The sequence below is a fragment of the Pseudomonas sp. GW821-FHT03A09 genome (genome assembly GCF_059421065.1).
In genome coordinates, this window is record NZ_JBWKUX010000003.1 from 285,908 (window position 1) to 343,578 (window position 57,671).

Below are 57,671 nucleotides of genomic sequence, written 5' to 3' on the forward strand. Positions count from 1 at the left end.
AATCCAGCGCCAGTACCCGGTCTTGTGCGGACGGGCCTTTGAACAGGCGTACCAACGTCAGCACCATGGCCAGGGAGAACAGGAACAGGCTGAACTGGGTCGCATTGGAGAGCAGGGTGCTCATTCGAAGATCTCCATCAGGGGCCGTTCGTAGGTGGTCTTGAAGTGCTCGATGAAGGGCGCTTCATCCTCAAGATCAAACACGTGCAAGAGCAGGATGCTGCGGTCCAGCGCCAATTCCGACCAGATGGTGCCGGGCACCACGGTGGTGATCATCGACAGCGCGGCAAGACCGTTAGGGTCGCGCAGGTCCAGGGGAATCTTGATGAAGCGCGAACGCGGTGGGCGTGAACCGCAGATCAACACGCCCCATGCCACTTGCAGGTTGGAGATGATCACATCGCGGCCTACCAGGAAGAACAGTCGAATGATCACCCCAGGGCGGCGAATACGGATCGGCAGCGGCCGCAGCGGTGCCATCATCAGCGGCGCAAGAAAGCCCAGCAGCGCGCCCAGCAGCAGGTTGCCGGGACTGATGGACAGGTTCAGCACCAGCCACAACAGCCACAACGCCAACGATAACCACGGGGCAGGGAACAGGCGCTTCATGGTTGCACCTCCAGCGCAGCAGCCTTGGCTTCGGGGCTTGGCACGGGGCGTGTCGCCATCACCGCCATCACGTAGTGTTCTGGGTTGTTCAGGCTGACAGCGGTGTCTTGCGTGTAGCGCATCAGCGGTTCGGCCTTGAAGGTCAGCAGGATGCTCAAGCCCAGCAGGAAGAAGATCGGCACGCATTCGTAGCGACGCAGCAGCGGCGAGGGGCGCTCTTCCGGGGTCCAGAAGCGCTGGATGCCCAGGCGAGCGAAGGCGATCAGCGAGGCCAGGCCGGAGAGGATCAGCAGCGCCACAAGGCCCCAGGCGGCAGGACGGATCGGCTCGTCGACGCTGACGCCCAAGCCCAGCGGGTTGACCAGCGCACTCAGCAAACTGAGCTTGCCGATAAACCCGGACAACGGCGGCATGCCGATGATCAACAGGGCGCAGGCGATAAAGCTCAAGCCCAGGAACGCCATGGTCCACGGAATCACCTGGCCCACCACAGCCTGTTGCTCATCATCGAGGTTTACGCCAGGGCGCGGATGCAGGGACTCCATGGCTTTAGGCAGCGCATCGATTTCTTCATCCAGAGGCAAGTCGTTGGCCGAGCGTGAACGCTCGATCAACTCGGCCAGCAGGAACAGCGCACTCAATGCCAGCGTCGAGCTGACCAGGTAGAACAGCGCGCCTGCGGTCAGGCTCGGCTGGGCGAAGCCGACGGACGAGAGCAAAATCCCCGCCGACACCAGAATGCTCAGGCTGGCCATACGCTCCAAGCGCTGCGCTGCCACCATCGCCAGTCCGGCGCAGATGATGGTCGCCATGCCGCCATACACCAGCCAATCCCCACCAAATAGCGCAGACGCACCGGCCTGGCCGGAGAACAGTAAGGTCCACAGACGCAGCACGGTGTACACACCGACCTTGGTCATGATCGCGAACATCGCCGCCACCGGTGCACTCGCCGAAGAATAAGCGGGGGCCAGCCAGAAGTTCAGCGGCCACATGCCGGCCTTGGCCAGGAATGCAGTGGCCAGAATCGCCGCGCCAGCGTGCAACCAACCGCGATCCGCTTCCGGCACCAGCGGGATCTTCAAGGCCAGGTCGGCAAAGTTCAGGGTGCCGGTGACGCCGTAGATCATCGCTGCGCCAATCAGGAACAGCGACGAGGCCAGCAGGTTGATCGCAATGTAATGCAGCCCTGCCGACACCCGCGCCCGGCCCGAGCCGTGCAGCATCAAGCCGTAGGACGCCGCCAGCAGCACCTCGAAAAACACGAATAGGTTGAACAGGTCAGCGGTGAGGAACGCACCGTACAAACCCATCAACTGCACCTGGAACAGGGCATGGAAACTGGTGCCCGCACGGTCCCAGCGGGCCATGGCGAACAGCAGTGCACAGACGCCGATGATTCCGGTGAGCACCATCATCAGTGCCGACAGTTGATCCACCACCAGCACGATACCGAACGGCACTTCCCAGTTGCCCGACAGGTACACGCCAATCGAGCCGGGGCCGCCTTTTTGTGTCCAGTACAACAGCAGGATCGCGATACCCAGGCCGATCATGCTGGAGACCAGGTTGATCTTGGCTTTCAGGGGGCGGCGTTTTTCGCCGAGCATCAGCATCAGCGCGGCGGTCAGCAACGGCAGCAGGATCGGCGCGATGATCAGTTGGTTCATCCACGTCATTCCTTGGGCTCCCGGCCGTCCACATGGTCGGTGCCGGTCAGGCCCCGGGACGCCAGCAACACCACCAGGAACAACGCGGTCATGGCGAAGCTGATCACGATGGCCGTGAGTACCAGCGCCTGGGGCAGGGGGTCGGTGTAGTTGAGCAGGTCTTGCGGCACGCCGTCCTTGATGATCGGTTCCTTGCCGATGAACAGGCTGCCCATGCTGAAAATGAACAGGTTGACGCCATACGACAACAGGCACAGGCCCATCACCACCTGGAATGTCCGTGGCCGCAGGATCAGCCAGACGCCGGAGGCCGCGAGGACCCCAATGGCAATTGCGATGACTTCTTCCATCAGGCGGCTCCTTCCGTTGCGGCAACCACTTTGGGTTGGTTGCTCGGTTTATGGGCCCGCACGGATTGGTGACCGAGGGCGGTGAGCATCAGCAGCGTGGAACCGACGACCATGGCGTAGACGCCAACGTCGAAGAACAAGGCGCTGGCCACGTGAATGTCGCCCAGCACCGGCAGGCTGATATGCCAGGTATGGGTGGTGAGGAACGGGTAACCGGCAAACAGCGCGCCGAGCCCGGTCAGGGTTGCCGCGAGCAGGCCGAAGCCCATCCAGCGCATCGGCCGCAGACTCATCTGCGCCTCGACCCACTGCGTGCCGGCGACCATGTATTGCAGGATAAACGCCACCGACATCACCAAGCCGGCGACAAAACCACCGCCTGGTTGGTTGTGGCCGCGCATGAACAGGTAGAACGACACCACCAGCGCAATCGGCAGCAGCAGTCGCACCAACACCGCCGGCACCATCATGAAGCCCAGGGCGGTGTCGCTGGCCTGGCGCGGGTTGACCAGGTCGGTGGCCACGTCCGGCGCCAACTGGCGCTGTTGAGGCGGTAATTCCATGCTCTCTTTTGACGGGCGGAAGCGGCGCAGCAGGGCATACACCGTCAACGCCACGGCGCCGAGCACGGTGATTTCACCCAGGGTGTCGAAGCCCCGGAAGTCCACCAGCATCACATTCACCACATTGCTGCCGCCGCCTTCGGGCAGGGCGCGACTGAGGTAGAACGAGGAAATATGGTTGGGCGTCTGGCGCGTCAACATCGCGTAGGACAGCAGCGCCATGCCACCACCCACCACGGTGGACAGCAGGAAGTCCCGCAGGCGACGGATACGTGCCTTGGGCAGCGAACTGGGGAGTGGCGACACTTCTTCGATCCGCCGTGGCAGCCAGCGCAGGCCGAGCAGGATCAGCACCGTCGTGACGACCTCGACAACCAGTTGTGTCAGCGCCAGGTCCGGGGCCGAGAACCACACGAAAGTGATGCAGGTCACCATGCCGCACACGCTGACCATGGTCAGTGCCGCCAACCGGTGGTACTTGGCTTGCCAGGCGGCGCCCAGGGCACAGGCGATTGCCAGCAGCCACAGGGTGACGAACACGATGGAACCCGGGATCTTCGGCCGGTCGCCCCAACTGATGCCACTGTTGAGCATCGGGATCATGCCGCCGATGACCGCCACCAGCACCAGCAGGAACAACTGGGTCTGCAGGCGCTTGGTGCTGATGTATTTTTCGAGCTTGCGTACGCCGCGCATCATCACCACCAGGCAGCGTTCGAAGCCACGCTTGCCGTTGAAGTAACTGATGATGGGCGGGTACTTGAAGCGGCCACGCTTGAGTTGCTTGCGCAACAGCAGGTAGAGCACCACGCCAGCGGACATGGCCACCAGGCTCATGATCATCGGCGCATTCCAGCCGTGCCAGATCGCCAGGCTGTATTGCGGCAGCACGCCGCCCACGACAGGCAGGGCGGCAGCGGCGAGGATCGAACCGACCACCTGGGCCGGGAAAATCCCCACCAGCAGGCACGTGAACACCAGCAGCTCAACCGGTGCACGCATCCAGCGTGGCGGCTCGTGGGGCGTGTGCGGCAGGTTGGTCGCGGTAGGCCCGAAGAACACATCAATGGTGAAGCGCAACGCATAGACCACGCTGAACGTACCCGCGATGGTCGCAATCACCGGCAGGGCGAACTCCACCCAGGCGGTCGAGGAGATAAACACGGTTTCGGCGAAGAACATCTCTTTGGACAGGAATCCGTTGAGTAGCGGCACGCCGGCCATGGCAGCACTGGCAACCATGGCCAGGGTCGCGGTGAAGGGAATCAATCGGACCAGGCCACTGAGCTTGCGAATGTCACGGGTGCCACTTTCGTGGTCAATGATGCCCGCCGCCATGAACAGCGAGGCCTTGAATGTGGCGTGGTTGAGGATGTGGAACACTGCGGCGACGGCGGCCAACGGGCTGTTGAGGCCCAGCAGCAAGGTGATCAGGCCGAGGTGGCTGATCGTGGAGTAGGCCAGCAGACCCTTGAGATCGTTCTGAAAGATGGCGCAGTAAGCGCCGAGGAGGAGGGTGAGGGCGCCGGCACCGCCGACGATATAGAACCATTCTTCGCTGCCGGACAGCGACGGCCACAGGCGGGCCAGCAGGAACACGCCGGCCTTCACCATCGTCGCCGAATGCAGATAGGCCGAAACCGGCGTTGGTGCCGCCATCGCGTGGGGCAGCCAGAAGTGGAACGGGAACTGCGCACTTTTGCTCAAGGCGCCGACCAGCACCAAGGCCAGCATGACCGGGTACAGCGAATGCGCGCGAATCTGATCGCCCGCCGCCAACACCTGGTCCAGGTCATAGCTGCCGACGATGTGCCCCAGCAGCATCACGCCCGCCAGCAGGCACAGGCCGCCCGCACCGGTGACCATCAGGGCCATGTACGCGCCGCGTCGCGCATCGGCACGGTGGTGCCAGTAGCCGATCAACAGGAACGAGAACAGGCTGGTCAGTTCCCAGAAGAACACGATCTGGATCAGGTTGCCGGAGATCACCAGGCCGAGCATGGCCCCCATGAACGCCAGGAAAAACGCAAAGAAACGCGGCACCGGGTCATCCGGCGACATGTAGTAGCGCGCATACAACGACACCAGCGTGCCGATGCCCAGCACTAGCAACGAGAACAACCAGGCAAACCCGTCCATGCGCAACACGAAGTTCAGGCCCAGGCTGGGCAACCACATGAATTCTTCGCGGATCACGCCACCGTGGGCGATCTGGGGGTAGAGCAGGGCGACTTGAATGGTGCCAACCAGGGCCACAAGGCCGGCCAACAGGGATTCGGTGTTACGTGCATTGTGCGGCAGCAAGGCCGCCAGACAGCTGCCAAGAAACGGCAGAAGCAGTAGAACTATCAGGGACATAGGCTTCTAATCTGCGGGAGTTTGGGATGCATCATACGTGCCGCTTTCACGATCACCAAACGGCAAGATGTGGCAGGATCCTACAAGGTAAGTCGAAAATGCCCATTTAGCATTGTTTTCAGGCGTCACCTTCACGTGTGGGAGCGGGCTTGCTCGCGAATACAGACTGACATCCAACATAGGTGTTGGCTGATCCACTGCTTTCGCGGGCAAGCCCGCTCCCACACTTGACCGAGTTGGGTCTTACCCCTGTCGCTCTTGCTCCAGCTCTTCTTCCTGCGCCAACGCCTTCTGCCCCTTGGTCTTCAACTCACTCACAATCACCGCCACCACGATCAACGCCGCCCCCAGCATCGCAATCGGCGGAAAACGTTCACCCGCTATCCGCCCGATCACCCCGGCCCACACCGGCTCACCGGCATAAATCAACGTGGCGCGGGTAGGCGAAACACTCTGCTGCGCCCAGTTCATCGCCACCTGGATCACCGCACTGGTCAAGCCCAGGCCCACCGCGCTAAAAAGAAGCAACCAAGAGAAGCCCGGCAGCGGCTCGCCCATCGGCACGACCATCAGGAACGACAACAGCGACGCCGTGGCCAGTTGCACGACGGTGACCCGACGCACATCCACCTGTCCGGCATAGGCGCCGATGAGGATGATCTCTGCGGCCACTGCGATTGCGCAGATCAATGTGGCGATCTCGCCGGGGCTGAAGTTGAGCGAAGCACCGGCCGGGCCTGTCAGCAACATCAACCCGGTAAACGCGAGCATGATGCCAATGCTCGGCATCAGCCCGGGGCGGCGTCCCAGCACCAGCCACTGCAACAGCGGCACACATGGCACATACAGCGCCGTGATGAACGCTGATTGACTGCTTGGGATCGTCTGCAGGCCGATGGTTTGCATGCCGTAGCCGAACATGATCGACGTGCCGATGAAGGCGCCGGCCTTCAATTCGAACAGGGTCAGGCCGCGCAGCGTGCGCAGAGAGAAGAACCCGACCACGATGGCCGCCGCCGCAAACCGCAGGCCCACGAAAAACATCGGCCCGCTGACGGTCATGGCGTGCTGCACCAGCAAGAAGGTGCCGCCCCAGATCATGGTGATCACCACCAGGATGCATTCGGCTTTGCTAAAACGGTTGAAACGTGGGGTAGCGTTCGGGGTGGTCATGGCAGCTCGGTCTTGCAAGGGAAAGGTACGGACCGCACAATGCGCCGCACGCTGGGCAGTATACTGCGCACACCCACTCCATGAGCAATATAGTGCACAAAGAAAATCCACAACGGGCCTCGGTCCTGCAACACGTCAGCCAGAACGTTCGTCGCCTGCGCCATGCCGCCGACATGAGCCAGACCGCGCTCTCGGAAAAGTCCGGAGTCAGTCGGCGCATGCTGGTGGCGATCGAGGCAGGGGAGAAGAACGTCAGCCTGTCCACGCTGGACCGAGTCGCTGAAGCGTTGGATGTGGCGTTCAGCGACCTGATCCAGGCGCCGGATGCGGGTGACCACAGCCGTATCAACGAGCTGGCCTGGGCCGGTGATATTCCCGGTAGTAAGGCGGTGTTGCTGGCCAAGGCCAACGCCCGGCGCGAAGTGGAGTTGTGGGAAATGCGCCTGGAGCCCGGTGATCGCTACAGCCCTGAACCCGATCCGGAAGGCTGGAGCGTGCAATTGTTCGTGTATGAAGGTGCACTGACCCTGATCCTCGACGACGAAGAAAAGCACGTCGCTGCGGGTGAGTTCTACATGTTCGCCAGCCGCCAATCCCACGGTTATCGCAATGATGGCGACGTGGCGGTGTGCTTCGTGCGTACCGTGGTGATCTAACTGTTCGCCAGGCAACAGTGTCTGGACACTTTGCTGGTTTGAACCACGCTCTACAGCGCTGATTCATCAGCAATTCGCTGATTTTATTGACGATTAAATTCAGGCACGACTCCTGCAATCACTCCAGTATCCCCTCGGAGCCTGGAGTCGGCCCATGTCAGCCCACCCTCAACACCCTGCCCATATCATCCGTTCGGACGCGGAAGCCATCGAAGTTGCCACGGGCCTCGCCGCGCGCTTCGCCGTCGACGCCAGCGCGCGTGACCGTGAGCGGCGCCTGCCGGTGGCAGAACTTGACGAGTTCTCCGCCAGCGGTTTGTGGGGCATCACCATTCCTAAAGCCTATGGCGGCGCTGAGGTGTCCTATGTGACGGTGGCCGAGGTCATCAAGTTGATCTCCGCCGCCGATCCTTCCCTGGGGCAGATTCCGCAGAACCATCTGGGCGTGGTGGACATCCTGCTGCAAACCGCCACGGAACAACAAAAACAGTACTACTTCGGCAAAGTTCTCCAAGGCTATCGCTTCGGCAATGCCTTCTCCGAAGCAAAGAGCAAAAACGCCGGCACCTTTGACACCCAGATCCGCTTTCACGGCGACACCGCGCGCATCAACGGTGAAAAGTTCTACTGCACCGGTGCGCTATTTGCCCATTTGGTACCCACCGTCGGCAACAACGAAAACGGCCAGGCGTTTATTGCCTTCGTCGAACGCGATGCGCCGGGCCTGAGCGTGGTCGACAGTTGGGACGGTTTCGGCCAGCGCACCACCGCCAGCGGCGGCGTGATCCTCGACGGTGTGACCGTGCCTTTGAGTGCGGTGATTCCCGCCCACCAGGCCTTCGATCAACCCACCGCCAACGGCCCGATTTCGCAGATCATCCAGGCTGCCGTCGATACCGGTATTGCCCTCGGTGCCCTTGAGCAGGCCAAGATCTACGCACGCCAGGCGCGCCCCTGGATCGACAGCCAGCAGGATCACGGCTGGCAAGACCCGTTCACCATTGCCGCCATCGGCGACCTGCAATGGCGTGTGCACGGCACCGAAGCCATCCTCGCCAAAGCCGGTAAAGCGGTTGACCTGGCATTGGCTGAACCGAATGAAGACACCGTGGCCAATGCCTCATTAATAGTCGCCCAAGCCAAGGTCCTGTCCGCCGAAACCGCCTTGCTCGCCAGCAGCAAACTCTTCGAACTGGCCGGCACTCGCTCGGTCACCGGCAAGCACAACCTTGACCGCTTCTGGCGTAACGCCCGCACCCACACCCTGCACGACCCGGCCCGCTGGAAATATCACTTGATCGGCAACTTCGTGCTCAACGGCGTGAAACCTGCGCGCCACGCCTGGAACTGAGGAGCTTAACCATGACCGCATTGAGCCTTGCGCGACAACTGTTGGATGGCACCCGTCGCCATGTCGAGAAAAGTGATGACCCTTACGTGATCAGCCGCTTCGGCGATTTGCAGATCCGCGTCGACGTGGCCGCCGCTTTGCTGGAACGTGCCGAAACCCACCCGAGCCCGGTGGCCGCCACTGAAGCGCAGATCGCCGCCGCCGAAGCCCTCATCGCCGCGAGCAACGCCGAATTCGAACTGACCGGCCAACGCACCGCCTTGCCGTCGACACTCGATGATCCCCTGCGCTGGAAGTACCAGATTGTCGGCAACTACCACCTTAACGGAGTGCTTTGATGTCCCGTGAAATCCGCCTGAATGCCTTCGACATGAACTGCGTGGGCCACCAATCTCCCGGCCTGTGGGCGCACCCGCGGGACCGCTCGTGGCAGTACAAGGACCTGGAGTATTGGACTGACCTCGCCAAGATCCTTGAGCGTGGCAAGTTCGACGGCTTGTTCATCGCCGACGTGCTGGGTATCTATGACGTGTACAACGGCAACGGCGACGCGGCCATTCGCCAGGCGGCCCAGGTGCCGGTCAACGACCCACTGTCACTGATCGCGCCGATGGCGCTGGTCACCGAACACCTGGGTTTCGGCCTGACCGCCTCGCTGTCCTTTGAACACCCGTATCCCTTCGCCCGACGCCTTTCAACCCTCGATCATCTGACCAAGGGCCGCATCGGCTGGAACATCGTCACCTCCTACCTGGAAAGCGGCGCGAAGAACCTCGGCCAGAAAGCCCAGACCGAACACGATGCGCGTTACGACTATGCCGAGGAATACCTGGAGGTCTGCTACAAACTCTGGGAGGGCAGTTGGGAGGAGGGGGCGGTGTTGCGTGATCGCGAACGCCGGATCTTCAGCGACCCGAGCAAAATTCACGAGATCCGCCACGTCGGCAAACACTTCCAGGTGCCCGGTATTCACTTGTGCGAACCATCGCCGCAGCGTACGCCAGTGCTGTATCAGGCTGGCGCATCCAGTCGTGGTAAACAGTTCGCCGCCGAACAGGCCGAGTGCGTGTTCGTCGCTGCGCCGTCCAAGGTGCTGCTGAAAAAGACCGTCGCCGACATCCGCCGCCGCGCTGCCGAGGCCGGGCGTGATCCGAGGAAAATCCTGATTTTCAATTTGCAGACGGTGATCGTCGGCGAGACCGATGCGAAGGCCAAAGCCAAGTTCGACGAGTACAAATCCTACGTCAGCTATGAAGGCGCGATGGCGCTGATCTCCGGCTGGACTGGCATCGACTTCAGTCAGTTCAAGCCCGATGAGCCGCTCAAGCATGTGCACACCAACGCCATCCAGTCGGCGGTGGAAGCCTTCTCCACGGCCGATCCGAACAAAGTCTGGACGCCCAACGAATTGGCCGACTGGGTCGGCATCGGTGGCTTTGGCCCATTGTTCGTCGGCGGCCCGGAAACCGTGGCAGACCTGTTGCAGGAGTGGGTGGAAGAGACCGATGTGGACGGCTTCAACCTGGCCTATGCACTGACCCACGAGACTTTCATCGACGCGGTGGACCTGCTGGTGCCGGAGTTGCAGAAGCGGGGCGTGTACAAGACCGAATACGCCCAGGGTACGTTGCGCGAGAAGTTGTTTGGTGATGGGGCGCGGCTGGGTGCGGACCACCCCGGCGCGAGCTACCGCGACCTGAAGGCTACCACCCTGTAACTGAAACACCTCGGTCAATGTGGGAGCTGGCTTGCCTGCGATAGCGGTGTATCAGCCACTTATAAGCCAGCTGACCTACCGCTATCGCAGGCAAGCCAGCTCCCACATCTTGATTTTCATTGTTTGATCCATATCGGCCAGCGGACCACCGCACGCATATAACCTGAATAGGAGAACCTCCCTATGAGCGTGCATGAACTCAAACGCCCGCTGGCTGTGGAATGGCCCGCCGAGTTGCTCGGCGACCTGCCCAAGGCCCTGGAACAACTGCACCACTGGGCGCAGATCACGCCGTTGCACACCGCCTTACGCCACAAGCGCCAGGGCCAGTGGTACGCCTGGCGCTGGATCGACGCCTTGCGCGATGTCGAGCGCCTGGCCGGCGGCTTGCGCCAGCAGGGGTTTGATGAGCAGTCGCGGTTGGCCCTCAGCGGTGCTTTCGAACCGAACCTGTTGCTGTTGGCCCTGGCTGCCCAGTCGGTCGGCGGTCAGGTGCTGACCCTGGCCGATGACGTGGACTCCGAGGTGTTGCATCAACAGTTATGGCGTATTCGTCCTACCCACGCTTATGTGCAGGATCGTCGACAGGTAAGGCATTGGCAGTCGGCGAATCTGTTGGACTTCACCCAACTGCTCGGCCCGACTGAGCCCGCGCAGCACCTGCAGCGCTGGTGGCAGCCGGCCGGCGAGACCGCGTTGTGGAGTGAGGAAGGCACTCACTGGCAAGGCGGCTTGGCGGTGTTGCTGGAGCAGTGGTTAAACAGTGGGCACGGCCTGGCCTTCCCGGAAAGCCAAGCGTCGGCCCGCCGTGACCGCAGCGAAGTGGCGCCCACCGGCTTGCTGCTGTCGCCCGCGCGCTTGCAGCACCTGGCAGATGAGATCGAAAGCCGCCTCGCGCGCCCTGGCACCTGGCGCCGTCGCCTGTGTGACTGGGCCATCGCCCACCCGCAGAGCGGCTTGCGGCGTTTGCTGAAAAATCGTGTGCGCAAGTTGCTGGGTTTCCAGCGCCTGGCCTATATCTGGCAACCCCTCAAAACCAACGCCGAGACGACTTGGCTGGCTGAATTCAAACGGGACATCGCATGAGCCAGGCCATTCTCCAGGTACGGGATATCTCGCTGTCGTTCAAGGGGGTCAAGGCGATCAATGCCTTGTCCTTTGAGGTGGCGCGTGGGGAGATCTGCGCGCTGATCGGGCCTAACGGCGCGGGTAAGAGTTCGTTGCTTAATGTACTCAACGGCGTGTATCGCTTCGATGCCGGTGAGATCGTGTTTGAGCAACAACACTTCCATCGCATCGATCCCTTGGGCGCGGCCCGTCGTGGTATTGGCCGTACCTTCCAGAACAATGCGCTGTTCAAGAAGATGAGCGTGCAGGACAACATTCTCACCGGCTTGTCGCGGCATATGCGCAGCCACTTTATCGAGCAGGCCCTGGGCTTGCCCCGCGCCCGTAGGGAGGCCGAAACGTTCCGCCAGCGCGCCCAGGGCATTCTCGAATTTCTTGAGTTGCAAGCTCACCGTGATGTGCTGGTGGGCAACTTGTCCTACGGCCTGCAAAAGCGCGTGGAGCTGGGCCGGGCATTGATCGCCGGGCCCAGCCTGTTGCTGCTGGATGAGCCCATGGCTGGCATGAACGCTGAAGAGAAGCAGGAAATGGCGCGCTTCGTCGCCGACGTGAATCGCGACCTTGGCACCACCGTGGTGTTGATCGAACACGACATGGGCGTGGTCATGGGACTGTCCGACCATGTGGTGGTGCTCGACTACGGGCGTAAGGTCGGCGACGGCACACCCGTGCAAGTGCAGGCCAATCCCGAGGTGATTGCCGCCTACCTGGGAGCCGTGCACGAATGACTTTCTTCTTCGAAACCCTACTCGGTGGCTTGCTCGCCGGCACTATGTACTCCCTCGTCGCTATCGGCTTCGTGCTGATCTACAAGGCCAGCGGTGTGTTCAATTTTGCCCAGGGCTCGATGCTGCTCTTTGCAGCGCTGACCTTCGTCAGCCTGCATGACCAGGGCGTGCCGTTTGCCCTGGCGTTATTGCTCACGGTGATCGTGATGATCGTCGGCGCGTTACTGATCGAGCGGCTGGTGTTGCGTCCGTTGGTAAACCGTTCGCAGATCACGCTGTTCATGGCGACCCTGGGCCTGTCGTTCATCATTGAAGGGCTGGCTCAGGGCCTGATGGGGTCGCAAGTGCGCGCACTGGACCTGGGTATCGACGACGTACCGCTGTTCGTCGGCCCACTGATGCTCAGCCAATTCGATTTGATCGCCGCCGTCGCTGCGGTGGTGCTGGTGACGGTACTGGCGCTGCTGTTCAACAAGACCCGCATTGGCGTATCGCTACGGGCGGTGGCGGATGACACCACGGCGGCGCTGTCCATCGGCATCAACCTCAACCGTATCTGGCAGATCGTCTGGGCGGTGGCGGGTATTGTCGGCCTGGTGGCCGGGTTGCTGTGGGGCGCGCGCCAGGGGGTGCAGTTTTCCTTGTCGCTGGTGGTGCTCAAGGCGCTGCCGGTGCTGATCATCGGCGGCTTTACCTCGATTGGCGGGGCGATTGTCGGTGGGCTGATTGTCGGCGCAGCGGAGAACCTGGCCGAGGTGTATATCGGGCCGTTGATCGGTGGTGGCATCACGCCATGGTTTGCCTACGTACTGGCCTTGGCCTTCCTGTATATCCGTCCCGCCGGCCTGTTCGGCGAGCGTGCCATCGAGCGAGTCTGAACCCATGTCGATACCCGTTGCGCAAGAAACCGCGCCGCTGTTGCTGATTCAGCGACGCCTCCCCTGGGGCTTGATCGGCCTGCTGGTGCTGGCCTTTATCGTGGTGCCGTGGTGGGGCAATGATTATTGGCTTAATGCGATCCTGATTCCCTTTTTAGTACTGTCGCTGGCCGGGCTGGGCCTGAATCTGCTCACCGGCTACACCGGGCAAACCTCGGTGGGGGCTGCCGGTTTCATGGCGGTCGGCGCGTTTGCGACCTATGGTTTTTTGCTGCGTTTGCCGGAACTGGGCTTGCCGGTCGCGCTATTGGGGGGTGGGATTATCAGCGCCTTGGTCGGCCTGCTGTTTGGCTTGCCCAGCTCACGGATCAAGGGCTTCTACCTGATGGTCACCACCCTGGCTGCACAGTTTTTCCTGGAGTGGCTGTTCGTCAAATTCCCGTGGTTCTACAACTACGGCTCATCCGGGACCATCTCCGCGCCGAAGCTGGCGCTGTTCGGCCACGATCTCAACACACCGCTGGGCCGCTACCTGCTGACATTGGTGACGGTGCTGCTGTTGACCTGGACCGCCATCAATCTGGTGCGCAGCCAGATTGGCCGCAATTGGATGGCGATCCGCGACATGGACACCGCTGCCGCCGTGGTCGGTATCCCGGTGGTGCGCTACAAGCGGCTGGCGTTTGCGGTCAGCTCGTTCTACCTAGGCATTGCCGGCGCGCTGTGGGCCTTTGCGTACCTAGGCACGGCCAGTGCGAGCAGCTTCGATATCAACCGCTCCTTCCAGATCCTGTTCATCATCATTATCGGTGGCATGGGCAGCATTGCCGGCAACTTCGTCGGTGCTGCGTTTATCAGTCTGCTGCCGATCTTTCTCAGTCATGCCGGGCAGGCGTTGTTCGGTGGTGCGGTGGATGCGGGGCAGTTGCAGAACCTGCAGAAAATCATCTTCGGTGTGTTGATCATCGTGTTCCTGATCAAGGAGCCCGAGGGCCTGATTCGCCTGTTGCACAACCTTCGCGATCGGCTGCGTCAGTGGCCTCTACGTTTCTGAACCCATAAGAGAATCCCAATGCGTGCATCCTTGAAACGTTCCTTGGCCGGCGCTGCCTTCGCGCTGGCGGCATTGTCTGGCGCGGTGCCTTCGGTCATGGCTTCGCCTGATCAGCAGTTCATTCCTCTGGCCACATACCGCGTCGGCGCCTATGCCTCCAGCGGCGTGCAGGTGTGGGCCGGGATGATCGACTACCTGCGTTATATCAACGAAGTCGAAGGCGGCATCAACGGGGTAAAACTGGTATGGCAGGAATGCGAGACCGAGTGGACGGCGGAGAAGGGCATCGAGTGCTACGAGCGCTTCAAGAATGGCCTGGACGGCGCGCCGGTCGCGGTGTATCAGCCCAACGGCGCACCCGCGGCGTATGCCTTGAGCGAGCGCGCCGAGGTGGACAAGATCCCACTGATCACCCTCGGTTACGGTCGCACCGAAGCCACCGATGGCACGGTGTTCCCGTACAATTTCCCGGTGATGCTGACCTTCTACAGTGAGGCGTCGACCCTGGTGAACTACATCGCCCAGCGTGAAGGCGGTTTCGACAAACTCAAGGGCAAGAAGATCGCCACGGTCTATCACGACTCGGCCTACGGTCGCGAAACCCTCGGCCCGTTGAAATTGCTGGCCGAGAAGTACGGATTTGAAAATATCCAGATCCCGGTGGCCGATCCGGGCAACGAACAATCGGCGCAATGGCGCCAGGTGCGCCAGGCCAACCCGGACTGGGTGTTCCTGCGCACCTGGGGCGTGTCCACGCCAGTGGCGGTGAAGACCGCCGCACGTTTTGGCTTTCCGGTGGACCACATCATCGGTGATATCTGGGCCAGCTCCAGTGAAGATGTATTGCCCGCAGGCGCCGCGGCCAAGGGCTACCTGGCACTGACGCCATACCCGGCCGGAACGGATTTCGAGATCCACAAACGCCTCAAGCAATTCGTCCTCGACAAAGGCCACAGCGACCTCAAGGACCTGAGCAACTTCGGCAGCGTCTACTACAACTCCGGCCTGGTGAACGCCGCCGTGGCGGTGGAGGCGATCCGCACCGGCCAAGCCAAGTTCGGCAAGCGCCCGCTCAATGGCGAAGAGGGCCGCTGGGGTCTGGAACATCTGAATATCGACGATGCCCGGTTGAAAGACATGGGCTACCTGGGCCTGATGCAGAATCTCAAGCTGTCGTGCCGCGATCACGAAGGCGGCGGCTCGGCACGGGTGCAGCAATGGGACGGCGCCCATTGGACCCTGATCAGCGATTGGATCGCCGCTGACCGTGCGCTGCTGCGCCCGCTGATCGATGAAAAGTCCGCCGCGTTCGCCAAGGAAAAAGGTCTGACGCCACGCACTTGCACTGGGGATGAATGAACCATGAGCCAGCCCGCCGCTGAACCCGCGAGCCCCGCACTGTTGGGTGTCCATGACATCGAAGTGATCTATGACGGTGCGATCCTGGCGGTGGCTGGGGTCTCGCTCCAGGTGCCCAAAGGCGCGATCGTCGCTTTGCTCGGTGCCAATGGCGCGGGCAAGAGCACCACGCTCAAGGCGATCTCGGGGCTGGTGCGTGCCGAGCGCGCCGAGGTCAGCCGGGGCGTGATCGAATACGCCGGACTTGACCTGGCCGGTGTCGACCCCAGCCAGCGGGTGCGCCGGGGCATGGTTCATGTGCTGGAGGGCCGCCATGTCTTCGGCCAACTGAGTGTGGAAGACAACCTGCGCAGCGGTGGCTTCGTACGGCGTCTGAGCCGCAAGGAGATGGAGCAGGACCTGGAGCGTGTCTATGCATGGTTCCCGCGGCTCAAGACCAAGCGCCACACCCGGGCTGGGCTGACGTCCGGTGGCGAGCAACAGATGGTCGCCATCGGCCGTGCGTTGATGACCCGTCCTGCTTTGGTGCTGCTCGACGAGCCCTCCATGGGGTTGGCACCTATGATCGTGCAGGAAATTTTCGAGATCATCGCGCAGCTCAATCGTGACCAGCAGGTGAGCTTTCTGATCGCCGAACAAAACATCAACGTCGCGCTCAACTATGCGTCCCACGGCTATGTGCTGGATACTGGGCGGGTGGCCTTGAGTGGCAGCGCTGCCGAACTGTTGGCGCGGGGCGATTTGCACGACATTTATCTGGGTAAACAGTAAAGGCGAATTTGCATGACTGAATCCATCCGCAACGCTGATGTCCTGATCATCGGCGGCGGGCTGAGCGGCACGATGCTGGCGGTGCAGTTGCTGCGCCTACCTGGGCAGCGGCAGATCCTGGTTATCGAACCACGTGCCGAACTTGGCCGTGGCGAGGCCTACAGTGCCGTAGAGCTGGGCCACACCCTGAACGGTAACGCCGCGCGCATGAGCGTAGACCCGGACAATGCCGACGACCTGACCCAATGGCTCACCGACTACATCGGCACCGGTGGCTGGCCGGAGTCGAGCCAGCAGCACGTGCCGATCAGTGAGTTGTTTCCGCCACGGGGGATTTTCGGCTTGTACGCGCAGCAGCGACTGGCTGAGGCCAAGGCACTGTCAACGTCCGCCGTCGAGCATGTGCGTGGCGAAGTGGTCGATCTGCACGTGGATGAGACCTCCACACTGCTGACCCTCGATAATGGCCAACAACTGCGTGGCAACTACGCGGTATTGGCCACCGGCATGTTTCCGGCGGCGCGCACGCCACAGACCGAATCCAGCGGCTTGAACGCAGCGGCGGTGGATCCCTGGGACGTCCAGGCCATGACGCACATCGACCCACAAGCGACGGTGCTGATCATCGGTTCCGGCTTGACCATGGTGGATGCGGTGGTGTCTTTGGAGCAGGCTGGTCATCGCGGGCCCATCGAGATTTTTTCGCGCCACGGACTGTTGCCCCACGTGCGGCGCCAGCCACCGAGCTGGGTAGATTTTCTGGCTGAAGACCCTAGCCTGCGCAGCCCTCGGCAACTGCTGCGTGAGGTGCGTCGCCAATGCCGGATCGCGCTGCATGAGGGCATCGATTGGCAAGCGCCGCTGGACACCGTGCGTGCGCATATTGGTCGGTTGTGGAGCCAGGCCAGTGAGCGTGAGAAACGCCAGTTTGTGCGCCATGTACGGCCTTGGTGGGAGAGCCATCACCACCGTTCACCGCCATTGAGTGCGCAGTTGGTGGAGCGTCTGTTGGGGGAAGGGCGGTTGCGCATTCAGGCTGCGTCCTTCAAGGGGTTGGTGGATTCGGAGCAGGGCGTGACCATCAGTGTGCGCCATCGAGGTGAGCGGGCGGTGACCCAAGTGTCGGGCGCTGCGCTGATCAACTCCAGCGGCATTGAATATGACTGGCGCCGTGTGGCTCGACCGTTGCCTCAACAGTTGCTCAAGCGTGGGTTGATCCAGCCCGGGCCGTTGGCGCTGGGGATTGCGGCGGATGCTTCGGGCGCGGTGCTGGATACCCAGGGCCGTGTCAGTCAGCGACTGTTTGCCATGGGGCCGCCGTTGCGGGGGATGTGGTGGGAGAGCACGGCGGTGACGGATGTGGCGATCCAGGCTAAAGCGCTGGCCGCCAAGCTGGTGCAGCTCTAAATGTGTGTGGGCTTGTGTGGGAGCCGGGCTTGCCCGCGATGCAGGCACCTCGGTGTGCCAGCCACACCACGGTGATGCTATCGCAGGCAAGCCAGCTCCCACACAAACCCATACACACATTTGGATCTCCATTTATTTTGAGATTTTTACGAATCCTGGCTTGAGCCCGAACACTTCGACGCCCTGCACCGTCGACTGTCCCGTCTTCACCTTCACCCGCTCCACCGGCGTATCCATAGCCGCCCGATACTCCACCGTCATGTCCGGCTGGATCGCCTGGCTCGGGATGACAATCGCCTGGTCATTGTTGTAAGTCACGATGGTCAACCGTGCGCTCATCCCCAGGCGCACGCGTTGCAATTGCTGCGGTGTCAGCTTGGGGATCGACAAGGTCACCGGAAACTGCGCGCTGCCCTGGCTGTCACTGGCAATCGCCAAGCCGCTGACCACGCTGACGGAACCGGTCAAGCGCTCGCCATCGAAGCCGTCCCCCATCACTTCCACCGTCTGGCCCTGATGCAGTTGGTTGATGTCCAGCTCAGACACTTTGGCGACGATTTTCAGCCGTTCGATGTTAGCCAGGCCGAACAGTACCTGGCCCTGGCTGACCTTGCTGCCCGCCTGTACGGGCGTGGAGCTGGTGCTGCCGCCCTGGGGTGAGTTGTTGTTGCCGGGTGCCGGCACCACGATGCCTGAGAACGGCGCCTTGACTTCCTTGCCGTCGAGCAGCGTGTGCAGGGCGTCGTATTTCACCGTGGCGTTGGTCAACTCCATGTCCGCGATCTGGCGGTAGGCGCCTTTGCCCTGATCCAACGCTTGCTGCAGTTCGCTGCGGGCGGCGACGAGGTCCAACTGTTGTTGTTGAGTCTGTTGCTTGAGGTCATCGAGTTCATTGCGCGGGATGATGCCGCGCTTGAACAGGTTCTCGCTTTCGGTGAGCTTGCGTTGGGTGTTACCGGCGGTCATTTCGGCGGTGCGCAGGCTGCGGCGAGCGCGGCTGACGGCGGGGCTGCTGTCCCAGTCCTGCATTTCCTGTACGGTGCGCCTGGCCTTGAGCTGGGCGGAGAGGGCGTCGCGCAACTGAACTTCGAGGGTGGCCGGGTCCATGCGCAGCAACACTTGCCCGGCCTCGACGCGCTGGCCTTGCTCGACCAGGTTGGCCAGGACATTGCCGTCGAACGGTGCCGTGAGGGTCACCGTGGTGTCGGGCTCGATCTTGCCCACCAGGCCGATCTGGTGCACCAGCGGGTCCGGCTTCACCGCCAACCACTGCTCGGTCGGCGCGGGCGAGTCGGCGCCCGGGCTGCGCAGTGCCACCCCGGTCCCGGCCAGGAGCAGCACCAGAACAGCGCCGATCAAGTATTTTTTATTAGTAGTCATTGAGGGCGATTTCCCAACTTTCCAGCGTCATGCCCAGGGTCAAGTCAAGCTGGGTCTGGGCGTTCAAATAAGCGATCAGCGCGTTGAGCTGTGCGTTTTCGGCGTTGCGCAGGTCTGTTTCGAAACTCAGTACCTGGAAGTTGGTGGAGCGTCCGGCGCTGAGTTTTTCCCGCTCGATCTCGATCTTGCGCCGCGACAGTTCCACGGCGCGCTGGGAGATCTCATATTGGCGCCAGCGGGTGCCCAGGTCGCGCACCACGTCGTTGACGCTGCGCTCCAGGGCCTGGCGGGCGTCAGCGATGCGGATTTCCTGGTCTTCCACGTTGACCCGCGCACGCACCTCGGCCTGGCGCGTGCTGATGTCACCGATGGGGATCTGCACCTGCACACCGGCGTAGCTGTCCCACGTACGGTTGTTGGTGTTGCCGTTGTCGTTATTGTAGGCATCACGTATCTGGTTGGCCCCGGCCACCAGGTCGACTTGCCAGCGGCCGGAGTCCTTGGCGATGACCAGGTTCAGGTCCGCCTGCTGGCTGCCCAGCAGGGCGGCGAGGTATTCCGGTTGCTGGGCCTGGGCCAGGTTGAACGCCTGGCGCTTGTCGATGCTCATCGGCTTGGCTTCCAGGGCTTCACTGGCGCGGATTGGCGTGGACAAGTCCAGGGCCAGCAGCCGCAGCAGCGCGAGGCGGCTGGTATCCAATTGGTTCTGGGCTTCTTCCACGCCCAATTGTTGGGTGGCGATGTCGGCTTCGGTCTGCACGATCTCGAACTCGGCCATGCGCCCGGCGCTGATCAGCGCCTTGTTCACTTCCAGCAGTGTGCCGGAACGCTTGAGAGCGTCCTGCACGATGCTCAATTGTTCCTGGGCACGCAGCAGTTCGCGGTACGTGGCGATGATCTGGCTGATGGTCTGCGCGACGGTAGCCTTGAGGTTCAGGCGGTTGGCCTGTTCCGACAGGCGCGACAGGCGCAATGGCGCGGTGGTGGCGTCCCAGCCGGCGCCGCGCATCAGTGGCTGGATGATCGACAGGTCGAGACCATCACGGCGGTAGCGGCCGGCACGGTTGGCGTCGTTGAGTTGCTGGGTCCAGTTCATGCTCAGTCGGGTGCCGTACTCGCCCAGCAAGGTCGCGTTGGGTGCCAGGTTGGCGTTACGGGTGTTATCGGCCGAACCACGGGTGGCGCGGTAATAGCTGTTGAGGGTGAGCTTGGGATTGAAGGTGTCTTCGGCCACGCGCAAGTCGAACTTCTGTGCCACCCGTTGCAGGTAAGCACTGCGGATCGCCGGGTTATTGCGCAGGCCCAGGTACACCGCATCACCCAGGGTGATCGCGGTGACCTGGGCATTGAGCGACACGCCTCGGTCGTAACCACTGCGAGTAGTACTGGGGGCCGAAGGGTTGATCACCACGTCGGCTGCCATGCCGGGCAGGCTTACCAGTGCCAGTAACCATAACCACTTACTCATCGCGCAGGGCCTCCACTGGCTGCAACCGTGAAGCCGAGACTGCGGGGTAGATGCCAAAGAACAACCCCACCAGCAAGGTGCTGCCGACCCCCAGCGGCAGGGCGGCGACCGCCAGGGAAAACGCCCAGCCCGACAGCCAGGCGTAGAGCCAGGCTGCCGTCATGCCCAGCACCGCGCCGCACAGCGCACCGACAGCGGTCAGGGTCACGGCTTCCAGGAGAAACAGGTTGCGAATATCCCGCTGGCGCGCGCCCAGGGCCATGCGGATACCGATCTCGCGGCGACGCTCCGAGACATTCATCAGCATCACGTTCATCACGCCGACACCGCCGCCTACCAGGGAAATTGCCCCCAAGGCCAGCAACAGATAAGCAAAGGTGCGGCTTTGGCGGGTCATGCCATCGATCATTTGTTGGGGCACCTGGATGTCGACGTCATGGTCGGTGAGCTGGGTTTTCAGCGCGACGCGGGCATCCTGAGCGATACGCTCCATGTCCTGGCCCGGCGCGGCGCGGATAATCACGTTGCTGATCTGCGGGTTGGCGTAGATGCGGCGCATGCCTTCGGCGGGGATGAACAGCGACTCGTTGATCTGCACCGGAATCAGCAGGGAACGGGGTTGGCTGTTCAGGATGCCTACGATCAGGAACAGGTAGTCGTTGATGCGCACTCGATCGCCCAGGTTCAATGGGTCGCCGGGTTTGCCCAGGGCCTGGGCAAGTGGGGCGCCGATCACCGCGTAGGTTTCATTGGCGTCGAAACTCGACAGGAAACGGCCTTCTCGCAGGGTCAGGCGCATGGCGTCTTTGATATCCGGCGTGGTGCCAACGAAGTTGGCATTGACGGTGCGCCCGTGAAACACCATCGGGCCGCTGAACAGTGTGATCGCACCAATATGGGCAATGCCTGGCACCGTTTGACGCACGGCCTCAAGGTCTAGGCTGGCCCGCATGGTTGCACGGCTGTTGCCCTTGGGCGGGAATTGGGTGACCAGAGTGTCGGTGCCCATGTCCTTGAAAATCATTGCGGCGTCGGTGGCGGCGTTGTGGCCGATATTGATCAGCGCCACCACCGATGAACTGCCGATGACGATGCCCAGCAAGGCCAGGATCGAGCGTTTGCCCAGGGTACGCAGGCTGACGAATGCTTCATGCAGCAGTTGGCTCAGGTTCTGTTCGACCCGCAGGCTCATAGGCAACCAGCCTCATGCACCGCGCCATTGCGCACCAGGATCTTGCGCTCCAGGCGCTCGGCGATGTGGGCGTCGTGGGTCACGATGATCAACGTCACCTGTTGTTCGCGGTTGAGCGCCAGGAGCAGGTCCATGATTTCTTGGGCGGTGGTGCTGTCGAGGTTGCCGGTGGGCTCATCGGCCAGGATCACTGAGGGTTTGCCGACCAGGGCCCGTGCAATTGCCACCCGTTGGCGCTGGCCGCCGGAAAGGTCGGCCGGACGATGGTGGGCACGTTCGGCCAGGCCGACTTGTTCCAGCATGCGCAGGGCTTGTTCCACCGAGTCATGCCGCGATACGCCACGGTAGCTCAGGGGCAGGGCGACGTTGTCGAGGGCGCTGAGGCGCGGCAGCAGGTTGAAGCTCTGGAACACAAAACCGATTTGCTGGTTGCGGATCGCGGCCAGCTCATCGGGGGTGGCACTGAAAATATCGTGGCCGGCAAAGTGATATTGGCCGCAGTTGGGCAAATCGAGCAGGCCGAGGATATTGAGCAGGGTGCTTTTGCCGGAGCCGGAGGCACCGAGGATGCCGCAGCTGTCACCGCTGGCGATGGACAGGCACACATCATTGAGAATGGACAGTTCCTGCCCGGCGAGCTGATAGCGTTTGCCGATGCCTTGCAGGGAGATCAAGCCTGGGTGCGTGGGGGTATCTATCATCGTGACTACGCCTGCAGTCTCGACGGTGCCACTATGCCCCCGTAAATCTTTGTAACAAGTTCGGGAGCTGCCTGGTACGCGTCACGGACTGGTTTTATTTCTTGTTTTTAAAATATTGTTTGAATAGTAACCGTGTTCCACCGGCTCCGCCAGCCATCGAACTAGAGCTGTTTTACCCTTCAAAGCGAATGTGCGGAGGTTGGGTCCGGGTGGGTGAAAAAGCCCTTTGACTCGCCTCCATCGCCTGCTTATACAGGCTTTCCGTAGAATGTCGCCGTCTCAGGGACTTGCTTTCAATGGCATGCCCCGGTATAAAAAATCAAAATATTTTTTAAAACATTATTTCCCCAGTGGAACTTCTACCCCTATGGTCGCGAAGAAACTCAGCGCTCCAAACGTTACCAAGACTCGACTGCTGGATGCGACAGAGGCTCTCTTCATCAAATATGGTTATGACGCCGTCTTGTTACGGCAGATTACCGAGCGTGCCCAGGTGAACCTGGCTGCCGTGAATTATCACTTCGGGGACAAGGATTCCCTGATGAAAACCTTGTTGATGCAGCGCCTGGAGCCGCTCAACGAGCAGCGCTTGGAACTGCTCGCGCGTTGCGAGGCCGAATCCGACGGTCCGCTGGACTGCGACACGTTGCTCGGCGTGCTATTTGCACCGGCCATGGGCCTGGAACGCAGCGATCCGGCCATCGGGGAAGGGCGCTCCTTCATTCGTTTCCTGGGCCGTGTCTACAGCGACACATCGCCGTTTATCCAGGAATACCTCAAGGTGCATTACCAGCCGGTGTTCCAGCGTTTCTTCGAAGCCTTCGCCCTGGCCTTGCCGGACCTGCCGCGCAATGAACTGGGGGTGCGCCTGCAATTTGCGCTCAAGGCGATTTCCGGGGTGATGGCCGGTACTGAACTGCGCCTGTTGATGAACTCAATGAGCCTCGGTCGCCCGGCTACGGATGCCGAGGTGATGGCCAAGTTGATCACGTTGGTGTCGGCGGCGATTCGTGTGCCGCAGCAGAGCCCAGAGGCGGAAACCGCGCTGGCGCGGGTGCTGGATACCCAGCGCGCGATTCGTGAACAAGCGGCGGCGCCGGTCGCCAAGGCTTCGCGTTAAAGCAAATCCAAGGCAAAAAAAGCCCGCTGGGGCGGCGGGCTTGATATGCAACATTTGTAACGGATGAGGCTTCACACTACGGTTCGGAATGTGAATAAAGCGTGAAAAATATGTAAGAGAAAGTCCAATTTTTTATGCACTCGCAATCATTTGGGTAAACGGGCTTTCTACCACTTGTCGGGACTGTCATTTCTCACAGGTTACTGGGGCCCTTCCCGAGGTGTTTGATTTCTCCTGACGAGTCCTCGTTCAGGAGAGAGATGATGGCGACCAAGTCCCCCCGCGCTAAAAAAACCGTTGCAGCACAATCAGCGGAAGAAAACTCCAGCACAAACAATATCAAGGCAGCGGCAAAGAAAAAGTCTTCTTCGGCTCTCTCTACTGCATCCACGGGAAAAAAACGTCGCCCGTCTACCCCGCCCAAACCCCCCAGCGTTGTTGAAGACCTTGACTCTCCCTACCCGGCCCCCATGCGTGTCATACCGGTTCTTGGCGCAGCCTATGGCATTGGCCGTCGTCACATCAAAGATGGGTTGACCTACATTTTCGAGCGATGGACCAATTGTCTGGCCGGGGACGAATTTTTCATCTGGATGAACGGCATATTGATGGCCCAAGGCAAAGTGACGTCGGCGACTGAAGACGACTCGCAGTTCTATCTGGTTATACCGAGATCAAGCCTGCTTTTGTATTTTGTCGATAATGTCTACGGCGAGGTCCGACGTGTCGGTCCTGGTACGCCGAGTACTTCAGAGCCCCAGCGAATCCTGATTCTGGACAGTTTGCCAGGTGGGGAGGGTAACTGTGACGGTACGTATCACCGCGGCCTGACTTTTACGCTTTCCGACACAATCATTGACAGCGTGGTCGCCTCTCGGGGTGTTCAGGTGACGATCCGTGCATGGGTCAATATGCGCGTCAATGATTTGCCGATGTTCTATTGGGGACACTATCGTTATTTGCTCCCACAGATCCAGCCAGACGAAGTGGGGCGTGATCTGACATTTACTATAGAGCCTGCGTTTCTGCACGCCGCAGGGGATGGTCATTTTGTCGTGCAATTCTATTTGTATGACGAAGTGCTTGATGAGTCCGGCCCTTGCCATCGGTGGAGCAAGCCTATCCCAGTCAATGTGAGCCTTACTGATACGCTGCTGGATGAGCCGGAGATCGTCGAGGCCGACCCCGACTCATTGATATTGGAAGCCGATTCTCTGCACGGATTGCCAGCCACAGGGTCTGTATTTATACGTAGGAACCATCCGCAGTTCGTTGCAGGGGACCACCTCATCTGGACGGTAGAGGGCACTACGCCGGATGGTGAGGAGGTGGTATACAGTTTTCGCCTGCCCGTTGTGCTGGCCAGCTACAACGACCTATCAATCCCCAACGCCATTGTCCGGTCATTGATCCAGAGTACGCTGAGGATCTCTTACGTCAGGGAAAGAGACATGTTGGCTTCACGGTCAACGGTCTATGCGGTTGCAGGCATACGGTACACGCTGGGCGAGCCAGAGGTGCTTCAACGCCACGGACCATTTGTCGAACCGGATTTGCCCTTTATCACAGCGGCGATGCCCGACTATGCCCCACCCGGTAATGCGGGCGATGATTTGCAAGTGAATATTCTGGGCGAGCGCCTGGATGGCAGTGTAGAGCGGGTGTTCAGTCACCGGGCAGCGGGAACCCATCCGCGCTTTCGTGATTTTCCAAATTCCGACTACTCACCCTTTGAAGGGCTGCTTCGTACTCGGGTCTATTACGTAGTGACAGGCCCGGTCACCGTACGTGAATCCGAACGTCGATATATCCAGATCGGACGTACCGCGCGCACGCTGGTTGCACCGAACATCCGTGAGGCGGATGCCACCAAGAATATTGATCCCGCCGCAGTGGGCAGTGTGGCGACCTTTGAGGCTCGCGCGGAATTCAGGGCGGGTGACGAAGTCACTATCAAGTTTGTGGGCTCGGTGACAGGAAGTGCCACGATTGAGTACGTGCTAGCGGTTAACTCCAACCCTTTCCTGGCAGATGTCGCCAGGCAACTGATTCTCGACAACCTTGATGGCACACTCCGGGTCAGCTATGTGCGGCGGCGGTTTGGGGTGGATGAACTGTCTGAAGAGGTGACTTACACCATAGGCAGGGCATTGGGCGAGTTGTTCCTACCTGAAGTGGTAGAGGCTACAACAGAACCGGATGAGCTTGACCCCCGTCTGGTTGCGATTTCGGGTGCTACGGTGCGGTGCCGGTACGACTCACCCAAGGACGGCGATCAGGTCGAGGTGTGCTGGCGTGGCCTGGCGGGAGCCGGCACATACTTTGAAGCCAAGGATGCCCATAAAGGGGATACTTATGTTGATGTAATCGTTCCGCCCCCTGCCATTGGTTTCAATATCCATCCCTTGGGGCGGGATATCGACGTGTCGTTCAAGGTGATTCGCAATGGAGTCCCTACCGATTCGCCCGTACTGACGTTGAACCTGCTTACGCTGAGTCATCTGCCCGGAGCGAAAATCGACAGCATTGGTGATAGTGCCATTCTCGAGATACCGAAGTTGGATGACCTTGACCAGACCCGCGTTGCTCCGTGGGTGTATGCAGAAATCGGTCAGCGTATGTGGAAGCGTTATGAAGGTACGTTGGACACCGATGCGGTCTACCTTGAGGAGATCTATGTAGGTCGCGAGGTGCAGGCAGGGGATGTCAGCACCGGACCTGCCTCTTTTACGCCGGTCGGCAGGTTACGCCGTTTGAAAGAGTGGACGCCTCTAAGCATTTACTTCGGGGTAACGTTCAACCACAGCAACAATGTTGCCGACATCGTGTGGTTCGACACGCGTCACCATATGGTCCAGAAAGAGGACAATGTATTCCCCCATCCAGAAATCAAGTATGCGAACCCGGCCTCTGGTCCTGTCGTAAACATCAACCCGCTGACGGTTGAAAACAAATGCCAAGTGCTCGTGACCTACCCGAATATGAACGTGGGAGGCACCGACAAGATTACTTTGTACTGGATTCTTGAAGATGGCACACCCATTGAGGTGGGCACGTTGGACGGCCTGGACGGCGGTACGGTAACCTTCAATATCAACAATGATCTGGTTGGTTTGTCCATCCTCAGCACGATCCAACTGCAATATGAGGTGATTTTGGGTCGAGGCGGCGATGGGTCGTCGGAAGTGCAAAAGGTCAACGTTCAGGCAATTGCGCAAGCCAGCTTGCCCCGGGCGTTGATCAACCGAGTCGCAAATGGGGGAACGATAAACCCGGGCAGCTTGACCGGAAATGCGACGCTGACAATGGCCAAGTGGTCCTTCAGCCAGAAAGATCAAGTCGCCTGGCTGGCGCTGTCCGCTCCAGGTGCGGTGACGCAGAATTTGATGGTGGCGCGCCCAGTCACGCAAAACGAAGCCACCAACGGTTTTGCGAACATCACCGTACTGCGTAGCTGGCTACTGTCTATTCCGAACAATGGCACGGTAACAGTGACGCCCCATATCAATTTCCAGAAAAAAGCTGATAAGACGCGCGCTGTGGCATTTCCGACGACTCAGTATCGGATCACCCAGACCGCGCCGCTTGTTTTCAACCAGGCAAAGGTTTATCTGAACAAACAGACCTATTTACTTGCCGGCTACAATGTGTTTCCGACATTTGGTCCGGGCAATCAGGTACAACATGTAACAACTGGAGGGACCAAACCTTACGTTTACTCGACGTCGAATGATGGGGTCCTGGATGTGAACAGTGCTTCAGGGTTGGCAACCGTTCGAGGAAATGGCACTGCAGTTGTTACCGTTCGCGACTCGTCCGTACCGGTTCAGACACGCAGTTATACCGTTGTGGTGAGTGGGGTGATTTGGGCCTATGGGTTGGGCCGGGAACGTTTTGCCAACATTCGTGCCGCAGCCAGCAATACGGGAGGTCGTTTGCCCAGCCTTGATGAAGCACGCGCCTTACATGCCGCGTATGGAAACCGTTGGCCGATGGGGTTTGCCAACTATTGGACGGGAACGTTCTCCCACTCGTTCCTTTTCACCAACTACTACTACACCGTTAACCTCAACACGGGAGAGGTCCTGACTGAAAAAGACCATGTCTTTAGCGGCCACTGCAATGGCGTAGGGCTAAAATAGGGGCACTGCTACGCGGCTATGAGGGACGCACGGGAGGGGTTCAAGTGGGGCCTCTCCCTTCCCTGTCTGGAGGTCGTTATATCAAATCCTCCAACGGCTTGCGGTAGTGGCCAGCCGAATACGCATCGCGTCCACATTGCTCAACAATTGCAACGTCAACAACCGATACCCATCCAAAGCACCGTAGACCGGTGCATCCAGCGCAGGACTACTGTTGGAGATGTTCCCTGGCCGTTCCAAACGCTCCGCCACCCCCGACTTCAACGCCCGCGCCATCCCCACCAACTGCACACGTATCTGCCGATGCTCGGCCTTCAACATCATCTGCATGTGCTCTATCGCCTGTTTATCACGCGGGTCCGGTCGGGTATTGCCGAGAATCTCCAAGGTGCTGATGCACATGCGCAAGTGCCGCTGGATGGCATCCAGCTCGGTCACGGAAATCCGCACTTCCTTGGACACCGAGGGCATCAGCGAACGCAACTGCACCATTGATGCATTCAGGCGACTGAGCACCTTCACATGGTGATCATCGGTCACTGACTGGCCATTGATGATCCGGCTGTAGATCTCGGCACAATCACGCAACGCACTGGCCAGGTTGTAGCGCCACGAATACACCGCATACAGCGGCAGGGCGAACGAGAACGCCAGCGCCAGCACGATGCCGATCAGGATATCCACGGTGCGCCACAACCCGTCCGACACCGGGTTGTCCCCATGCCCTGCAACGATAAACACCGTGATCGCCGACAGCAGGGCGATGTACCCACCCTTGCCGATCGCGTGATAGGAAAAGAACCCGCACACCACTGACATCAACAGATAGGTCAGCAGCGGTTGCCCAAAGTAGGCCTGCTGTACCACCAACAACAAACCGACACTGGCGCCGATCAGGGTGCCATAGGCACGCTCCACGGCTTTCTTGCCAATATTGCCATGGTGCTGCAGCCCGCCGATCACGATCAGCATGGTCACCGATGCCCATTCACCGTGGGGCAGGTTGATGCCCGTGGTGAGCAGGATCGTTGCCAGCAAGCCGATGGACACACGCACGGCGTGGATCAACTTGGCATGGCGATAGCGGCGGTAGGGGTCGAGCAGTGGGCGCAGCAGGCGCCGGGCGAACAGGGGCAGGTTCATCGGTATTAAAATGACCTCAAAAATCAGGGCGTACGCGGTTCAAGTGTGGGAGGGGGCTTGCCCCCGATAGCAGTCTCTCAGTAACAGATAGGCTGACTGATCCACCGCTATCGGGAGCAAGCCCCCTCCCACATTTAAATCAGCATGCTTCTTAGAAGATGTAGTCGGTTGTCAGGAAGCTTGAGTCACGATTACGCAAGATGTCACTGACCAGCGCCTTGTTGCTCTCCTGGAACTTGGTCGCCACCAGCGTTCGGATCGAGAACACACGCAACGCGTCATGCACCGACAGCGTGCCCTCGGCCGAGTTCTTGCGCCCGTTGAACGGGAAGGTGTCCGGGCCACGTTGGCACTGGGCGTTGATATTGATCCGGCCGACCTGATTGGCGAAGGTGTCCACCAAGCGACCCACTTGCACGGCATCGGTACCGAAGATGCTCAACTGCTGGCCAAAATCCGAGTCCAGCACGTAGTCGATCACTGTTTCCAGGTCACGGTAGGGCACGATCGGCACCACGGGGCCGAACTGTTCCTCGTGGTACACGCGCATCTGCGGGTTCACCGGGTACAGCACCGCCGGGTAGAAGAACGAACCACGACTCTCACCGCCGTGCTCATTCACCACCTTGGCGCCGTGTTGCGCCGCGTCGGCTACCAGAGCGTTGAGATAATCCACCTTGCCCACTTCCGGCAATGGCGTCAGCGCCACGCCGTCTTCCCACGGCATGCCGGGTTTGAGGGTGGTCAGCTTCTGGTTGAATTTCTCGATAAAGCTGTCGACGACGTCCTCATGCACAAACAGGATTTTCAGTGCGGTGCAGCGCTGGCCGTTGAACGACAGCGAACCCGTGACAGCCTCGCTCACGGCGTTATCCAGGTCCACCTCGGGCAACACGATGCCGGGGTTTTTCGCATCCAGGCCCAGCGCCGCACGTAGGCGGTGTGGCTTGGGGTGCAGCTTTTTCAGGTCACTGGCGGCCTTGTTGGTGCCGATAAACGCAAAGATATCGATCTTGCCGCTGGCCATCAGCGCGCTGACGGTTTCGCGGCCACTGCCGTAGATCACGTTGATGACTCCGGCCGGGAAGCTGTCGCGGAAGGCTTCCAGCAATGGGCGGATCAACAGCACGCCGAGCTTGGCCGGCTTGAACACCACGGTGTTGCCCATGATCAGTGCCGGGATCAGGGTGGTGAAGGTCTCGTTCAGCGGGTAGTTGTAAGGGCCCATGCACAACGCCACGCCCAGCGGTACACGGCGGATCTGGCCGAGGGTGTCCTGCTCCAACTCGAAGCGGCTCGAGCGGCGGTCGAGTTCCTTGAGGGCATTGATGGTATCGGTGATGTAGTCGCACGTGCGGTCGAATTCTTTCTGCGAGTCCTTGAGGTTCTTGCCGATCTCCCACATCAACAGCTTGACCACCGCATCCCGCTGTTCACGCATGTGCCGCAAAAACGTTTCGACATGCTGGATACGCTCGGCGACGCGCATCGTTGGCCATTCACCCTGGCCACGGTCATAGGCACGCACGGCGGCATCCAGGGCGCTGAGGGCGGTCTCGGCATCTAGCAGCGGTGTGCTGCCGATGTGGACGCGCTCTTCACCGAATTGCACCGGGCTCTGCACTTTGGCCAATGGGCCGTTCCACACCTGCAACTGGCCATCGACCAGATAGTCACGCTGTTCAATGGGCGCCCCGAGCTGGAACTGCTCAGGAATCTCGGCGGCGGAGGCGGGAAACAGCTGGGCGAGCAGGTTACTGGTGGTCATGTCGCTACCCCTGGAATAGTTGCAAAACATGACTAGAGAGTCACTCAACAAGGGGTTCTATGGCAAGGCTTGTGCGCTTTGGCCTACGCAGGGCAGCGGGCGCCGGTTAAACTAGGCGCCTTTTTTGAAGGAGTTCTCATGAGTCAGTACCAGCCGGGCATTCTTGCCGCACCGGTGCCGTTGCAGGCACGCCATCTGTTTTTCGCCGTGGATTCCCTGGCCGCCGTGCCCGTTGCGCTTGATGCGCTGGTGCAGTTGACGGATGCGCAGGTGGTGGTCGGTTTCGGTGAACCGCTGGTCAACGCGCTGGACGCACAGGTTGATGGTTTGCGCAGTTTTCCCACCGTCAGCGGCCCAGGTGCGCACAACCCGTCCACTCAACAAGCGCTGTGGGTGTGGTTGCACGGCGTCGACCGTGGCGAACTGCTGTTGCGCAGCCGCGCCTTTGAAAAGGCCCTGGCCCCGGCGTTTCGCCTGGAACAGATGACCGAAGGTTTCCGCTACAAGACGGGCTTCGACCTCACCGACTATGAGGACGGCACCGAAAACCCCCACGACGATGCCGCCGTCGAAGCCGCACTGACCGACAGTGGCGCCAGCTTCGCCGCGATCCAGCAATGGCAACACGACCTCGATGGCTTCGCCGCGTTGCCGGCTCAGGAGCGCGATCACATCATTGGCCGCCGCCATGGCGACAACGAAGAACTCGACGATGCTCCCGCATCCGCCCACACCAAGCGCACAGCCCAGGAAAGCTTTACCCCGGAAGCCTTCGTGGTACGCCGCTCGATGCCGTGGGCCGAGAACGGCCAGGCTGGGTTGATGTTCCTCGCGTTCGGTCATTCGTTCGATGCGTTTGAAGCTCAACTGCGGCGCATGAGCGGCCTGGAAGACGGGGTTGTCGATGGCCTGTATCGCATCAGTACTCCCCTGACCGGGGGGTACTATTGGTGCCCGCCGATCAAGGACAGGCAGTTGGACTTGAGTGCGCTGCGTTAATCAGGCGCTTCAACCTAGAGGCGTATAACCGGCGAAACGGATGCGGGTGGCGCAAGGGGTAGCACCGGCTCCGGCACTGTGAGCCTGGGTGTCCCCGGCAACGACGTTTGAGGGGGCTCCACGGGCGCCAATGGCAGCGTATCGGACGCAGTGGTCTTGTTTGCGGCCGGCTCTGCAACACGCAAGTGTTCGGGGACCGGGTTCTGTAACGCTGACCATGCTGGGGTCAGGGACGCAATCGCTTTGGTCGTGGTTACTGGTGGAGTGGGGTCCTGCGCCTCGGCCTTCGGATCCGCAATCGCCAGGGCTGGCTTCGGCCCGGCGGCATTGGCGGGTGCCTGCGGCTTCGGCGCGGTGTCATCCACTTTGGACTTGGTCGGCTTGCCTTTGGTGACTGCTTCAAGGGCTTTGGTAGTGCCAAAAGCCGCCGCGCCTCCTGCGGCACCCAGAGCAACCGCTTTGGCGACTGGCACAGCGGCAGCCAAAGCGGCGCCAATGGCAGCGAGTATTGAAAACATAGGACGGGTCCTTTCATAAGTGTGGGAAAAACGATCCGAGACCGCATGCCTTAAGTGTTTATTCCGACCCGGCCGGTTCCTGCCATGCGTTCCAACTCTGTATCACACTGTGACCAGCATGAGACTCTATCGTGACCGCGACATGAAGATTGCGACAGCCGTGCAATCAGGCACTGAAAAAAATCCACGTTGCCCTTAACCTAGAAGCCTTTTGTCACCTGCACGGATTGTCCATGTCTTCTGTTGCCGATGGATTGCCCCTCAATAAACGCCTGCCGGCAGTCATCGCCATCTCCCTGGGAATTGGCATGGCGACGTTGGACACGGCCATCGTCAACACCGCGCTGCCCACCCTGGCAGAAGGTATTGGCACCGACTCGGCCTCGGTGATCTGGGTAGTGAATGCCTACCAGTTGGCGATTATCGCCACGGTGCTGCCGTTTGCTTCGTTGAGTGATGTGCTGGGGCATCGCAGGGTGTATCTCGGCGGGTTGCTGGTGTTCATCCTCTCGTCACTGTTTTGCGGGCTGGCGGATTCGCTGGTGACCCTAACCGTTGCGCGAGTAGTGCAGGGGTTGGGGGCAGCGGCGATCATGAGCGTCAATACTGCGTTGTTGCGGCATATCTACCCCTCGAAAATGCTCGGGCGCGGCTTGGGTTACAACTCGCTGGTGGTGGGGCTGGCGTTTACCCTCGGGCCGACCGCTGCGTCGGCGATTCTGTCGGTGGCGACCTGGCATTGGCTGTATCTGATCAACGTACCGTTGGGGCTGTTGGCGCTGGGCTTGGGCTTGCGTTCTTTGCCGGTACTGCCATTGACCGGGCATGCGTTCGACCGTCTTGCTGCGTTGTTGTGTGCCGGGTTGTTTGCTTTGCTGGTATTGGGGCTGGGTACGGCCGTGCATGGTGCCCAGGGCGCATTGACCTTGGGTTTGATTGCGGTAGCGCTGGTGTGTGGTGCGTTGCTGCTGCGCCGCGAGATCGGTCATCCGGCACCGATGCTGGCCGTGGACTTGTTCAAGCGCCCGGTGTTTGCCTTGTCATCCCTCACCGCGATCTGCGCGTTCAGCGCACAGGGGCTGGCCTTTGTGTCGCTGCCGTTCCTGTTACAGGCGGTGCTGGGGCATAGTCAAGTGGAAACCGGGTTTCTGATGACGCCTTGGCCGGCGGTCGTGGCCGTGATGGCACTGGTGGCGGGGCGCCTTGCCGATCGGGTGTCGCTGGCGGTGCTATGCGGCATCGGGCTGTTGATGCTTAGCGTGGGCATGGCCGCGTTGGCCACCTTGGGCAGTGGCGCATCGGCCTTTGATATCGGCTGGCGCATGGCGCTGTGCGGCGCCGGTTTTGGCTTTTTCCAGTCACCCAACCTCAAGGCGATCATGACCAGCGCTCCTTTGGCCCGCAGCGGCGGGGCCAGCGGTATCGTGGCGATCTCGCGGTTGCTGGGGCAGACGCTGGGGGCGTCGTTGGTGGCGTTCTGTTTCCATCTGTCCCTGGGCAGTGGCCCGCAGTACGCCTTGTGGCTGGGCTGCGGATTTGCGCTGGTGGGGGCTGTCGCCAGTGGGTTACGCCTGCTTCCCTATAGGAAAGCGCTGTGATTACGGCTACCGTGGCGAGCTGGATATTTCGGGATGTTTCAGATTTATGTCGAGCCAGGCCCAACTCACAGCTGACCGCACCTCCCGCCGCGCCGCGCTAACCCTTGCTTTATGCCTGCCCAGCGATGTGCTGCTTTACCTGCTGCTGCCCATGGAATCCCAGGCCTTTGGCATCACCTTGGCCCAGGCCGGAGTGTTGCTGGCGGCCAACCGGCTGGTGCGGATTTTCGGCTATCGCCATGTGTTGAATTTCTATGCGCGCAACGGTGACCGACTGACCTGCATGATCGCAGCGGGGGCGGCCACGGTCTGTGCCTTGGGCAACTCGATATTGTCGGGTTTCGCCGCGTTGCTGGGACTGCGCCTGATCTGGGGCCTGTGTTTTGCCGCGCTGAACCTGTCGACCCAGGTGCTGGCGACCTCGGAGCCCGCTGGAGCGGCGCGCCGGGCCGGGCGTTCACGGGCGATGATTGCCCTTGGGCCGATGCTGGCCTTGCCTCTGGGCGGCTGGCTGACCTTGTGGGCCGGGCCACGTCCGATCTTTCTGATTCTTGCCGGGTGCTGCCTGTTGGGCTTGTGGGCCGCGCGCGGTTTGCCTGTGGCCGGCCATGATTTGCACAGCTCGGGGCGCCGCTTCAAATGGCCCGACAGCGTGGCGACTTGGTCGTTTATCGAGGGCGTGGCGCTGGATGGGTTGTTTATCTTTGGCCTGTCGATCCAGGCGCAGAAGCTGCTCGGTGGCGATGCGGTGCTGATTGCCGGCGGCCTGATGGCCTTGCGGTATGCCTCGGAGATGCTCCTGAGCCCACTGGGCGGCCATGCGGCGCAACGCTTCGGTGCTACCTCGATGTTGTTGCTGTTTTCGTTCTTGAGCGCTTTGGCCCTGAGCGCGTTCGGCAGTTATTGGGTCATCGTCGGCGCGGCAGCGGTGCTGGTGCTGCGCGCACTGCAATTGCCGCTGGTGACCACTTTGGTGGCCGAGCGCAACCCAGGCTCGATGCGCGTGTCGGCGCTGGCCTCCAACGCGGTATGGCGGGATGTCGGCGCGGGCCTCGGGCCGTTGCTGGCGGGCCTGTTGCTGCCGGTGGCCTCGGCGCCCTGGGTGTTCGGCCTGGCCGGTGCGGCGATTGCGGTGAGTGCTGTGTTCTGCTGGCTCAGACGGGTTTAAGCGTATCCAGCCAGGCCGGGTCGAAACGGGTCTGCGTGGGGTCGATGCCTAACGCCTGCATCTTGGCCTTATGCGCCTCGATCTCACCGACAAGCTGCGCCTGGGCACTGGAATTGGCGTCCAGCTCATGCATTTGTGTCAGCCCCAGGTGGTAGAAGCGCAGCACCTTGATCGCTGTCGGGTCGTTGTTTTGTACGCGCTCGGTGATCTTGTGCATCACATTGGTCACGCTCATCAGGCAACGTTTGAGCTGCCAGCCGTACACCGCCGCTGCCAGCCAGGACTGGGTCCAGAACGGGCCGCGCACCAGGGCGACGGTGATCAATACGCCAGCCAATACGCCGCCGACATTGAAGCGGAAGTTGTCACCCCCGGTCTCACCGAACAGCATCACTGCCAGGCTCGACAGCAACATGGCCAGTGCCACGAACAGCACAGCGACGATCAGGGTGCTGCGGCGGGTCCGTTGGCGGAAGAGGGCGGGGTCGCAGGGTTTGAGTTCGAACATCCGGGCCAAGTCTCAAGAATAGGCGGGATGGCATCATCGCACGCTTGCGCAGGAAATCGTAAAGCAAGCCCCGCCAATGTGCGGGGCTCTGCTTATTTTGGCGCGATCCAGCTGACCTCAGTGATCCCGAACTTCTCCGCCGAGGGTCGGGTGGTTTTCTTCACCTGTTCGTGACCCACGCGGCCAATGCGGCTGACATGGGCAATATCGGCATCGACTGCCGCCCAGTGCCAGGCTTCGGCGTTGTTCATGACTTCTGCACGTACTACAAAGGACTTCGGCTGACCGTGCAGCTGGTAGTGAATGGTGTAGATTTTTGCGGTACTCATGTTTCCCCCCTGTCTTGTTATAGATGGATAGGTTGGCGTTCAAAAAGGTTCATTCAAAATGACAAGAGGTGAGCAGGCGCGGCATAGTGACGCCTTCGCCACGCGCTCAAGGATCGCGCCATGCCGCACCCCACTGACAGCCGTCTGACCCACAGCCAGCTTTACTTGCAACGCGTGGGCTACGATTCACCCCCGCCGCCGACCCTTGAAACCCTGCAAGCGCTGCAACTGCGCCATGTGTGCACCTTTGCCTTCGAAAGCCTGTCCACATTGCTGCACGCGCCGGTACCCATCGACCTGCCCAGCGTCGAGCAGAAAGTGCTGTTCGACGGGCGCGGTGGCTATTGCTATGAGCTGAACCAGATGTTCCTGGCCCTGTTGCAGGAACTCGGCTTCGACGCACGGGGCATCACCGGCCGCGTAGTGCTGGGCGGGCCTGCGGATGCGCACACCGCGCGTACCCATCGCATGAGCCTGGTGACCCTGGAGGGCGTGCGCTACATCACCGATGTCGGCTTTGGCGGCATGGTGCCCAGCAGCCCGTTGCACCTGGACACCGAGGCGGTGCAGGCCACGGCCCACGAACCCTATCGCCTGACGTTCGACGGGCAGGGCAGCTACACCCTGTGGGCGCTGGTCGCCGAGGAGTGGCGTGGCCTGTATGTGTTCGACCTGCAAGTGCAGGCGGCAATCGACTACGAAATCGGCAACTGGTACGTCTCTACCCACCCGGACTCAGTCTTCCTCGGCCAGTTGAAAGCGGCGCGGTTGGCGCCGGGCAAGCGCTACACCCTGGCCAACGCCAACTATGCGGTGCATTGCCTGGACGGGCCCAGCGAAAAGCGTGTGATCGACACGGCCGATGAGCTGCAAGTGCTGCTCGGTACGACGTTTGGCATTCGCCTGCCGACGCACCCACAACTGCGTGAAACCCTGGAGCGGCTAGTGAAGCCCTGACTGTCCGCACAAGCCCCCTTTGTGGCCCCCAAAACCCTCAACCCAGGACGGCCGGCTGCCTTAGTGTGGAATGCACTTTCCACAGCATAAGAAGAGAGGGTGGCCATGCGTCGCATCACATTACTGTTGGCTGTGCTTGGCCTGCTAACGGCCTGTGACGACACCGCCAAACATCCCTCAGAACGCGCCGCGGCGGCGACAGCCATGCCCGCCGACCCGGCGCTCGCCCAGGTCTACGACACCAGTTGCAAGCTGTGCCACGCCAACCCGGCATCGGGTGCCCCCCTGGCCGGTGATCGTGCGGCCTGGAGCCCACGCGTGGCCCAGGGCTCCGACACGCTGCTGGATCACAGTATCAACGGTTACAACGGCATGCCACCGATGGGGCTGTGCATGCAGTGTTCCGAAGAGCAGTTCCTGGCGCTGATCAGCTTTATGGCCGGTGTTCAACTCCAACAATAAAAAGAGGTGGTGGATGGCGCTTTCACGGCGGCAACTGTTGCAACGCTCAAGCATGGCCGGTGTTTTTCTGGCGCTGGCCGGCAACCCGGTGTTGGCGCAATTGGCGCGTGCGCCGCGGCTGATTCCGTGGCGCAACTGGTCGGGGGCGCAAACGTGCCTGCCGCTGGCCCGCCTGGCCCCCAAAGACCTGGATGAGCTGGTGCAGGTGATTCGCCAGGCGCCGGGCAACATTCGGCCGGTCGGTTCGGCGCACTCGTTCAGCGCCCTGGTGCCGACTGACGGCACGTTGCTCTCCCTGAGCTACTTCAACGGCTTGCTGGAGCATGACCCCGCGACCCTGCAAGCCACGTTTGCGGCCGGCACGCCGATGTCACGCATGGGCCCGGCGCTCAAGGCCGTCGGCCAGGCGCTACCGAACATGGCGGATATCGATTACCAGACCCTGGCCGGTGCCATCTCCACCTCGACCCACGGCACCGGAGTGGGCTTTACCTCGTATTCGGGTTGCGTCACCGGGTTGCAGTTGGTGACGGCTCAAGGCGAGGTGCTGGACTGCGACGCCCAACGCCATCCCGAAGTGTTCAGCGCCGCTCGTGTTTCCTTGGGCGCCCTGGGCGTGACCACCCGAGTCCGCTCGCAGAACCGTGCCCCGTATCGCTTGCGCGAACGCCAGTGGATCGCCAAGACCGAAGAGCTGCTGGAAGACGTCGCCAAGAACACTCGGGAGAACCAGCATTGGGAAATGCTGGTGGTGACCCATTCCGACTACGCGCTGTCCATCGCCCTCAACGAAACCACTGACCCGGAAACTCCGCCGGTCGATCCGGCCGAGGCGGGCGGTAATGAGTTTGTGTCGATCATCGAGAAACTTGACAAGTACGTCAGCGATTTTCCAGACACCCGCCGCACCTTGCTCAACAGCCTGCGGCTGTTTGCCAGTTTCGAGGACCGCGTGGCTGAGTCATTCCAGGTGTACGCCAATGTGCGCACTGTGCGCTTCAACGAAATGGAATACTCGGTGCCCGCCGAGCATGGCCCGGCCTGCCTGCGAGAAATCCTCAAGCTGATCACCGACAAAGACCTGCGTACCTGGTTTCCCATCGAGTACCGCTACGTCAAGGCCGATGACATTCCCTTGAGCATGTTCGAAGGTCGCGACAGTTGTTCGATCTCTGTTCACCAGCATTACACCATGGACCACCACAACTTCTTTGCCGCCGTGGAGCCGATCTTCTGGAAGTACGCTGGTCGGCCGCACTGGGGCAAGTTGCACACCCTCAACGCACGCGCGCTGCAGCCGCTGTACCCGCGCTGGGAAGAATTCAGCCGCGTGCGCCGCGAGCTGGACCCCACGGGGAAATTCCTCAATGCACACCTGTCATCCATCCTGGGGGTGGCCTGATGAAACGCCGACATTTTGTCCTGGGCACCGGTGCCGTATTGGTGGCCGGTGCCTGGCTGCTGCGTCCGAGTGATCGCGGCGGCCCGTATAACGAATATTTCCGCACCCTCAATGAAGAGCTCAAGGCCCATGGACCGATGCGCCCGGTGATGCTGATCGACCTGGACCGCCTGGATCACAATATCGACGTGGTGGCACAGTCGGTGCAACGTGGCGGCAAGCATCTGCGTCTGGTGGAGAAGTCATTGCCGTCGCCCGGGCTGCTGGCCTATATCGCCAAGCGCTCAGGTACGCAGCGCTTGATGTCGTTTCATCAACCCTTTCTGAATCACGATGCCCAGGTGTTCCCCGGGGCGGATATCTTGATGGGCAAGCCGTTGCCGGTGCGATCCGCCGAGCTGTTTTACCAAACTCATAAAGGACCGTTCGAGCCGTCGCGCCAGTTGCAGTGGCTGCTGGATACGCCCGAGCGCTTGCAGCAATACCTGCTGCTGGCCCAAGGGTTGGGTGCGCGGTTGCGGGTGAATATCGAGCTGGATGTGGGGCTGCATCGCGGTGGTGTCGCGGACAATACGGTGTTGGGGCAGATGCTCACGCTGATCAATGCCCACCCGCAGCACCTGGAGTTTGCCGGGTTCATGGGCTACGACCCGTTTGTCGGCATGGGCGTGCCTGGCATCCTCGGCTCGCCCCAGGCGCTGTTTGAGCAGGTGATGCAGCGTTACAACGGTTATGTCGACTTCACCCGCCAGCAGTTTGCCGGGTTATGGCGTGAGGGACTGACCTTGAATACGGCCGGCAGCCCGAGTTATCGCATCCATGAGCAGGAAACGCTGAGCACGGAAGTGTCGGTAGGCACGGCGCTGCTCAAGCCCACCCATTACGATCTGCCGTCCCTGAGTGAGCATGTACCGGCGGCGTTTATCGCAACGCCCGTGCTGAAAAGCACCGGGCCGGTGAATATTCCGGCGCTGGATGGTAAGTCGCGGGTGTTTTCCTGGTGGGATGCGAACCAGCGTGAGACGTTCTTTATTTATGGCGGTAACTGGATGGCGGAGTTTGAGTCGCCCCAGGGGCTGCAAAGCAATGGAGTGTATGGGCGCAGCTCCAATCAGGAGATGGTCAATGGTTCGCCTGCGGTGGGGTTGAACATTGAGGACCAGGTGTTTTTACGACCCACCCAGAGTGAGTTTGTGTTGTTGCAGTTTGGGGATTTGCTGGGGGTGCGGGGTGGCAAAATCGTAGAGACCTGGCCCGTCTACACCTGACGGAATGGTTTCAAGTGTGGGAGGGGGCTTGCTCCCGATGGCGGTGTATCAGTCAGCTCATCAGGTGACTGAACCTCTGTCATCGGGAGCAAGCCCCCTCCCACATTTTGAATGTAGGTTCACAAGGCAAATGGGATCGTGAGCTTGGCCCACAACATATCGCCTTCCGGCCGGTTCTTTACATCAAACTCCTTGGCCCAGCGGATCTCGGCGCTGGCGTATTTGAGGAACGTGAAATACAGCGCCGGGCCAATCGCGAACACTTGGCCACGTACGCCGTCAGTCACGTCCTCGCCAAAAGGGTTCACCACGGTGTGACCGTACTGCTTATCGTCGGTGGTCTGTTTGAGGTAATAACCATTGATGCCCAGGCTCAGGTTGTCGGTCACCTTGTAGCTGGCCGAGTAGTCGAAGTGGAAGATCTGTCCGGAGCGGTAGTCGGTGTCGTGGTTTTCTTCGTTGAAGCTGTAGGTGGTCTTGATCGACAGCTCGGTGCGTGGGTTGGGCATCCAGGTTGCCGAGACCAGCGGTTTGTAGGTGTAGAAGTTGTTGCTGGTGTTGGCCAGGCGCGTAGCGTCGTATTCACCGGTGGGCAGGGTGATTTCCACGGCGGCCGCCAGGGTCAGATTCTTGCCCATGTCCCACAGGATGATCGGTGCCAGGGTGGTGTCGCCCATGCTTTCGCGGGTATCGGACATGCCGAACAGCGACACCTGCTGCTTGAGGTAGGGCTGGGCGATGTAGCCGCCGAGGCGCCCGCCAAACACGCGTACGGGGCTCAGGTAGTCCAGGCGCGGGATGATCGCGTCAGACTTGATGCGTACCTCGGATACCTTGCCACCCAGGGAGCTGATGTCGAGTTTGCGTGCCTGATAGTGGTTGTAATACAGGTTGAAGGCGAACATGTGGTCCGGCAGGTTGTTCACATCCAAGGGCAGGATGTAGAAACCGTCGGTGCCGGGACCGATGTTGTCGACACCGCCTTCGGTGGCCAGGGCCGGTAGGCTGATCAGGCTCAACAGCGCGAGTTGCAGCGGATGAAGTGCACGGGTGGGGTTCATGTCTGGCCTCATTATTATTGTTAGGGCACTGCTACCCATAGAAATAAGCCTTGGGCGTTCGTCAGGGCAGGGTTTTGGCGGCCAGATAAGGGGGCTTTGCCGGACAGCTTTCACTCAGGATGCAGCGATTCTTGCAAGCGCCTATGATTGTCAGAATGTTTCTAAAACAAGAACTGAAGTACTCAGTCGGGAACCTGTAGACCATGCAAAGGAAAGTCGTTGATCCGCAGTTCGAACTGGCGCTGGTGTCGCCGTTCCTGTTGCAAACCCTGGGGCAGGTAGCGGCGCAGAAGGGCGTGGATGCTGACACCCTGTGCCGTGGCTTGGGCTTTACCCTGGTGGATCTGGATGATCCAGCGCAGCGCATATCCTATCGCCAGGCGGTGGCGATGATTCAGCGCGCACTCAAAGCCTTGCCCGATCAGGGCCTGGGCCTGTGGGTGGGCCATCAGAATGTATTGGGCACTTTAGGGCTGCTGGGGCATGTGATTTCCCTGTGCAAGACCCTGCGCGATGCCTTTGCCATTGGCGAGCGGCATCAGCACACCTCCGGCGGTATCGCCACCACCCGCACCCATGAGAACGCCCAGGAAGTCTGGGTGGATGTGGAATGCCTGCTGCCTTACGCCGACGTGCAGGTGTTTGCCGCCGAAGAACTCTTCGCCAGCCTCATGGTGTATGGCCGCGCGTTGGTGGGGGACGGCTTCAAGCCCCAGCGGTTGGAGTTCGTGCACGCAGCGCCGCCTTATGTCGCCGAGTATCAATGTCTGTTTGGGGCCGATGTGCGTTTCGGCTGCCTGCACAATCGCATGGTGCTGGCGCCACACTGGCTGGACATGCGCTTGCCCAACCATCACCCCTTGGCACTGCGACAGGCCCTGGACCTACTGGAGTTGGAGAGCGCCCAGTTGCACCAGAAGATGGACCTGATCCAGGCCGTGGAGCGCGCAATCTCCCGAGACCTGCAAGGCAGCCAGCTGGAGAAGGTCGCCAGTGACCTGAACATGAGCGGTCGCACCCTGCGCCGACGCCTGACCGAACACGGGCTGACCTTCGAGGCGCTACTGGAGCAAGTACGTCGCGCTCGGACCATGGGTTTGCTGGGTAATCCTGGATTGTCTATCGAACGCATCACCGAAGCCGTCGGCTACAGCGACGTGCGCAGTTTTCGGCGGGCGTTCAAGCGTTGGACGGGGGTGAGCCCCAGTGCGTTTCGGGGTGATGGAGGAGGGGTGGCATGAGTTGAAGCCCCGAACCTGCCGGGGCTATTGGTTCAACCCAGTGCAGCGAGTTGCGCCACGGTTTCCGGAAATCGCGCCACCAGACGAATCAAGGTGGCTGCCTGGGCATTCGGCTTGGCCCGGCCTTGTTCCCAGTTTTCCAGGGTACGGGTATTGGTGCGCAGGTACATGGCGAACACCGACCGGGAGAGGTTGAGCTGTTGGCGTACGGCAACCACTTCTTCAGCCGTGAGCGGCGGCAGTTTGTTGAGGTGGACTTTGTGGGTCCGTAGGGTGACTTTGCCTTGGCGCTCGTCGGCCAGGGCGTCGAAGCCTTCGACCAATTCAGAAAATATTTCACGCTTCATGTTGTGTTCTCGCTTTGATTTCCCTGTCCAGCCGCTCACTACAAGAGTCCTTGCGATGCCGCTCGAAGGCCGGCAGTTCGATAAATAGAGCATCCATGTTCTGTACGTAGCCTGCGTAGAGTTTGGTGGCCCACCTGCTGATGGTCAAGTGACCCCGCTGTGGGAGCTTTCCTAATACTCAAACACGATACGGCCGCTTCCAGCGGGTAGATGCCAGATGAGTAGGCAAGTGGAGGAGGGCGTTTCCGCGAGTAGAAGAGGGCGAATGAGGCTATCCCCAGAATGCAAAAACGGCGCCCGAAGGCGCCGTTCTATTGACTGCATCTTGCTAAGCGATCAAACGCCCAGTACCGCGTGCTGCACCAGGGTGAGCAACGGTTGTGGGTACACACCCAGGAAGAACGCGAGCAGAGCGATGGCCAGCAGCATCACGCCGCCTGCCTTCTGTTCCCAATGCAGCTCGGCGTCTACACGGCGCAGGTTTGGCTCGATCAGGTACAGGGTGACCATCACGCGCAGGTAGTAGAACACGCCGATGGCGCTGCCCAGTACCAGAGAGGCAACCAACCACCATTCGTGGGCTTCAACACCGGTAGCGACGATGTAGAACTTGCCGATGAAGCCCGCAGTCAGCGGAATACCGGCCAGGGACAGCATCATCACGGTCAGCACGGCGGTCAGGTACGGACGGCGCCAGAACAGACCGCGGTATTCGTACAGGGCGTCGGCGTCACGGCCTTTGAACGGCGAGGACATCAGGGTGATCACACCGAACGCACCGAGGCTGGTGATCACGTAGGTGACCAGGTACACGCCCATGGCTTCCACGGCCAGGCCTTTGCTCGCCACCAGGGCGATCAGCAGGTAGCCGAAGTGAGCGATGGACGAGTAACCCAGCAGACGCTTGAGGTTGTTCTGGGTCAGGGCCAGCAGGTTACCGAACAGGATCGAAGCGATGGCGATCACGGTCAGCGCGGTGCTCAGCACGCCGGTGTTGGCTGCAGGCGAGATCTGGAACAGACGCACCATCACTGCAAACACAGCCACTTTCGACGCGGTCGCCAGGAACGCAGCCACCGGCGCCGGGGCGCCTTCGTATACGTCCGGAGTCCACAAGTGGAACGGTACCAGGGACAGCTTGAACGCCAGGCCGATCAACATCATGGCCAGGCCCAGTTGGGCGATTGGCGCAGGCATGTTGGTGGTGGCCAGGGCGTGGCCGATACCGGTGAAGCTCAGGCTACCGGCTTCGGCGTAGAGCAGGGCCATACCGAACAACAGGAACGCGGAACCGGCGGCCGACAGCACCATGTACTTGATGCCGGCTTCCAGGGAGCGCTTGTTGAAGAAGGCGTAGGCCACCAGGCCGTAGGTTGGGATCGACAGCAGTTCCAGGCCGATGAACAGGCCCGCCAGGTGCTGCGCGCTGACCAGCACGATGCCACCGGCCGCAGCCAGCAGGATCAGCAGGTACAGCTCTTCCTTGTTGCCTGGGTAACCAGTGCCGCCTTCACCCATATAGGCGTGGGCGAGGGTCACGCACGCCAGGGTCGCGACCAGGATCAACGCGATATACAGCAGCGCGAAGTCATCGACCATCATCAACGGCGTAACCGCCAGTGGCGCGACCTTGAGGGCCGGGATGATCGACAGCAGGGCCAGGTTCAGACCGGCACAGGACAGCAGGAACGTTTGCGAGTGATTGCGGCGCCAGGCGATTGCCAGCATCACCACCACGATGGTGAGGCTGGTAATCAGCAGCGGCGCAAGCGCGATAAAGTGTTGGATCGTGAATTCCATAGCGCTCTTACCGGGCCGAAGCGAGTTGAGAGAAGGCGGTGCCGAACCACTGCTGCACGCCATGCATCGTTGCGGCAGAAGTGTCCAGGAACGGTTGCGGGTACACGCCGATGTAGATCAGCAATACCGCAAGGCCGAGCACCATGATCAGTTCGCGAGCATCCATCCCTTGCAGGACGGTGTCGGACTTGGCCGGGCCGAAGTAGGCACGGTGGATCAAGATCAGCGAGTACACCGAACCAAACACCAGGCCGGAAGTCGCAATGGCACTGATCCACGGCGTCTGCACAAACGAGCCCATCAGGATCAGGAACTCGCCGATGAAGTTACCGGTGCCCGGCAAGCCCAGGGACGCGGCGGCGAAGAACAGGCTGATCGCCGGCAGGTAGGCGATGCGCGACCACACGCCACCCATTTCACGCATGTCACGGGTGTGCAGGCGCTCGTACAGCTGGCCACTCAGGATAAAGAGGGCAGCGGCCGAAACACCGTGGGCCAACATCTGGATCACTGCGCCTTGCAATGCCAGCTGGCTGCCGGAGTAGATGCCGATCAGTACGAAGCCCATGTGGGAAACGGACGAGAAGGCGATCAGACGCTTGATGTCGGTTTGCGCGAATGCCAGGAACGCACCGTAGAAGATCCCGATCAGACCCAGGGTCATGGCGATCGGCGCGAACTCGGCCGAGGCATTCGGGAACAGCGGCAGGGCGAAGCGCAGCAGACCATAAGCAGCGGTCTTCAACAGGATACCGGCCAGGTCCACGGAACCTGCGGTCGGCGCCTGGGCGTGAGCGTCAGGCAGCCAGGAGTGGAACGGCACCACCGGCAGCTTCACCGCGAACGCGATGAAGAAGCCCAGCATCAGGATGTACTCGGTGGTCAGGGACATCTTGGTCTTCAACAGGTCGGCGTAGTTGAAGGTAATCACGCCAGTGTTGTTGAAGTTGACCAGTACCAGGCCCAGGATCGCCACCAACATGATCAGGCCGGAAGCCTGGGTGAAGATGAAGAACTTGGTCGCCGCGTAGATCCGGGTTTTCTTGCCGTCCGAAGAACTGTGACCCCAGAGCGCGATGAGGAAGTACATCGGCACCAGCATCATTTCCCAGAAGAAGAAGAACATGAACAGGTCGAGGGCGAGGAACACGCCGACGACGCCGCCCAGGATCCACATCAGGTTCAGGTGGAAGAAGCCCACGTGACGCTGGATCTCTTTCCAGGAGCAGAGTACCGAGAGGATACCCAGCAGGCCGGTCAGCAGGATCATCAACAGCGACAGGCCGTCGAGGGCCAGGTGCACGTTGATGCCGAAGCGCTGGATCCACACGTGCTTGAATTCAAGCGCGAAGGTGGGGTCGACACCCGGTGCCGGAGCGAATGAGTAGTCACCGTGGGCCCACAGCCAGAGGCCGAGTGCGAGTTCCAGGGACATGGTCAGCAACGCAATCCAGCGGGGGAGGGTGGCGCCGAAGCGTTCACCCATCCAGCAGAGCAGGCCGCCGATAAAGGGGATCAGGATTAGCCAGGGCAGAATCATGACAGGCTCGTTTCCTTTCGCAAGTTCGCAAAGTTGGCAATGTTCGCAAGGTTCATAGACATGGTCAGACCGCTACCACGACGATGGCGCCGATCACCAGCACGGCACCGGCCGCCATGGAGGCTGCATACCAGCGCAATTGGCCAGTCTCGCTGCGGCTCAGGGCGGTGTGACCGGCCTTGGCGGCACGCGGGATCAAACCGATGGTCTGGTCGAGCGGGTCTTTGCGCAGTACATGGCTGATGGCCAGGTAAGGCTTGACGAACAGTTTGTCGTAGATCCAGTCGAAGCCCCAGGCGGCGAACCACCAGGCCGAAAGGAAGCGGCCGATGCCACTGTTGGCAACGGCGGTCACGAAGCGACGCTTGCCGAGGAACAGCAGGGCTGCCAGCAGGATACCGGCGATGGCAATGGCACCCGAGACGATTTCCAGACTGTGCTGGGCTTCGCCACCGGCATGGCCGACGCTTTGTGGCAGTACACCGTGCAGTGGCGGCGTGATCATGGCGCCGACGAAGGTCGACAACACGATCAATACCGACAACGGCAGCCAGTGCGAGATGCCGTGGCCTGCGTGTGCTTCGGTCTTGGCTTCACCGTGGAAGGTGATGAAGATCAGGCGGAAGGTGTACAGCGACGTCATGAACGCGCCTACCAGGCCTGCATAGAGCAGGTTCTGGTTACCGCTGGCAAAGGCTTCCCAGAGGATTTCGTCTTTGGAGTAGAAACCGGCAGTGACCAGCGGCAGGGCGGCCAGGGCGGCACCACCGACGATGAAGCTGGCGTAGGCCAGTGGCAGTTTCTTCCACAGGCCGCCCATCTTGAAGATGTTCTGCTCGTGGTGGCAGGCAACGATCACCGCACCGGAAGCAAGGAACAGCAGGGCCTTGAAGAAGGCGTGGGTCATCAGGTGGAAGATCGCCGCGTCCCAGGCGCCAACGCCCAGGGCCAGGAACATGTAGCCGATCTGGCTCATGGTCGAGTAGGCGAGGATACGCTTGATGTCGGTCTGCACCAGCGCGGCGAAGCCGGCCAGTACCAGGGTCACGCCGCCAACGATGCCTACCAGGTGCAGGATGTCCGGCGCCAGGGTGAACAGACCGTGGGTACGGGCGATCAGGTAGACACCGGCGGTTACCATGGTTGCGGCGTGGATCAGTGCCGATACCGGAGTAGGACCGGCCATCGCATCCGCCAGCCAGGTCTGCAGTGGCAGTTGTGCGGATTTACCGACAGCACCGCCCAGCAGCATCAGGGTCGCCAGGGTGATCCAGAAGTCGCCGACCTGGAATTTCTGCGGTGCCAGCACCAGCAGTTCCTGGATGTTCAGCGTGCCCACTTGTTGGAACAGGATGAACAGGCCGATGGCCATGAACACGTCACCGATCCGGGTCACGATGAAGGCCTTGAGTGCCGCGTTACCGTTGTTGCGGTTGCTGTAGTAGAAACCGATCAACAGGTACGAGCACAGGCCCACGCCTTCCCAGCCGAAGTACAGGAACAACAGGTTATCGCCGAGTACCAGGAACAGCATGCTGGCGATGAACAGGTTGGTGTACGAGAAGAAGCGCGAGTAACCGGCTTCACCGCGCATGTACCAGGACGCGAACAGGTGGATCAGGAAGCCCACACCCACCACCACGCCGAGCATGGTGATCGACAGGCCGTCGATGTAGATAGCGAAGTTGGGCTTGAAGCCCTCCACCGACATCCACTGCCACAGCACCAGGGTGTAATGGCCACCTTCCGGCGGCGCCACATTGAATTGCCAGATGACGTAGGCGGCAACGATCGCCGACAGGCCAATGGAACCCACGCCCACCAGGGCCGAGAGGTTTTCCGACCAGCGTCCACGGGAGAACGACAGCAGCAGGAAACCGATCAGGGGAAATACGAAAGTCAGAAAGATCATGTTCATCCGCGCATCTCACTGGCAGCGTCGATATCAAGCGTGTGGAAGCGACGATACAGTTGCAGCAGGATCGCCAGGCCGATACTGGCCTCGGCGGCTGCCAGGCTGATCACCAGGATGAACATGACTTGTCCATCCGGCTGGCCCCAACGTGCACCCGCGACGATGAAGGCCAGTGCTGCGGCGTTCATCATGATTTCCAGGCTCATCAACACGAACAGAATGTTACGGCGGACCATCAGGCCGACCAGGCCAAGGCAGAACAGGATGCCGGCGACCGCCAGACCATGCTCCAAAGGGATAGCAGGCATCGTCATTGCTCCTTGGCTTCGTTGCGGCCCAAGTGGAAGGCGGTGACGGCTGCAGCGAGCAGCAGCATCGACGCCAGTTCGACCACCAGCAGGTACGGGCCGAACAGGCTGATGCCCACGGCTTTCGCGTCTACGGTGGTGTGGCCGATGGCCTGGCCGCTCTGGTGAGCGAACAGCACATACAGCAGTTCACCCAGCAGCAGCGCTGCCAGCACAACCGGGCCTAGCCAGATGCCGGGTTTGAGCCAGACGCGTTCCTGGGCGACCGAAGCCGGCCCCAGGTTGAGCATCATCACCACAAACACGAACAGCACCATGATGGCGCCGGCGTAGGCGATCACTTCCAGCACACCGGCGAACGGTGCGCCGAGGCTGAAGAAGGTCATGGCCACGGCGATCAACGAAATGATCAGGTAGAGCAGGGCGTGCACAGGATTGGTGTTGGTGATCACGCGAAGCGTGGACACCACTGCAATACCGGACGCGAAATAGAAAGCGAATTCCATCTTTCTTCCTTAAGGCAGCAAGCTCTTCACGTTGATCGGCTCGGCTTCGTTTTGTGCGGCACCTTTCGGCTTACCGGCAACGGCCATACCTGCAACACGATAGAAGTTGTAATCAGGGTTTTTACCGGGACCAGAGATCAGCAGATCTTCTTTCTCGTACACCAGGTCCTGACGTTTGAACTCGGCCATCTCGAAATCCGGCGTGAGCTGGATTGCGGTGGTCGGGCAAGCTTCCTCGCAGAGGCCGCAGAAAATGCAGCGCGAGAAGTTGATGCGGAAGAAGTCCGGGTACCAGCGACCATCTTCGGTTTCAGCTTTCTGCAGGGAGATGCAACCCACCGGGCACGCCACGGCGCACAGGTTGCAGGCTACGCAACGCTCTTCGCCATCGGGGTCGCGGGTCAGTACGATACGGCCGCGATAGCGCGGCGGCAGGTACACCGCTTCTTCCGGGTATTGCAGGGTGTCGCGCTTGCGAAAGCCATGGCCGAAAACCATCACCAGGCTTCGCAACTGGGTACCGGTACCCTTAACGATGTCGCCAATATATTTGAACATGGGTCAAATCCTCACTGAACCGCGCCGGCTGGCGTGTTCAACAACACAACGGCAGCCGTCACCAGCAAATTGATCAGGGTCAGCGGCAGGCAGAAGCGCCAGCTGAAATCCATCACCTGGTCGTATCGTGGACGCGGAATGGAAGCGCGCAGCAGGATAAACAACATGATGAAGAACGCGGTCTTCAGGAAGAACCAGAAGAACGCCAACTGCGGCAAGATGCCGAACGGACCGTGCCAGCCGCCGAAGAACAGCGTGACCAGCAGGGCCGAGATCAAGATGATGCCGATGTACTCACCGACGAAGAACATGCCCCATTTCATGCCGGCGTATTCAATGTGGTAGCCGTCGGCCAGTTCCTGTTCCGCTTCCGGCTGGTCGAACGGGTGACGGTGAGTCACGGCGACACCAGCGATGAAGAACGTACAGAAGCCGAAGAACTGCGGAATGATGAACCACAGGTTTTGCGCCTGGTACTCGACGATGTCGCGCATGTTGAACGAGCCGACCTGCACCACGATGCCCATCAGCGCGAGGCCCATGAACACTTCGTAGGACACGGTCTGGGCCGAGGCCCGCAAGCTGCCCAGCAGGGCAAACTTGTTGTTACTCGACCAGCCGGCGAACAGCACCGCGTAGACCGACAAGCCGGCCATGGCGAAGAAGAACAGCAGGCCGATGTTCAGGTCCGCCACGCCCCAGGTCGGGGTGATCGGGATGATCGCGAAGGCGATCAGCAAGGCGCTCATGGCCACGACCGGTGCCAGGGTGAAGATCACCTTGTCGGCAAACGGCGGGGTCCAGTCTTCCTTGAAGAACATTTTCAGCATGTCGGCCGCGATCTGGAACATACCGAACGGGCCAACGCGGTTCGGACCATAACGGTCCTGCCACCAGCCCAGCAGGCGACGTTCGACGAAGCTGAGCAGGGCGCCCGCGACGACCACGGCCAACAGGATCACGACAGCCTTGAGGACCGCAATGATCACGTCGATCACTTCAGGGGTGAACCAGGTCATTGCGCTGCCTCCTGCAGACCGTCAACGGTTTTGCCAAAGATGGCCGCTGGAATACCGGCGAAACCTTTCGGCAGTGCTACCAGGCCAGCGCCCAACTCTTCGTTGATGCGCAGCGGCAGACGCAGGGTCTGGCCGGCCACGTTCAGGCTGAGCAGGGCACCGTCGTTGACGCCCAGACGGTCGGCTTCGGACTTGGCCACGGATACGTAGGCAGCCGGGATGCGTTCTTGAACCGGCGCGGCTTTCGAAGAGTTCTCTTCGCTGCCGAACAGGTGGAAGAACGGCACAACCTGCCAGGTGCCCTGGGCCGGGTTGAACGGACGCGGTACGGCGGCGAACCAGTTCAGCGAGTCGCCGGTGCTTTCGATCAGGCGGGTGCCCGGGTCGCCAGCACGGATGTGACCACCGACTTCGTCCTGGAACTTGTTCCAGGCTTGTGGCGAGTTCCAGCCTGGGGACCAGGCGAAAGGCACCTGCTGACGTGGCTCGACCGAACCCGAGTAACCTTCCATGGAGAAGGCGAACGCGGTGTCGGTGTCTTGCGGTGTGCGCGGTTCGTGCACGCTGATGTTGGCGCGCATGGCGGTACGACCGGAGTAACGCAGCGGTTCACGGGCCAGTTTCATACCCTTGATGCGGAATGCGGCGGACGGTGCAGCGTCGACGATACGTGCCAGTTGCGGCGCGCTTGCGGCGGCAGCGGCGGTCACGTGGTCGAGCTGGGTCCAGTCGATCGGCTGGTTCAGCAAGGTAGCGCGCAGGGCATGCAGCCAGCGCCAGCCTTCGTGTACCAGGATGCTGGCGTCCATGTACTTCGGATCGAACACCTGGAAAAAGCGCTGGGCGCGGCCTTCCTGGCTGACCAGGGTACCGTCGCCTTCGGCGAAGGTGGCGGCTGGCAGCACCAGGTCGGCACGTTCGCTGGTGGCGGTCTTCTGGTGATCGGCAACGATCAGCACCTTGGTGGCGTTGAGCGCGGCGTCAACCTTGGCGGTATCGGTGCGGGTGTACAGGTCGTTTTCCAGCACCACGATGGCGTCGGCACGGCCGTCAGTCACCGCTTGCAGGGCTGCGTCCACGGACTCGCCACCGAGCATAGCCAGGCCAAGGCTGTTGGCTTCCGGTACGACCAGGCTGATGGAGCCGTTCTTGTCGCGCAGCTTCAAGGCCTTGGCGATGTTGGCAGCGGCTTCGATCAGCGCCTTGGAACCCAGGGAGGTGCCGGCAATGATCAGAGGGCGCTTGGCTGCCAGCAGGGCGTCGGCGATACGCTGGGCCAGTTCAACGGCTTCAGTGTCCAGGCCTTCGACGGCAGGGGCACTGGCGTCGAGGGCGTGGGCCACGGCGAAACCGATACGGGCCAGGTCATCCGGCGCTGCGTGTACGCATTCTTCGGCGATGTCGTCGAGCTTGGTTTCAGCCAGGCTGGCGATAAACAGCGGGTTCAGCGCGTGTTGGCCGATGTTTTTCACCGCGGCGTCGAGCCAAGGCTGCACGCGCATGGCGTCGGCCATGTCTTCGGCCTTGCCTTTTACCGACTGGCGCAGGGACAGGGCGATACGCGCGGCGGTTTGAGTCAGGTCTTCACCGAGGACGAAGATCGCGTCGTGGTCTTCGATGTCGCGCATGTTTGGCACTGGCAGCGGGCTGTCGTTCAGCACTTGCAGGACCAGGCGGATGCGCTCCAGCTCACCGGCCTCGATGCCGCTGTAGAAGTGCTCGGCACCGACCAGTTCGCGCAACGCGTAATTGCTTTCGAGGCTGGCGCGCGGCGAACCGATACCGACGATGTTGCGGCCGCGCAGCAGGTCGGCGGCTTTATCCAGCGCGTCGTCCAGGCTCAGCTTGCCGCCGTTGGCCAGCAACGGCTGGCGCGGACGGTCTTCGCGGTTGACGTAGCCATAGCCGAAACGGCCACGGTCGCACAGGAAGTACTGGTTGACCGATCCGTTGAAGCGGTTTTCGATGCGACGCAGTTCGCCGTAGCGCTCGCCCGGAGAGATGTTGCAACCGCTGGAGCAGCCATGGCAGATGCTCGGCGAGAATTGCATGTCCCACTTACGGTTGTAGCGCTCGGAGTGAGTCTTGTCGGTGAACACACCGGTCGGGCAGACCTCGGTGAGGTTGCCGGAGAACTCGCTTTCCAGCACGCCGTCTTCGACACGACCGAAGTACACGTTGTCGTGGGCGCCGAACACGCCGAGGTCGGTGCCGCCGGCGTAGTCCTTATAGAAACGCACGCAACGGTAGCAGGCGATGCAGCGGTTCATTTCGTGGGAAATGAACGGGCCGAGGTCCTGGTTCTGGTGGGTACGCTTGGTGAAGCGATAACGGCGCTCGTTATGGCCGGTCATCACTGTCATGTCTTGCAGGTGGCAGTGACCGCCTTCCTCACAGACTGGGCAGTCGTGGGGGTGGTTGGTCATCAGCCATTCGACGACACTGGCGCGGAACGCCTTGGATTCTTCATCGTCGATGGAGATCCAGGTGTTGTCGGTGGCTGGGGTCATGCACGACATGACGATACGACCACGGGTGTCGTTCTCGTCAGTGTATTGCTTGACCGCGCACTGGCGACAGGCACCGACGCTACCGAGTGCGGGGTGCCAGCAGAAATACGGGATATCGAGACCGAGTGACAGACACGCCTGTAACAGGTTGTCCGCCCCATCGACTTCGAGCGCTTTGCCGTCTACGTGGATAGTGGCCATGGTTCAAAGTTCTTCGTTGGCCCGTTGTCAGCGGGCGTGGCTAATGGAATCTTGTTATTCATGGGCCTCAACACAGCCTTTACGGCGTCAGCCCATGAGAAAGCGAAGGGCACGGACCCTTCGCTTTTTAAAGCGTTACGCGCCGACTACGATCGGCCTTGCCAGAGGCGGGACGGCGGCGCTGGTAGGCGCGATGCCGGCTTCGAACTCCGAGCGGAAGTATTTGATGGCGCTGCCCAATGGCTCCACGGCGCCCGGTGCGTGAGCACAGAAGGTCTTGCCTGGGCCGAGGAAACCGACCAGACCCAGCAGGGTCTCGATGTCACCGGGTTGGCCTTCACCTTTCTCGATGGCCATCAAGAGCTTAACGCTCCATGGCAGGCCATCACGGCATGGGGTGCAGAAACCGCAGGATTCACGGGCAAAGAACTGCTCCATGTTGCGCAGCAGCGAGACCATGTTCACGGTGTTGTCCACCGCCATCGCCAGGCCCGTACCCATCCGGGTGCCGACCTTGCCGATGCCGCCGGCGTACATTTGTGCGTCGAGGTGCTCAGGCAACAGGAAACCGGTGCCGGCGCCGCCTGGCTGCCAGGCTTTCAAGGTGTAGCCGTCGCGCATGCCACCGGCGTAGTCCTCGAACAGCTCACGTGCGGTCACGCCAAACGGCAGCTCCCACAGACCAGGGTTCTTGACCTTGCCGGAGAAGCCCATGAGCTTGGTGCCCATGTCTTCGCTGCCTTCGCGGGCCAACGATTTGTACCAGTCCACGCCGTCGGCGATGATCGCCGGCACGTTGCACAGGGTCTCGACGTTGTTCACGCAGGTTGGCTTGCCCCACACGCCAACGGCGGCAGGGAAGGGCGGCTTGGAGCGCGGGTTGGCGCGACGGCCTTCGAGGGAGTTGATCAGTGCGGTTTCTTCACCGCAGATGTAACGCCCGGCGCCGGTGTGCACGAACAGTTCGAAGTCAAAACCCGAACCGAGGATGTTCTTGCCCAGCAGGCCCGCGGCCTTGGCTTCTTCCACGGCACGGTTGAGGTGCTTGGCAGCGGTGGTGTACTCGCCACGCAGGAAGATGTAGCCGCGGTAGGTTTTCAACGCACGGGCGCTGATCAGCATGCCTTCGATCAGCAGATGGGGCAGTTGCTCCATCAGCATGCGGTCTTTCCAGGTGTTCGGCTCCATTTCATCCGCGTTGCACAGCAGGTAGCGGATGTTGATGGATTCGTCCTTGGGCATCAGGCCCCACTTCACGCCAGTGGGGAAGCCTGCACCGCCGCGACCTTTGAGGCCGGCGTCTTTCACGGTCTGGACGATATCGTCCTGGGCCATGTCGGCGAACGCTTTGCGCGCAGCGGCGTAACCGTTCTTGGCCTGGTATTCGTCGAGCCATACCGGCTCGGCATCGTCACGCAGGCGCCAGGTCAGCGGGTGGGTTTCAGGCGAACGCTTGATCAGGTTGGCCGGGCCGAAAGATGTAAGGGTCATGGGTAGCCCTCAAGCAATTGGGTCACGCCAGCAGGCTGCACGTCACCGAATGTGTCGTCGTCGATCATCAACGCCGGCGCCTTGTCGCAGTTGCCCAGGCAGCACACCGGCAGCAGCGTGAAGCGGCCGTCCGGGGTGGTTTGGCCGAGGCCGATGCCCAGTTTGGTCTGGATCGCATCAACCACCGACTCGTGGCCGCCGATGTAGCAGACCATGCTGTCGCACACGCGAATGATGTGGCGGCCCACTGGCTGACGGAAGATCTGGCTGTAGAACGTGGCCACGCCTTCAACGTCGCTGGCAGGGATGCCAAGGATCTCGCCGATGGCGTAGAGCGCGCCGTCTGGCACCCAGCCACGTTCCTTCTGGACGATCTTCAAGGCTTCGATCGACGCCGCGCGCGGATCTTCGTAGTGATGCAGCTCGTGCTCGATGGCCGAGCGCTCGGTTTCACTCAGGGTGAAACGGTCTGTCTGGATAAGCGTGCTGTTCATGCTTAGCGGTCCACGTCGGCCATAACGAAATCGATACTACCCAGGTACGCAATCAAGTCCGCGACCATCTCGCCTTTGATCACCGAAGGGATCTGCTGCAAGTGGGCAAAGCTTGGAGTACGAATCCGGGTGCGGTAGCTCATGGTGCCGCCATCGCTCGTCAGGTAATAACTGTTGATACCCTTGGTCGCTTCGATCATCTGGAAGGATTCGTTGGCCGGCATGACCGGGCCCCACGAAACTTGCAGGAAGTGCGTGATCAGGGTTTCGATGTGCTGCAGCGTGCGCTCTTTCGGCGGCGGCGTGGTCAGCGGGTGATCCGCCTTGTACGGGCCGGCCGGCATGTTGCGCATGCACTGCTCGATGATCTTCAGGCTCTGGCGCATTTCTTCGACGCGCACGATGCAACGGTCGTAGGCATCGCCGTTGGCGGCCAGCGGCACTTCGAATTCGAAGTTCTCGTAGCCGGAGTACGGGCGCGCTTTACGCAGGTCGAAATCGCAGCCGGTCGAACGCAGGCCAGCACCGGTGACGCCCCATTCCAGGGCCTCTTTGGTGTTGTACTGGGCGACGCCGATGGTACGGCCCTTGAGGATGCTGTTGTCCAGCGCAGCCTTTTGGTACTCGTCCAGACGCTTGGGCATCCACTCGACGAATTCCTTGACCAGGCGCTCCCAGCCGTTCGGCAGGTCGTGAGCCACGCCGCCGATGCGGTACCAAGCCGGGTGCAGGCGGAAACCGGTGATGGCTTCGATGACCTTGTAGGCGCGCTGACGGTCGGTGAAGGTGAAGAACACCGGGGTCATGGCGCCGACGTCCTGGATGTAGGTACCCAGGAACAGCAGGTGGCTGGTGATCCGGAAGAACTCGGCCATCATGATGCGGATGGTGTCGACGCGGTCTGGCACCTTGATGCCGGCCAGCTTCTCGACCGAGAGCACATACGGCAGGTTGTTCATCACTCCGCCGAGGTAGTCGATACGGTCGGTGTACGGGATGAAGCTGTGCCACGACTGGCGCTCGGCCATCTTCTCGGCACCACGGTGGTGGTAGCCGATGTCCGGCACGCAGTCGACGATTTCTTCGCCGTCCAGTTGCAGGATGATACGGAAGGCACCGTGGGCCGAAGGGTGGTTCGGGCCGAGGTTGAGGAACATGTAGTCCTCGTTGGTGCCGGAGCGTTTCATGCCCCAGTCTTCCGGGCGGAAGCGCGCGGCTTCTTCTTCAAGCTGCTGCTTGGCCAGGTTGAGGCTGAACGGATCGAATTCGGTGGCGCGGGCAGGGAAGTCCTTGCGCAGCGGGTGACCTTCCCAGGTTGGCGGCATCATGATGCGCGTCAGGTGCGGGTGGCCCGGGAAGTCGATACCGAACATGTCCCACACTTCACGCTCGTACCAGCTGGCGTTCGGCCAGATACCGGTCACGGTCGGGATGCTCAGGTCGCTTTCGTTTAGTGCGACCTTGATCATCACATCGCTGTTACGTTCCAGCGACATCAGGTGGTAGAACACGGTGAAATCGGCACCGCTCGGCAGGCCCTGGCGCTTGGTGCGCAGACGCTCGTCCACGCCATGCAGGTCATAGAGCATGACGTACGGCTTGGGCAGGTTGCGCAGGAAGGTCAGGACTTCGACGAGCTTGGCACGCGCCACCCACAGCACCGGCATACCGGTGCGTGTGGCCTGGGCGGTGAAGGCGTCAGGGCCAAAACGGTTATTGAGTTCGACGACCACATCCTGGTCGTCTGCCTTATAAGGCGGGATGTACAGAGCACTGCCTGTAGTCATGGTTTTTTTATCGCTTTCGGTCAACGTAAAGAATGAAGCCAGGTGTTCGTTCTATTAAAAGAAGCGGGCTGGATCAGACTTCGTCAGGGCTGCGCAGGTTGGTGACTGCGATTCGCTGTTCGCGGCGCTCTTCCTTTTGCGAAGGCATCTCGGCGCGATACACGCCTTGATCGCCAACGACCCAGGACAGCGGGCGACGCTCCTTGCCAATCGATTCCTGCAACAGCATCAAGCCTTGCAAGAACGCTTCAGGGCGAGGCGGGCAGCCAGGCACGTAGACGTCCACGGGCAGGAACTTGTCCACCCCTTGAACGACGGAGTAGATGTCGTACATGCCACCGGAGTTGGCGCACGAACCCATGGAGATAACCCACTTCGGCTCGAGCATTTGCTCGTAGAGACGCTGAATGATCGGCGCCATCTTGATGAAGCAGGTACCGGCGATAACCATGAAATCCGCCTGGCGCGGCGATGCCCGGATCACTTCGGCGCCAAAGCGCGCGATGTCGTGGGGCGCCGTGAAGGCGGTGGTCATTTCCACGTAGCAGCACGAAAGACCGAAGTTGTACGGCCACAGGGAGTTTTTACGCCCCCAGTTGACCGCGCCGCTCAGCACGTCTTCCAGCTTGCCCATGTAGATGTTTTTGTGGACTTGGTCTTCTAACGGGTCGGAAACGGTTTCCCGTTCGCCGATGGGGTACTGCTCGTTAGGAGCATCCGGGTCGATCCTGGTGAGATTGTATTGCATCGCCAAAGCCTCATTGTTTCAGCTTCGCTTGCCGCTTACGACGAGCTTCCGGAGCCCAGTCAAGGGCGCCCACTCGGAATAGGTAGACAAGGCCTGCCAACAGAATTGCTATGAAAACGAGGGCTTCGACGAATCCGGTCCAGCCGCTTTCGCGGACGGACACAGACCAGGCAAAGAGAAAGAGGGCTTCGATATCGAAGATCACGAACAGCATCGCGACCAGATAGAATTTGGCTGAGAGCCGCAAACG

General features: G+C 60.9%; 50 protein-coding genes (2 of these 50 running past the window's edge). 21 read left to right on the top strand and 29 right to left on the bottom strand.

From position 1 onward, the window contains the following. The 6 genes from AC07V4_RS06575 to AC07V4_RS06600 form a co-directional block, all read right to left on the bottom strand. On the bottom strand, positions 1-124 hold the 5' end (the start) of the coding sequence (locus AC07V4_RS06575) for a K+/H+ antiporter subunit F (protein WP_492635501.1). Its footprint begins 155 nt before the window's first position; 124 of the gene's 279 nt are visible here — the first part of the coding sequence; it begins with the start codon at positions 122-124; its stop codon lies beyond the left edge, outside the window. Next, positions 121-609, bottom strand: coding sequence for a Na+/H+ antiporter subunit E (locus AC07V4_RS06580; protein ID WP_492635500.1), 489 nt, complete (start codon positions 607-609; stop codon positions 121-123). The genes AC07V4_RS06575 and AC07V4_RS06580 overlap by 4 nt, the downstream gene beginning before the upstream one ends. Further along, a complete protein-coding gene (locus AC07V4_RS06585) occupies positions 606-2,288 on the bottom strand; it encodes a monovalent cation/H+ antiporter subunit D (protein WP_492635499.1) in 1,683 nt (560 codons plus the stop codon). Before AC07V4_RS06585 ends, AC07V4_RS06580 begins: the two co-directional genes overlap by 4 nt. Then, entirely contained in the window at positions 2,285-2,629 is a 345-nt protein-coding gene (locus AC07V4_RS06590; RefSeq protein ID WP_003192163.1) for a Na+/H+ antiporter subunit C, read from the bottom strand. The genes AC07V4_RS06585 and AC07V4_RS06590 overlap by 4 nt, the downstream gene beginning before the upstream one ends. Beyond that, positions 2,629-5,550 (bottom strand): monovalent cation/H+ antiporter subunit A, encoded by a 2,922-nt coding sequence (locus AC07V4_RS06595; protein WP_492635498.1) that lies wholly within the window; start codon positions 5,548-5,550, stop codon positions 2,629-2,631. The genes AC07V4_RS06590 and AC07V4_RS06595 overlap by 1 nt, the downstream gene beginning before the upstream one ends. A gap of 243 nt (positions 5,551-5,793) precedes the next feature. Continuing rightward, entirely contained in the window at positions 5,794-6,723 is a 930-nt protein-coding gene (locus tag AC07V4_RS06600) for a DMT family transporter (protein WP_492635497.1), read from the bottom strand. A 92-nt stretch (positions 6,724-6,815) separates the two neighbouring features. Here AC07V4_RS06600 and AC07V4_RS06605 point away from each other — a divergent pair, with 92 nt between their 5' ends. The 11 genes from AC07V4_RS06605 to AC07V4_RS06655 all read left to right on the top strand — a co-directional run bounded on the left by AC07V4_RS06605 (position 6,816) and on the right by AC07V4_RS06655 (position 17,772). After that, a complete protein-coding gene (locus AC07V4_RS06605) occupies positions 6,816-7,379 on the top strand; it encodes a helix-turn-helix domain-containing protein (RefSeq protein WP_431753020.1) in 564 nt (187 codons plus the stop codon). Positions 7,380-7,533: 154 nt separating this feature from the next. Then, positions 7,534-8,730 (top strand): SfnB family sulfur acquisition oxidoreductase, encoded by a 1,197-nt coding sequence (locus tag AC07V4_RS06610; protein ID WP_492635496.1) that lies wholly within the window; start codon positions 7,534-7,536, stop codon positions 8,728-8,730. An 11-nt stretch (positions 8,731-8,741) separates the two neighbouring features. Further along, positions 8,742-9,068: an acyl-CoA dehydrogenase gene (locus tag AC07V4_RS06615; protein ID WP_492635495.1), complete on the top strand. Its 327-nt coding sequence runs from the start codon at positions 8,742-8,744 to the stop codon at positions 9,066-9,068. Further along, positions 9,068-10,447 (top strand): LLM class flavin-dependent oxidoreductase, encoded by a 1,380-nt coding sequence (locus AC07V4_RS06620; protein WP_492635494.1) that lies wholly within the window; start codon positions 9,068-9,070, stop codon positions 10,445-10,447. The genes AC07V4_RS06615 and AC07V4_RS06620 overlap by 1 nt, the downstream gene beginning before the upstream one ends. A gap of 183 nt (positions 10,448-10,630) precedes the next feature. Next, the gene (locus tag AC07V4_RS06625; RefSeq protein WP_492635493.1) at positions 10,631-11,533 is read left to right on the top strand and encodes an acyl-CoA synthetase family protein; all 903 of its coding nucleotides are present in this window, start codon (positions 10,631-10,633) and stop codon (positions 11,531-11,533) included. After that, positions 11,530-12,303: an ABC transporter ATP-binding protein gene (locus tag AC07V4_RS06630; RefSeq protein ID WP_492635492.1), complete on the top strand. Its 774-nt coding sequence runs from the start codon at positions 11,530-11,532 to the stop codon at positions 12,301-12,303. Before AC07V4_RS06625 ends, AC07V4_RS06630 begins: the two co-directional genes overlap by 4 nt. Continuing rightward, positions 12,300-13,181, top strand: coding sequence for a branched-chain amino acid ABC transporter permease (locus AC07V4_RS06635; protein WP_492635491.1), 882 nt, complete (start codon positions 12,300-12,302; stop codon positions 13,179-13,181). Before AC07V4_RS06630 ends, AC07V4_RS06635 begins: the two co-directional genes overlap by 4 nt. Positions 13,182-13,185: 4 nt before the next feature. Beyond that, positions 13,186-14,235, top strand: coding sequence for a branched-chain amino acid ABC transporter permease (locus AC07V4_RS06640; protein ID WP_431753026.1), 1,050 nt, complete (start codon positions 13,186-13,188; stop codon positions 14,233-14,235). A gap of 18 nt (positions 14,236-14,253) precedes the next feature. Beyond that, the gene (locus tag AC07V4_RS06645) at positions 14,254-15,594 is read left to right on the top strand and encodes an ABC transporter substrate-binding protein (protein WP_492635490.1); all 1,341 of its coding nucleotides are present in this window, start codon (positions 14,254-14,256) and stop codon (positions 15,592-15,594) included. 3 nt (positions 15,595-15,597) lie between these two features. Then, positions 15,598-16,365, top strand: a complete 768-nt coding sequence (locus AC07V4_RS06650; protein WP_431753028.1) for an ABC transporter ATP-binding protein — start codon at positions 15,598-15,600, stop codon at positions 16,363-16,365. A gap of 12 nt (positions 16,366-16,377) precedes the next feature. Continuing rightward, a complete protein-coding gene (locus AC07V4_RS06655; RefSeq protein ID WP_492635489.1) occupies positions 16,378-17,772 on the top strand; it encodes an FAD/NAD(P)-binding protein in 1,395 nt (464 codons plus the stop codon). 132 nt (positions 17,773-17,904) lie between these two features. Here the strand turns inward: AC07V4_RS06655 and AC07V4_RS06660 are convergent, their stop codons facing one another. Genes AC07V4_RS06660 through AC07V4_RS06675 form a run of 4 tightly spaced genes read right to left on the bottom strand, consistent with a single transcriptional unit; the run spans position 17,905 to position 22,513 of the window. Beyond that, positions 17,905-19,152, bottom strand: coding sequence for an efflux RND transporter periplasmic adaptor subunit (locus AC07V4_RS06660; protein ID WP_492635488.1), 1,248 nt, complete (start codon positions 19,150-19,152; stop codon positions 17,905-17,907). Next, the gene (locus AC07V4_RS06665; RefSeq protein ID WP_492635487.1) at positions 19,142-20,620 is read right to left on the bottom strand and encodes a TolC family protein; all 1,479 of its coding nucleotides are present in this window, start codon (positions 20,618-20,620) and stop codon (positions 19,142-19,144) included. The genes AC07V4_RS06660 and AC07V4_RS06665 overlap by 11 nt, the downstream gene beginning before the upstream one ends. Next, positions 20,613-21,812 (bottom strand): ABC transporter permease, encoded by a 1,200-nt coding sequence (locus tag AC07V4_RS06670; RefSeq protein ID WP_492635486.1) that lies wholly within the window; start codon positions 21,810-21,812, stop codon positions 20,613-20,615. The genes AC07V4_RS06665 and AC07V4_RS06670 overlap by 8 nt, the downstream gene beginning before the upstream one ends. Beyond that, positions 21,809-22,513 (bottom strand): ABC transporter ATP-binding protein, encoded by a 705-nt coding sequence (locus AC07V4_RS06675; protein WP_492635485.1) that lies wholly within the window; start codon positions 22,511-22,513, stop codon positions 21,809-21,811. The genes AC07V4_RS06670 and AC07V4_RS06675 overlap by 4 nt, the downstream gene beginning before the upstream one ends. A gap of 367 nt (positions 22,514-22,880) precedes the next feature. Between AC07V4_RS06675 and AC07V4_RS06680 the strand changes: the two genes are divergently transcribed. Further along, positions 22,881-23,633, top strand: coding sequence for a TetR/AcrR family transcriptional regulator (locus AC07V4_RS06680; RefSeq protein ID WP_492635484.1), 753 nt, complete (start codon positions 22,881-22,883; stop codon positions 23,631-23,633). A 263-nt stretch (positions 23,634-23,896) separates the two neighbouring features. Further along, a complete protein-coding gene (locus AC07V4_RS06685; protein ID WP_492635483.1) occupies positions 23,897-27,775 on the top strand; it encodes an immunoglobulin-like domain-containing protein in 3,879 nt (1,292 codons plus the stop codon). Between the two features lie 81 nt (positions 27,776-27,856). On the opposite strand, the gene AC07V4_RS06690 is transcribed toward AC07V4_RS06685, so the two are convergent. Continuing rightward, on the bottom strand, positions 27,857-28,918 hold the full coding sequence (locus AC07V4_RS06690) for an FUSC family protein (RefSeq protein ID WP_492635482.1): 1,062 nt from the start codon (positions 28,916-28,918) through the stop codon (positions 27,857-27,859). 151 nt (positions 28,919-29,069) lie between these two features. Beyond that, positions 29,070-30,686, bottom strand: coding sequence for an NADP-dependent glyceraldehyde-3-phosphate dehydrogenase (locus AC07V4_RS06695; protein WP_492635481.1), 1,617 nt, complete (start codon positions 30,684-30,686; stop codon positions 29,070-29,072). A 138-nt stretch (positions 30,687-30,824) separates the two neighbouring features. Here AC07V4_RS06695 and AC07V4_RS06700 point away from each other — a divergent pair, with 138 nt between their 5' ends. The 3 genes from AC07V4_RS06700 (at position 30,825) to AC07V4_RS06710 (ending at position 34,969) form a co-directional block, all read left to right on the top strand. Beyond that, positions 30,825-31,685, top strand: a complete 861-nt coding sequence (locus AC07V4_RS06700; protein ID WP_492635480.1) for a Dyp-type peroxidase — start codon at positions 30,825-30,827, stop codon at positions 31,683-31,685. Between the two features lie 751 nt (positions 31,686-32,436). Continuing rightward, entirely contained in the window at positions 32,437-33,801 is a 1,365-nt protein-coding gene (locus tag AC07V4_RS06705; RefSeq protein WP_492635479.1) for an MFS transporter, read from the top strand. A 46-nt stretch (positions 33,802-33,847) separates the two neighbouring features. Further along, positions 33,848-34,969, top strand: coding sequence for an MFS transporter (locus AC07V4_RS06710; RefSeq protein ID WP_492635478.1), 1,122 nt, complete (start codon positions 33,848-33,850; stop codon positions 34,967-34,969). On the opposite strand, the gene AC07V4_RS06715 is transcribed toward AC07V4_RS06710, so the two are convergent. Continuing rightward, entirely contained in the window at positions 34,956-35,477 is a 522-nt protein-coding gene (locus AC07V4_RS06715) for a DUF3087 family protein (RefSeq protein ID WP_492635477.1), read from the bottom strand. The two genes, AC07V4_RS06710 and AC07V4_RS06715, sit on opposite strands and share 14 nt — an antisense overlap. A 92-nt stretch (positions 35,478-35,569) precedes the next feature. Continuing rightward, positions 35,570-35,806 (bottom strand): DUF6555 family protein, encoded by a 237-nt coding sequence (locus AC07V4_RS06720; protein WP_492635476.1) that lies wholly within the window; start codon positions 35,804-35,806, stop codon positions 35,570-35,572. Positions 35,807-35,926: 120 nt separating this feature from the next. Between AC07V4_RS06720 and AC07V4_RS06725 the strand changes: the two genes are divergently transcribed. The 4 genes from AC07V4_RS06725 to AC07V4_RS06740 all read left to right on the top strand — a co-directional run bounded on the left by AC07V4_RS06725 (position 35,927) and on the right by AC07V4_RS06740 (position 39,895). Further along, positions 35,927-36,763 (top strand): arylamine N-acetyltransferase family protein, encoded by an 837-nt coding sequence (locus tag AC07V4_RS06725; RefSeq protein WP_492635475.1) that lies wholly within the window; start codon positions 35,927-35,929, stop codon positions 36,761-36,763. A gap of 105 nt (positions 36,764-36,868) precedes the next feature. Continuing rightward, positions 36,869-37,225, top strand: a complete 357-nt coding sequence (locus tag AC07V4_RS06730; RefSeq protein WP_492635474.1) for a c-type cytochrome — start codon at positions 36,869-36,871, stop codon at positions 37,223-37,225. A 73-nt stretch (positions 37,226-37,298) separates the two neighbouring features. Then, positions 37,299-38,627 (top strand): D-arabinono-1,4-lactone oxidase, encoded by a 1,329-nt coding sequence (locus AC07V4_RS06735; protein ID WP_492635712.1) that lies wholly within the window; start codon positions 37,299-37,301, stop codon positions 38,625-38,627. 59 nt (positions 38,628-38,686) lie between these two features. Then, positions 38,687-39,895, top strand: coding sequence for a DSD1 family PLP-dependent enzyme (locus tag AC07V4_RS06740; protein WP_492635711.1), 1,209 nt, complete (start codon positions 38,687-38,689; stop codon positions 39,893-39,895). Positions 39,896-40,014: 119 nt separating this feature from the next. On the opposite strand, the gene AC07V4_RS06745 is transcribed toward AC07V4_RS06740, so the two are convergent. Further along, positions 40,015-40,956, bottom strand: a complete 942-nt coding sequence (locus AC07V4_RS06745) for a SphA family protein (protein WP_492635473.1) — start codon at positions 40,954-40,956, stop codon at positions 40,015-40,017. Positions 40,957-41,159: 203 nt separating this feature from the next. Between AC07V4_RS06745 and AC07V4_RS06750 the strand changes: the two genes are divergently transcribed. Continuing rightward, positions 41,160-42,197: an AraC family transcriptional regulator gene (locus AC07V4_RS06750; RefSeq protein WP_495029359.1), complete on the top strand. Its 1,038-nt coding sequence runs from the start codon at positions 41,160-41,162 to the stop codon at positions 42,195-42,197. Positions 42,198-42,229: 32 nt separating this feature from the next. Here AC07V4_RS06750 and AC07V4_RS06755 read toward each other — a convergent pair whose 3' ends face one another. The 14 genes from AC07V4_RS06755 to AC07V4_RS06820 form a co-directional block, all read right to left on the bottom strand. Next, positions 42,230-42,544: a helix-turn-helix domain-containing protein gene (locus AC07V4_RS06755; protein ID WP_492635472.1), complete on the bottom strand. Its 315-nt coding sequence runs from the start codon at positions 42,542-42,544 to the stop codon at positions 42,230-42,232. 336 nt (positions 42,545-42,880) lie between these two features. Further along, the gene (nuoN, locus tag AC07V4_RS06760) at positions 42,881-44,344 is read right to left on the bottom strand and encodes an NADH-quinone oxidoreductase subunit NuoN (RefSeq protein ID WP_492635471.1); all 1,464 of its coding nucleotides are present in this window, start codon (positions 44,342-44,344) and stop codon (positions 42,881-42,883) included. Positions 44,345-44,351: 7 nt separating this feature from the next. Next, positions 44,352-45,884: an NADH-quinone oxidoreductase subunit M gene (nuoM, locus tag AC07V4_RS06765; RefSeq protein ID WP_492635470.1), complete on the bottom strand. Its 1,533-nt coding sequence runs from the start codon at positions 45,882-45,884 to the stop codon at positions 44,352-44,354. Positions 45,885-45,948: 64 nt separating this feature from the next. Continuing rightward, entirely contained in the window at positions 45,949-47,802 is a 1,854-nt protein-coding gene (gene nuoL, locus AC07V4_RS06770; RefSeq protein WP_492635469.1) for an NADH-quinone oxidoreductase subunit L, read from the bottom strand. Beyond that, positions 47,799-48,107 (bottom strand): NADH-quinone oxidoreductase subunit NuoK, encoded by a 309-nt coding sequence (nuoK, locus tag AC07V4_RS06775; protein WP_003174727.1) that lies wholly within the window; start codon positions 48,105-48,107, stop codon positions 47,799-47,801. Before nuoK ends, nuoL begins: the two co-directional genes overlap by 4 nt. 2 nt (positions 48,108-48,109) lie before the next feature. Then, on the bottom strand, positions 48,110-48,613 hold the full coding sequence (gene nuoJ, locus AC07V4_RS06780; RefSeq protein ID WP_016974048.1) for an NADH-quinone oxidoreductase subunit J: 504 nt from the start codon (positions 48,611-48,613) through the stop codon (positions 48,110-48,112). Positions 48,614-48,622: 9 nt separating this feature from the next. Continuing rightward, a complete protein-coding gene (gene nuoI / locus AC07V4_RS06785; RefSeq protein WP_003174725.1) occupies positions 48,623-49,171 on the bottom strand; it encodes an NADH-quinone oxidoreductase subunit NuoI in 549 nt (182 codons plus the stop codon). A gap of 11 nt (positions 49,172-49,182) precedes the next feature. Beyond that, entirely contained in the window at positions 49,183-50,190 is a 1,008-nt protein-coding gene (nuoH, locus tag AC07V4_RS06790; RefSeq protein ID WP_060755669.1) for an NADH-quinone oxidoreductase subunit NuoH, read from the bottom strand. Next, entirely contained in the window at positions 50,187-52,901 is a 2,715-nt protein-coding gene (nuoG, locus tag AC07V4_RS06795) for an NADH-quinone oxidoreductase subunit NuoG (protein ID WP_492635468.1), read from the bottom strand. Before nuoG ends, nuoH begins: the two co-directional genes overlap by 4 nt. 135 nt (positions 52,902-53,036) lie before the next feature. Beyond that, positions 53,037-54,392, bottom strand: coding sequence for an NADH-quinone oxidoreductase subunit NuoF (gene nuoF, locus AC07V4_RS06800; RefSeq protein WP_177013872.1), 1,356 nt, complete (start codon positions 54,390-54,392; stop codon positions 53,037-53,039). Beyond that, the gene (gene nuoE / locus AC07V4_RS06805) at positions 54,389-54,886 is read right to left on the bottom strand and encodes an NADH-quinone oxidoreductase subunit NuoE (RefSeq protein ID WP_431751399.1); all 498 of its coding nucleotides are present in this window, start codon (positions 54,884-54,886) and stop codon (positions 54,389-54,391) included. Before nuoE ends, nuoF begins: the two co-directional genes overlap by 4 nt. A 2-nt stretch (positions 54,887-54,888) precedes the next feature. After that, positions 54,889-56,673: an NADH-quinone oxidoreductase subunit C/D gene (gene nuoC / locus AC07V4_RS06810; RefSeq protein WP_492635467.1), complete on the bottom strand. Its 1,785-nt coding sequence runs from the start codon at positions 56,671-56,673 to the stop codon at positions 54,889-54,891. Between the two features lie 73 nt (positions 56,674-56,746). Next, on the bottom strand, positions 56,747-57,421 hold the full coding sequence (locus AC07V4_RS06815) for a NuoB/complex I 20 kDa subunit family protein (RefSeq protein ID WP_016969249.1): 675 nt from the start codon (positions 57,419-57,421) through the stop codon (positions 56,747-56,749). A gap of 10 nt (positions 57,422-57,431) precedes the next feature. Beyond that, positions 57,432-57,671: the 3' portion of an NADH-quinone oxidoreductase subunit A gene (locus AC07V4_RS06820; protein WP_003219575.1), read on the bottom strand. 174 nt of this gene lie beyond the right edge of the window; only the last 240 of its 414 coding nucleotides appear in the window; the start codon falls outside the window, past its right edge — the gene reads right to left on this strand; the stop codon is at positions 57,432-57,434.

Coding starts and splice junctions, on each gene's coding strand:
- nuoL (WP_492635469.1), bottom strand. CDS start 47,802: ATGAACATGATCTTTCTGACTTTCGTATTTCCCCTGATCGGTTTCCTG.
- AC07V4_RS06620 (WP_492635494.1), top strand. CDS start 9,068: ATGTCCCGTGAAATCCGCCTGAATGCCTTCGACATGAACTGCGTGGGC.
- AC07V4_RS06610 (WP_492635496.1), top strand. CDS start 7,534: ATGTCAGCCCACCCTCAACACCCTGCCCATATCATCCGTTCGGACGCG.
- AC07V4_RS06595 (WP_492635498.1), bottom strand. CDS start 5,550: ATGTCCCTGATAGTTCTACTGCTTCTGCCGTTTCTTGGCAGCTGTCTG.
- AC07V4_RS06745 (WP_492635473.1), bottom strand. CDS start 40,956: ATGAACCCCACCCGTGCACTTCATCCGCTGCAACTCGCGCTGTTGAGC.
- nuoK (WP_003174727.1), bottom strand. CDS start 48,107: ATGCCTGCTATCCCTTTGGAGCATGGTCTGGCGGTCGCCGGCATCCTG.
- nuoG (WP_492635468.1), bottom strand. CDS start 52,901: ATGGCCACTATCCACGTAGACGGCAAAGCGCTCGAAGTCGATGGGGCG.
- nuoJ (WP_016974048.1), bottom strand. CDS start 48,613: ATGGAATTCGCTTTCTATTTCGCGTCCGGTATTGCAGTGGTGTCCACG.
- AC07V4_RS06675 (WP_492635485.1), bottom strand. CDS start 22,513: ATGATAGATACCCCCACGCACCCAGGCTTGATCTCCCTGCAAGGCATC.
- AC07V4_RS06710 (WP_492635478.1), top strand. CDS start 33,848: ATGTCGAGCCAGGCCCAACTCACAGCTGACCGCACCTCCCGCCGCGCC.
- AC07V4_RS06680 (WP_492635484.1), top strand. CDS start 22,881: ATGGTCGCGAAGAAACTCAGCGCTCCAAACGTTACCAAGACTCGACTG.
- AC07V4_RS06685 (WP_492635483.1), top strand. CDS start 23,897: ATGGCGACCAAGTCCCCCCGCGCTAAAAAAACCGTTGCAGCACAATCA.
- AC07V4_RS06615 (WP_492635495.1), top strand. CDS start 8,742: ATGACCGCATTGAGCCTTGCGCGACAACTGTTGGATGGCACCCGTCGC.
- AC07V4_RS06690 (WP_492635482.1), bottom strand. CDS start 28,918: ATGAACCTGCCCCTGTTCGCCCGGCGCCTGCTGCGCCCACTGCTCGAC.
- AC07V4_RS06600 (WP_492635497.1), bottom strand. CDS start 6,723: ATGACCACCCCGAACGCTACCCCACGTTTCAACCGTTTTAGCAAAGCC.
- AC07V4_RS06585 (WP_492635499.1), bottom strand. CDS start 2,288: ATGACGTGGATGAACCAACTGATCATCGCGCCGATCCTGCTGCCGTTG.
- AC07V4_RS06655 (WP_492635489.1), top strand. CDS start 16,378: ATGACTGAATCCATCCGCAACGCTGATGTCCTGATCATCGGCGGCGGG.
- AC07V4_RS06590 (WP_003192163.1), bottom strand. CDS start 2,629: ATGGAAGAAGTCATCGCAATTGCCATTGGGGTCCTCGCGGCCTCCGGC.
- AC07V4_RS06670 (WP_492635486.1), bottom strand. CDS start 21,812: ATGAGCCTGCGGGTCGAACAGAACCTGAGCCAACTGCTGCATGAAGCA.
- AC07V4_RS06695 (WP_492635481.1), bottom strand. CDS start 30,686: ATGACCACCAGTAACCTGCTCGCCCAGCTGTTTCCCGCCTCCGCCGCC.
- AC07V4_RS06650 (WP_431753028.1), top strand. CDS start 15,598: ATGAGCCAGCCCGCCGCTGAACCCGCGAGCCCCGCACTGTTGGGTGTC.
- AC07V4_RS06755 (WP_492635472.1), bottom strand. CDS start 42,544: ATGAAGCGTGAAATATTTTCTGAATTGGTCGAAGGCTTCGACGCCCTG.
- nuoN (WP_492635471.1), bottom strand. CDS start 44,344: ATGGAATTCACGATCCAACACTTTATCGCGCTTGCGCCGCTGCTGATT.
- AC07V4_RS06640 (WP_431753026.1), top strand. CDS start 13,186: ATGTCGATACCCGTTGCGCAAGAAACCGCGCCGCTGTTGCTGATTCAG.
- AC07V4_RS06645 (WP_492635490.1), top strand. CDS start 14,254: ATGCGTGCATCCTTGAAACGTTCCTTGGCCGGCGCTGCCTTCGCGCTG.
- AC07V4_RS06630 (WP_492635492.1), top strand. CDS start 11,530: ATGAGCCAGGCCATTCTCCAGGTACGGGATATCTCGCTGTCGTTCAAG.
- AC07V4_RS06705 (WP_492635479.1), top strand. CDS start 32,437: ATGTCTTCTGTTGCCGATGGATTGCCCCTCAATAAACGCCTGCCGGCA.
- AC07V4_RS06730 (WP_492635474.1), top strand. CDS start 36,869: ATGCGTCGCATCACATTACTGTTGGCTGTGCTTGGCCTGCTAACGGCC.
- AC07V4_RS06815 (WP_016969249.1), bottom strand. CDS start 57,421: ATGCAATACAATCTCACCAGGATCGACCCGGATGCTCCTAACGAGCAG.
- nuoF (WP_177013872.1), bottom strand. CDS start 54,392: ATGACCCTTACATCTTTCGGCCCGGCCAACCTGATCAAGCGTTCGCCT.
- nuoE (WP_431751399.1), bottom strand. CDS start 54,886: ATGAACAGCACGCTTATCCAGACAGACCGTTTCACCCTGAGTGAAACC.
- AC07V4_RS06625 (WP_492635493.1), top strand. CDS start 10,631: ATGAGCGTGCATGAACTCAAACGCCCGCTGGCTGTGGAATGGCCCGCC.
- nuoC (WP_492635467.1), bottom strand. CDS start 56,673: ATGACTACAGGCAGTGCTCTGTACATCCCGCCTTATAAGGCAGACGAC.
- AC07V4_RS06635 (WP_492635491.1), top strand. CDS start 12,300: ATGACTTTCTTCTTCGAAACCCTACTCGGTGGCTTGCTCGCCGGCACT.
- AC07V4_RS06720 (WP_492635476.1), bottom strand. CDS start 35,806: ATGAGTACCGCAAAAATCTACACCATTCACTACCAGCTGCACGGTCAG.
- nuoM (WP_492635470.1), bottom strand. CDS start 45,884: ATGATTCTGCCCTGGCTAATCCTGATCCCCTTTATCGGCGGCCTGCTC.
- nuoH (WP_060755669.1), bottom strand. CDS start 50,190: ATGACCTGGTTCACCCCTGAAGTGATCGACGTGATCATTGCGGTCCTC.
- nuoI (WP_003174725.1), bottom strand. CDS start 49,171: ATGTTCAAATATATTGGCGACATCGTTAAGGGTACCGGTACCCAGTTG.
- AC07V4_RS06660 (WP_492635488.1), bottom strand. CDS start 19,152: ATGACTACTAATAAAAAATACTTGATCGGCGCTGTTCTGGTGCTGCTC.
- AC07V4_RS06665 (WP_492635487.1), bottom strand. CDS start 20,620: ATGAGTAAGTGGTTATGGTTACTGGCACTGGTAAGCCTGCCCGGCATG.
- AC07V4_RS06700 (WP_492635480.1), top strand. CDS start 30,825: ATGAGTCAGTACCAGCCGGGCATTCTTGCCGCACCGGTGCCGTTGCAG.
- AC07V4_RS06725 (WP_492635475.1), top strand. CDS start 35,927: ATGCCGCACCCCACTGACAGCCGTCTGACCCACAGCCAGCTTTACTTG.
- AC07V4_RS06580 (WP_492635500.1), bottom strand. CDS start 609: ATGAAGCGCCTGTTCCCTGCCCCGTGGTTATCGTTGGCGTTGTGGCTG.
- AC07V4_RS06715 (WP_492635477.1), bottom strand. CDS start 35,477: ATGTTCGAACTCAAACCCTGCGACCCCGCCCTCTTCCGCCAACGGACC.
- AC07V4_RS06750 (WP_495029359.1), top strand. CDS start 41,160: ATGCAAAGGAAAGTCGTTGATCCGCAGTTCGAACTGGCGCTGGTGTCG.